The organism is Acidaminococcus sp. AM33-14BH, assembly GCF_003603525.1.
GTDB classification, from domain to species: Bacteria; Bacillota; Negativicutes; order Acidaminococcales; family Acidaminococcaceae; genus Acidaminococcus; species Acidaminococcus intestini.
On the sequence record NZ_QTNG01000014.1, the window covers coordinates 1 to 44,381 of the forward strand.

Annotated in this window: 44 protein-coding genes; 3 read left to right on the forward strand and 41 right to left on the reverse strand. The window is 50.3% G+C overall.

Annotated features, from left to right (window positions below; genetic code table 11):
- Positions 1-190: 190 nt before the first annotated feature.
- The 5 genes from rpsI to DW817_RS09445 form a co-directional block, all read right to left on the reverse strand.
- Positions 191-583, reverse strand: a complete 393-nt coding sequence (rpsI, locus tag DW817_RS09425; protein ID WP_009015557.1) for a 30S ribosomal protein S9 — start codon at positions 581-583, stop codon at positions 191-193.
- A 20-nt stretch (positions 584-603) separates the two neighbouring features.
- On the reverse strand, positions 604-1,041 hold the full coding sequence (rplM, locus tag DW817_RS09430) for a 50S ribosomal protein L13 (protein ID WP_009015558.1): 438 nt from the start codon (positions 1,039-1,041) through the stop codon (positions 604-606).
- A 133-nt stretch (positions 1,042-1,174) separates the two neighbouring features.
- A complete protein-coding gene (locus tag DW817_RS09435; protein ID WP_243634116.1) occupies positions 1,175-2,077 on the reverse strand; it encodes an ROK family protein in 903 nt (300 codons plus the stop codon).
- A gap of 8 nt (positions 2,078-2,085) precedes the next feature.
- Positions 2,086-3,552, reverse strand: coding sequence for a glutamate--tRNA ligase (gltX, locus tag DW817_RS09440; RefSeq protein ID WP_009015560.1), 1,467 nt, complete (start codon positions 3,550-3,552; stop codon positions 2,086-2,088).
- Positions 3,553-3,645: 93 nt separating this feature from the next.
- Positions 3,646-4,890 (reverse strand): DEAD/DEAH box helicase, encoded by a 1,245-nt coding sequence (locus tag DW817_RS09445; RefSeq protein ID WP_120112281.1) that lies wholly within the window; start codon positions 4,888-4,890, stop codon positions 3,646-3,648.
- A 210-nt stretch (positions 4,891-5,100) separates the two neighbouring features.
- Between DW817_RS09445 and DW817_RS09450 the strand changes: the two genes are divergently transcribed.
- Positions 5,101-6,678 (forward strand): subtype B tannase, encoded by a 1,578-nt coding sequence (locus DW817_RS09450; RefSeq protein WP_243634117.1) that lies wholly within the window; start codon positions 5,101-5,103, stop codon positions 6,676-6,678.
- A 268-nt stretch (positions 6,679-6,946) separates the two neighbouring features.
- Here DW817_RS09450 and DW817_RS09455 read toward each other — a convergent pair whose 3' ends face one another.
- The 27 genes from DW817_RS09455 to recG all read right to left on the reverse strand — a co-directional run bounded on the left by DW817_RS09455 (position 6,947) and on the right by recG (position 33,250).
- Positions 6,947-8,143 (reverse strand): pyridoxal phosphate-dependent aminotransferase, encoded by a 1,197-nt coding sequence (locus DW817_RS09455; protein ID WP_009015563.1) that lies wholly within the window; start codon positions 8,141-8,143, stop codon positions 6,947-6,949.
- A 12-nt stretch (positions 8,144-8,155) separates the two neighbouring features.
- Positions 8,156-9,814, reverse strand: coding sequence for a nucleoside kinase (locus DW817_RS09460; RefSeq protein WP_009015564.1), 1,659 nt, complete (start codon positions 9,812-9,814; stop codon positions 8,156-8,158).
- A 74-nt stretch (positions 9,815-9,888) separates the two neighbouring features.
- On the reverse strand, positions 9,889-11,139 hold the full coding sequence (locus DW817_RS09465; protein WP_021736899.1) for a pyridoxal phosphate-dependent aminotransferase: 1,251 nt from the start codon (positions 11,137-11,139) through the stop codon (positions 9,889-9,891).
- A gap of 148 nt (positions 11,140-11,287) precedes the next feature.
- Positions 11,288-11,476, reverse strand: a complete 189-nt coding sequence (locus DW817_RS10895; protein WP_243634118.1) for a hypothetical protein — start codon at positions 11,474-11,476, stop codon at positions 11,288-11,290.
- 349 nt (positions 11,477-11,825) lie between these two features.
- Positions 11,826-13,391 carry a hypothetical protein gene (locus DW817_RS09475; protein ID WP_021736892.1) on the reverse strand — a complete coding sequence of 522 codons (1,566 nt, stop codon included), beginning with the start codon at positions 13,389-13,391 and terminating at the stop codon, positions 11,826-11,828.
- A gap of 38 nt (positions 13,392-13,429) precedes the next feature.
- A complete protein-coding gene (locus DW817_RS09480) occupies positions 13,430-14,176 on the reverse strand; it encodes an A24 family peptidase (RefSeq protein ID WP_009015568.1) in 747 nt (248 codons plus the stop codon).
- Positions 14,177-14,188: 12 nt separating this feature from the next.
- Entirely contained in the window at positions 14,189-15,715 is a 1,527-nt protein-coding gene (locus DW817_RS09485; RefSeq protein WP_120112288.1) for a YifB family Mg chelatase-like AAA ATPase, read from the reverse strand.
- A 66-nt stretch (positions 15,716-15,781) separates the two neighbouring features.
- Positions 15,782-16,135, reverse strand: a complete 354-nt coding sequence (locus tag DW817_RS09490) for a YraN family protein (RefSeq protein WP_009015570.1) — start codon at positions 16,133-16,135, stop codon at positions 15,782-15,784.
- A gap of 4 nt (positions 16,136-16,139) precedes the next feature.
- Positions 16,140-16,952: a ribonuclease HII gene (locus tag DW817_RS09495; RefSeq protein ID WP_009015571.1), complete on the reverse strand. Its 813-nt coding sequence runs from the start codon at positions 16,950-16,952 to the stop codon at positions 16,140-16,142.
- A gap of 206 nt (positions 16,953-17,158) precedes the next feature.
- Positions 17,159-18,031 (reverse strand): ribosome biogenesis GTPase YlqF, encoded by an 873-nt coding sequence (ylqF, locus tag DW817_RS09500; protein ID WP_009016020.1) that lies wholly within the window; start codon positions 18,029-18,031, stop codon positions 17,159-17,161.
- A 12-nt stretch (positions 18,032-18,043) separates the two neighbouring features.
- Positions 18,044-18,583, reverse strand: coding sequence for a signal peptidase I (gene lepB, locus DW817_RS09505; RefSeq protein ID WP_009016019.1), 540 nt, complete (start codon positions 18,581-18,583; stop codon positions 18,044-18,046).
- 90 nt (positions 18,584-18,673) lie between these two features.
- Positions 18,674-19,015, reverse strand: a complete 342-nt coding sequence (rplS, locus tag DW817_RS09510; RefSeq protein ID WP_009016018.1) for a 50S ribosomal protein L19 — start codon at positions 19,013-19,015, stop codon at positions 18,674-18,676.
- 144 nt (positions 19,016-19,159) lie between these two features.
- On the reverse strand, positions 19,160-19,900 hold the full coding sequence (trmD, locus tag DW817_RS09515) for a tRNA (guanosine(37)-N1)-methyltransferase TrmD (RefSeq protein ID WP_014128132.1): 741 nt from the start codon (positions 19,898-19,900) through the stop codon (positions 19,160-19,162).
- A complete protein-coding gene (gene rimM, locus DW817_RS09520) occupies positions 19,900-20,394 on the reverse strand; it encodes a ribosome maturation factor RimM (protein ID WP_035196225.1) in 495 nt (164 codons plus the stop codon). Before rimM ends, trmD begins: the two co-directional genes overlap by 1 nt.
- Positions 20,395-20,399: 5 nt before the next feature.
- Positions 20,400-20,807 carry a YlqD family protein gene (locus tag DW817_RS09525; protein WP_009016015.1) on the reverse strand — a complete coding sequence of 136 codons (408 nt, stop codon included), beginning with the start codon at positions 20,805-20,807 and terminating at the stop codon, positions 20,400-20,402.
- A gap of 13 nt (positions 20,808-20,820) precedes the next feature.
- Positions 20,821-21,048 (reverse strand): KH domain-containing protein, encoded by a 228-nt coding sequence (locus DW817_RS09530; RefSeq protein ID WP_009016014.1) that lies wholly within the window; start codon positions 21,046-21,048, stop codon positions 20,821-20,823.
- An 11-nt stretch (positions 21,049-21,059) separates the two neighbouring features.
- Complete coding sequence (gene rpsP, locus DW817_RS09535; protein ID WP_016459745.1) at positions 21,060-21,332, reverse strand: 30S ribosomal protein S16; 273 nt, start codon at positions 21,330-21,332, stop codon at positions 21,060-21,062.
- A 28-nt stretch (positions 21,333-21,360) separates the two neighbouring features.
- Positions 21,361-22,707, reverse strand: a complete 1,347-nt coding sequence (ffh, locus tag DW817_RS09540) for a signal recognition particle protein (protein WP_014128129.1) — start codon at positions 22,705-22,707, stop codon at positions 21,361-21,363.
- A 109-nt stretch (positions 22,708-22,816) separates the two neighbouring features.
- Positions 22,817-23,182 (reverse strand): YlxM family DNA-binding protein, encoded by a 366-nt coding sequence (gene ylxM / locus DW817_RS09545; protein ID WP_009016011.1) that lies wholly within the window; start codon positions 23,180-23,182, stop codon positions 22,817-22,819.
- 62 nt (positions 23,183-23,244) lie between these two features.
- Positions 23,245-23,694 carry a hypothetical protein gene (locus DW817_RS09550; protein ID WP_021736917.1) on the reverse strand — a complete coding sequence of 150 codons (450 nt, stop codon included), beginning with the start codon at positions 23,692-23,694 and terminating at the stop codon, positions 23,245-23,247.
- 3 nt (positions 23,695-23,697) lie between these two features.
- Positions 23,698-24,345 carry a thiamine phosphate synthase gene (thiE, locus tag DW817_RS09555; protein WP_009016009.1) on the reverse strand — a complete coding sequence of 216 codons (648 nt, stop codon included), beginning with the start codon at positions 24,343-24,345 and terminating at the stop codon, positions 23,698-23,700.
- Complete coding sequence (gene thiM, locus DW817_RS09560) at positions 24,342-25,154, reverse strand: hydroxyethylthiazole kinase (RefSeq protein WP_120112292.1); 813 nt, start codon at positions 25,152-25,154, stop codon at positions 24,342-24,344. Before thiM ends, thiE begins: the two co-directional genes overlap by 4 nt.
- Entirely contained in the window at positions 25,151-25,957 is an 807-nt protein-coding gene (thiD, locus tag DW817_RS09565) for a bifunctional hydroxymethylpyrimidine kinase/phosphomethylpyrimidine kinase (protein WP_009016007.1), read from the reverse strand. Before thiD ends, thiM begins: the two co-directional genes overlap by 4 nt.
- A 76-nt stretch (positions 25,958-26,033) precedes the next feature.
- Positions 26,034-28,025, reverse strand: coding sequence for a transketolase (gene tkt, locus DW817_RS09570; protein ID WP_120112296.1), 1,992 nt, complete (start codon positions 28,023-28,025; stop codon positions 26,034-26,036).
- 129 nt (positions 28,026-28,154) lie between these two features.
- Positions 28,155-30,224 (reverse strand): elongation factor G, encoded by a 2,070-nt coding sequence (gene fusA / locus DW817_RS09575; protein WP_120112300.1) that lies wholly within the window; start codon positions 30,222-30,224, stop codon positions 28,155-28,157.
- A 208-nt stretch (positions 30,225-30,432) separates the two neighbouring features.
- A complete protein-coding gene (locus tag DW817_RS09580; RefSeq protein WP_009016004.1) occupies positions 30,433-31,137 on the reverse strand; it encodes a TVP38/TMEM64 family protein in 705 nt (234 codons plus the stop codon).
- 16 nt (positions 31,138-31,153) lie between these two features.
- Positions 31,154-33,250, reverse strand: a complete 2,097-nt coding sequence (recG, locus tag DW817_RS09585) for an ATP-dependent DNA helicase RecG (RefSeq protein WP_120112304.1) — start codon at positions 33,248-33,250, stop codon at positions 31,154-31,156.
- Positions 33,251-33,432: 182 nt separating this feature from the next.
- Between recG and rpmB the strand changes: the two genes are divergently transcribed.
- The gene (gene rpmB / locus DW817_RS09590) at positions 33,433-33,624 is read left to right on the forward strand and encodes a 50S ribosomal protein L28 (RefSeq protein ID WP_009016002.1); all 192 of its coding nucleotides are present in this window, start codon (positions 33,433-33,435) and stop codon (positions 33,622-33,624) included.
- A gap of 55 nt (positions 33,625-33,679) precedes the next feature.
- Here the strand turns inward: rpmB and DW817_RS09595 are convergent, their stop codons facing one another.
- The 9 genes from DW817_RS09595 to DW817_RS09635 all read right to left on the reverse strand — a co-directional run bounded on the left by DW817_RS09595 (position 33,680) and on the right by DW817_RS09635 (position 43,643).
- Positions 33,680-34,114, reverse strand: coding sequence for a zinc ribbon domain-containing protein (locus tag DW817_RS09595; protein ID WP_014128125.1), 435 nt, complete (start codon positions 34,112-34,114; stop codon positions 33,680-33,682).
- Between the two features lie 4 nt (positions 34,115-34,118).
- A complete protein-coding gene (locus DW817_RS09600) occupies positions 34,119-34,607 on the reverse strand; it encodes a PTS glucose transporter subunit IIA (RefSeq protein WP_014128124.1) in 489 nt (162 codons plus the stop codon).
- A gap of 107 nt (positions 34,608-34,714) precedes the next feature.
- Positions 34,715-36,793, reverse strand: coding sequence for a polyribonucleotide nucleotidyltransferase (locus tag DW817_RS09605; protein ID WP_120112307.1), 2,079 nt, complete (start codon positions 36,791-36,793; stop codon positions 34,715-34,717).
- A gap of 154 nt (positions 36,794-36,947) precedes the next feature.
- Positions 36,948-37,394, reverse strand: a complete 447-nt coding sequence (gene sufU / locus DW817_RS09610) for a Fe-S cluster assembly sulfur transfer protein SufU (RefSeq protein WP_026385670.1) — start codon at positions 37,392-37,394, stop codon at positions 36,948-36,950.
- Between the two features lie 21 nt (positions 37,395-37,415).
- Positions 37,416-38,636 (reverse strand): aminotransferase class V-fold PLP-dependent enzyme, encoded by a 1,221-nt coding sequence (locus DW817_RS09615; RefSeq protein ID WP_009015997.1) that lies wholly within the window; start codon positions 38,634-38,636, stop codon positions 37,416-37,418.
- On the reverse strand, positions 38,599-39,720 hold the full coding sequence (locus DW817_RS09620; RefSeq protein ID WP_120112311.1) for a SufD family Fe-S cluster assembly protein: 1,122 nt from the start codon (positions 39,718-39,720) through the stop codon (positions 38,599-38,601). The genes DW817_RS09615 and DW817_RS09620 overlap by 38 nt, the downstream gene beginning before the upstream one ends.
- A gap of 14 nt (positions 39,721-39,734) precedes the next feature.
- Positions 39,735-41,168, reverse strand: coding sequence for a Fe-S cluster assembly protein SufB (sufB, locus tag DW817_RS09625; protein WP_014128121.1), 1,434 nt, complete (start codon positions 41,166-41,168; stop codon positions 39,735-39,737).
- A 16-nt stretch (positions 41,169-41,184) separates the two neighbouring features.
- The gene (gene sufC / locus DW817_RS09630; protein WP_009015994.1) at positions 41,185-41,922 is read right to left on the reverse strand and encodes a Fe-S cluster assembly ATPase SufC; all 738 of its coding nucleotides are present in this window, start codon (positions 41,920-41,922) and stop codon (positions 41,185-41,187) included.
- A 317-nt stretch (positions 41,923-42,239) separates the two neighbouring features.
- Complete coding sequence (locus tag DW817_RS09635; RefSeq protein WP_016459749.1) at positions 42,240-43,643, reverse strand: GntP family permease; 1,404 nt, start codon at positions 43,641-43,643, stop codon at positions 42,240-42,242.
- 587 nt (positions 43,644-44,230) lie between these two features.
- Here DW817_RS09635 and DW817_RS10900 point away from each other — a divergent pair.
- Positions 44,231-44,381 (forward strand): transposase (locus DW817_RS10900; RefSeq protein ID WP_243634119.1); only part of this gene is annotated, 151 nt, incomplete at its 3' end.

Sequence of the window (44,381 nt, forward strand, 5' to 3'; positions counted from 1 at the left end):
AAATGGGGTGAGGAAAGAATATTTCCTCACCCCAACATTTATTATAGAACCGATTTAATTATTTGTACGCTATAGAAAATTGCGCAGCTAATTTTTGTTGGTTTTAAACAATTTTGCAATAAAAAAAGCGCATCCCATCTTGGGATGCGCTTTTTCTCTTGCATAAACTTGCAATGGTTTGTAAGGCTCTTTATCTCTTGGAGAACTGGGAAGCCTTACGAGCTTTCTTCAAGCCGTATTTACGACGTTCCTTCTCGCGCGGGTCACGGGTCAGGAGACCAGCTTTTTTCAGAAGGGGACGGTAATCTCCGTCAACTTTCAGAAGGGCACGGGCAATACCGTGACGGACAGCGCCAGCCTGGCCAGCGATACCGCCGCCGACGACGTTAGCCGTAACATCATATTTACCCAGGGTTTCAGTCGTTTCGAGCGGTTGACGAACAACCAGTTCGAGGGTCTTGAGGCTGAAATATTCACTCAATTCGCGGCCGTTGATTACGATCTTGCCTTCGCCCGGAACAAGGCGAACACGAGCGACAGAGCTCTTGCGGCTGCCAGTTGCATCATAAGTAACTTTTGCCATTGTCTAGTTCTCCTCTCCTCTTAGCGAATATCGATGGTCAGAACTTCAGGCTTTTGTGCAGCATGAGGATGTTCAGAACCAGCGTATACATGCAGTTTTTTAATGATTTGGCTGCCCAGACGATTGTGGGGAACCATTCCGCGAACGGCCAATTCAACCATTCTGACCGGATTCTTGGCAAGCATATCGCCTGCTTTAGTATATTTATCGCCGCCCAGATAACCGGAGTGACGGAAGTAAACTTTCTGGACCAGTTTCTTGCCCGTCAGACGGACCTTGTCAGCATTGATGATGATGACATGATCCCCCGTGTCCATATGGGGCGTGAAAGTTGGTTTATGTTTACCGCGGAGCACCTTTGCGACTTCGGCAGCAAGACGGCCGAGGGTCTTATCGGCAGCATCCACTACGTACCATTTGCGTTCAATGGTAGACGGGGTTGCCATATATGTTTTCATCCTGATTCCTCCTAAATAAAAACTCAATCAATTGTCGTATCCAGTGATGAGTCTTATCAATCGCATCGGGGCTAACGACACAATCTCAAAGTGATACCCTAATATTATAGTGACTATCCTTTAGAATGTCAAATCATTTTTTCCCTTCCTGGCGGCGCTGCTGGTAGAGATAGAGGGCGCCCAGCATGCCCGCGTCGTTTTGGAATTGGGCCAGGGAAAGGGTCGTATGAGGCGTTAAAATGGCCGGCATCTTGGCGTCAAAGGCCGCCTTGAGATAGGGCATGAGGAGCTTCCTTTGGGCCGAGATTCCGCCGCCAATAACGATACGGTCCGGATTTACGATCCACGCCAGGGACACGATGCCCACCATCCAGCGGTCCACCCATTCGCGCAGGAGATGTGTCTCCATCTCCTCCCCTTTTTCCACAAAGGCAAAAAATTCCTGCCCCGTAAGGGATCCGAGCGTAAGGCCCCGCTTTATCTCCGCCGCCGTGAGAAGAGCTGAAACGCTGGCCCAGTTCTCCCACGTCTCAGAAGACCCCAAATAGGCCTGCCCCACTTCACCAGCCGCGTAGGACGCGCCGCGGTAAAGCCTGCCTTCATGGACCAAAGCACCGCCAATCCCCGTTCCGAGAGTCATGCACAGCAGCATATGAGCTCCTTTGCCAGCGCCTTGCCAGTATTCAGCAAGGGCCGCGCAGTTGACGTCATTTTCACAAAGAGCAGGAAGGCCTGTTTCCTTTTCAAGGAAATCCACAAGGTTCATGCGGTGAAGGCCGGGAAAAAACTGGCTTGGAAGGAGCAGTTCTCCCGTATCGCCGTTTACAACGCCTGCAAGGGAAACGGCAATCCCAGTAATGGGGAATGCATTTCTGACGCGCCGCACAAGGGAAAGGAGATCTGCGAGGAAGGCGTCCACCCCTTTTTCCCGAATACGGGTAGGCAGGCTCCCCTTTTGGAGAAACCTGCCTGTTTCATCTGCAACCCCAAACTTAATGGCTGTACCGCCAATATCAATGGTAAGGATGGGTTCCACGGGTGCTCCTATTTATTTTCAATGAAGGCGATGGCCTTTTCCAAGCGTTCCAAGGTCTTTTCACGACCGAGAAGAACCATGACATCGAACATGCCCGGGCTGAAGGTGCGGCCCGTCAGGGCAAGACGCGTCGGATGAATGACCTTTCCAAAGGAAATACCCATTTCATCCGCAATTTCATGGTAGGCCTGTTCAGTCGTCGCAAGGTCAAAGACAGGAAGAGCGGCCAGCTTGTCGTGGCATTTCCTAAGAAGGGATGCGTTTCCCGGTTTGAAATGCTTTTCGACGCCCTTTTCTTCGTAGCCGTCGAGGTCCTTAAAGAAATACGTCGACGCATCGGCCACTTCGGCAAGGGTCTTGACACGGACGCGAACCACATCGACAAGGTGAGCAAAATAATCCTTATGGGCTGCAAGATAGGCATCATCGACAAGGCCCTTTTCCTTGAAGAAAGGAATGGCAGCTTCAACGATGCGGTCAAGAGGCAGGCTGGAAAGATACTGACCGTTCATCCAGGTCAGTTTCTTCACGTCATAGACAGCTGCTTTCTGGCTCATCTTGCTGAAGTCAAAGACCTTCACCGTATCTTCGAGAGAGAAGATTTCTTCGTCATTGCCAGGCGCCCAGCCCAAAAGGGTCAGATAGTTTATGATAGCTTCTGGAAGATAACCTTGGCTGCGGAATTCTTCAACGCTCGTTGCTCCGTGGCGTTTACTGAGTTTGCTCCGATCCGGTGCAAGGATCATGGGCATATGACCGAATTGAGGGGCTTCCCAGCCCAGTGCCTGATAGATAAAGAGCTGTTTCGGCGTGTTGGAGACATGTTCTTCGGCGCGCAGGACATGGGTCATGCCCATGAGATGATCATCAACGACAACGGCAAAGTTATAGGTTGGGATACCGCTGCTCTTCATGATGACAAAATCATCGTATTGGTTCACATCAAACTGGATATCGCCATGGATCATATCATGGAAGCCAATCGTTCCTTCGAGAGGCACCTTGATGCGGACCGAATAGGATTCGCCATTTTCGACACGCTTCTTGGCCTCTTCTGGCGGAATGTCGCGGCAGGTCCTAGCATAGTGGAAGGGCTGTTTCAAGGCACGCTGCTTTTCACGCTGCTCCGCTAAGTCTTCGGCCGAGCAGAAGCAGTAGTAGGCCTTTCCTTCATCAATAAGTTGCTGGCAATATTTGCGGTAGATATCAAACCGTTCGGACTGGAAGTACGGACCGACAGGGCCGCCCACCTCAGGGCCTTCATCCCAACTAAGCCCCAGCCACTTCAAGCTCGTAATGATCTGGGAGACGGAATCTTCCTTCAAGCGGTCCTGATCCGTATCTTCAATACGAAGGACCAGCTTGCCGCCTTGGCTTCTCGCAAAAAGCCAGTTGAAAAGGGCCGTTCTGGCACCGCCAATATGCAAATATCCCGTTGGACTCGGGGCAAATCGTACGCGAACTTCTTTATCCATGGAAGCACCTCTTATCTAAATCTGAAAACATATAATCTTCATTATAGCACGTTTCTCCCTCCATGCGGGGATTTTTTGACCGTGCATAAGCCGTCACTTCTTCTGTTTGCGCGAAGCTTCGGCGTATTTTGTTCCCCGTTTGTTGGACCCGACGGCACTCTTGCCGCGTTTAGGGAGCCGCTTTTTCTTGGGGCGCACGGGCTTTACGGTCCGCCGCACCTTTTCACCGGCAAGGTTCTGCCGCTCCAAGGTGATGCCGAGCTTATCTTCAAGATGGGTCAGCCAGCGAGTCTCATCAGCTGTATAAAAGGTGATGGCCTCCCCTTCGTTGCCAGCCCGTCCCGTTCTGCCAATGCGATGGACGTACCAATCAGGGTCATGGGGAATATCAAAGTTCACGACCTGGGTCACGCCTTCCACATCAAGACCGCGGGCGGCAATATCGCTTGCCACAAGGATCTGGGTCTTGGCCTTACGGAAGCGTTCCATAGCTTGGCGCCGTTTCTGCTGGGACATATCGCCGTGAAGGACATCGGCATTGAAGCCTTTGCCATAGAGCCAGTCGTAGACCTCGATAGCTCGTTCCTTGCTCTTGCAGAAAACGAGCATGAGGAAGGGATTGCAGCGATCAATGATGGTTTGGAGGGCTTCTTCCTTATGGTCCTCACTTACTTTGATGCAGACCTGGTGGATGGTCGATGCCGTCGCTTCCTTGGGATCGATGTCAATGAGGCGGGGATTCTTGGTGATCATCTTGCCAAGTTTCCGCACTTCTTCATCAAGGGTTGCCGAGCACATCATGGTCTGATGGGGCTGGGGCATAAGGGCCAGCAAGGTTTCAATATCCTCGCCAAAGCCTTGGCGCAGCATTTCGTCCACTTCGTCAAGGACAAGGTAAGTTATGCCGCCAAGGCTCGTGTTGCCCTTGCGCAAGTGGTCCAAGAGGCGACCTGGCGTCCCCACAAGGACGTTGGCCTTATTGCCCAGTTTCCGCCGTTCTTCGTCATAGTCCTTGCCGCCGCTCACGGCAAGGACGCGGACTGGCGTGCCGTCAGCAAGCTTCTTGATTTCACCTGCCGTCTGCTGGGCCAGCTCCCTTGTCGGGGAAAGAATGAGGGCCTGGACGAAGGTCTTTACTTCCGTAATTTTTGTAAAAAGAGGCACGACAAAGGAAAGGGTCTTCCCCACCCCCGTCTGGGCGCGGCAAATGACGTCCCGTCCCTGCAAAAGGGCGGGGATGGCGCGTTCCTGCACAGGCGTCGGAATATCCTTTCCAGTCTGATGGAGTCGTTCAACAAGAGAAGGCGCAATCGCAAATTGAGCAAAACTACTTGGCATGGGGGTCTCTCCCTTCCTATTCATCAAAATTTCATGTTCTTCATTATATACTAAAGACCAAGAGTCAGGCAACGGAGGGTCCCCTGCCATTCTTCTTTTTCATTGCAAAAGGACGCTGCTTCCGTCCTTTGACAACCCCTACATTCCCTTCTACAATAGGAACGGATAAAAAACTGCGCTTTAATCCATACGCAAAAAGGAGTGACCTTGATGATATCAAAAAAAGCCGTTCTCTTAGGAGGCTTGAGCCTTCTTATTGGGACTGCCAGCGTGGCTGCCGCAAAGGAAGCTATCTGTTCCGAACAAATAATGCCTACAGTCCTTACCGCGCAAAAGCGGCCTGACGCGAAAAATCAGCGCTATGATCTTACTTTTATCCCTAAACCAGACCGCAAGGAAACCCTCACGGTAAATGGCAAAGCCGTTCCATTCTATGCCTACGAAAACCGAGTCTATGTCAGCCATCCCAAGGCGGCTGAATCAGAGAGCCTGACCCTCTACATTCCTGCCGCCTATCTGGAAGGCGGCCGCATCAATGGCTACAGTGCAAAAACAGCCCCCATTTTCATGCCAAACGGGGTGGGCGGCTATATGCCTGGCAAAATCCAGGCTCCTAGTGAGACAAATCGCGAAGGAACCGGTCCAAACGCCGTCCTTTATGCCCTATCTCGCGGTTATGTAGTTGCAGCTCCCGCCATACGGGGCCGCACTACTACAAATAGTGAAAACACGTATGTAGGAAAGGCGCCGGCACTCATCGTGGACTACAAAGCCGCGGTCCGCTATTTGCGGCATAACAGGGACCGCCTGCCCGCGGGCGATACCCAGCGGATCATTGCAAATGGAACCAGTGCAGGGGGAGCGCTTTCTGCCCTATTGGGCGCGACGGGAAATAGCGATGCCTATGAGCCTTATCTCAAAGAAATTGGCGCAGCCAAGGAACGGGATGATATTTTTGCGGCGAGCGTCTATTGTCCCATAACGGATCTATCCCATGCCGACATGGCCTATGAGTGGATCTTCAGCGGCGTCAACACCTACTTTCAGCAGCAGGGGCCCACTCAGGCAGCACCCAGTGACCGTCCCCTTCATGCGCCGCAGGAAAGCCTGACCGAGCATTCCATGACAGAAACGGAACAAGCTATTTCCAAAGAACTGAAATCCGCCTATCCAGCCTATGTCAACGCGCTGGGACTTGAAACCAAGGACTATGGAAAGCTCTTGCTTGACGTCGAAGGAAACGGTTCTTTTAAAGACTATATCAAAGGTCTTTATATGGCGTCGGCCCAAAAGGCACTGGACCAAGGCGTCAACGTGTCAAAAACGGATTGGATTCAAGTAAGCGATGGAAAAGTCGTTGATATGGATCTATCCCTTTATGCCCTTCTTGCAACGAGACTTAAAGCAGCACCGGCCTTCGATAAACTGGATAGTTCCGCTCCCGAAAATGATGAATTTGGCACGTCGGACGGCACGCCGCGCCACTTCACCCGTTTTTCCATGGACCATCGCACGGACCTTCGCTCCATGGTACCAGATAAGGAAGCACGCCTGATCAACCCCGTTTCCTTCCTTCAGGAAAAGGAAGGAAACGCGGCACCGCACTGGCGGATCCGTCATGGCAGCCTCGATCGGGATACTGCTCTTGCCATTCCTGCTGAACTTGCCTTACTGCTTCAAAAACGCGGCAAGGACGTTAATTTTGAAGTAGCTTGGGGAAAAGGTCATGCAGGAGATTATGACCTGTCAGAACTGTTTGATTGGCTGGATAGAATCTGCCGCTCGTAATTTCACGTACCCCTTAGGAATGAAAACAGCCCTATATAAAAAACGGAAGAAAGTGGAGAAATCCCCTTTCTTCCGTATTTTTATGATCAAAAGTCTTGATTTTAAGGAAACGATCTCTTGCCATTAGCCTTTTTCCATATAGTACCGGCGGAAGCCATTGAAAAGGGTGGACGGAAAAGAATCATGCGTTCTTTCCCGCCACCTTATTACAACGGCCTTTTTAGGTTGTGTTCATAGCTCCCGCCATGCTGCGGCACGCAGATGCGCCTTACAGAGTCCGTCCTGGATACTGTTTCAAGCCTTCGGCAAGGATATGCATGGCTTTTTTGAGGTCTTCACAGTTGAGGACGTAAGCAATGCGGCATTCGTCGCGGCCCCGGTCCGGAGAAGATACATAGAAGCCATTTCCTGGCGTAATCATGACCGTTTCATTATCGATGGCAAAATCGGTGAGGAGCCATTGGGCAAACTTTTCGATGTTGTCAACAGGCAATTTGACCATGACATAAAAAGCCCCTTTCGGTTCGGACGAAATGACGCCAGGCATAGCAGAGAGGGCTTCCTTCAGGGTATCGCGGCGGCGCGTATATTCATTGCGCACCTCTTCCCAATAAGAAGCCGGTGTCGTATAAAGCCCCGTTGCCCCGGCCTGATCCAATTGGGAAACAGAAAGACGTGCCTGGCAGCATTTAAGGAGCTGGGCACTGAGTTCCTTGTTCTTGGTCATCACGCAGCCAATCCGGGCCCCACACGCACTGTAGCGTTTAGAAACAGAATCGATCATGATAAGGTGCTCTGCCAGTTCCGGCATGGTGCCAAAGCTCTTATATTCGCCATCATAGACAAATTCACGATAAACTTCATCGGCAATAAGGGCAAGGTCATGTTTGCGGACGATGCGGCTGATAAGAGCCATTTCCTGTTCCGTATAAATGACGCCCGTCGGGTTTCCTGGGTTTGAAATCAGAATGGCCCGCGTCCGGGAATTGATGTGCTTTTCGATCTCGGCTTCACTGGGCAGGTGGTACCCATCGTGTGCTGACGTGGGAACGCCGCTGATTTCAACATTATAAGCACCGACAAAGCTCTTATAGTTGGCATAAAAAGGTTCAAACATAAGGATGTTGTCGCCAGGATCGCAGGTCGTCATGACGGCAAAGGCAATGGCTTCGCTGCCGCCATTGGTTACATAGATGTCATCTAGATTGTAGTCCATCCCCCAGTCATGGTAATACTTCTGGATAGCCTTGATCAGGCCTTCCTGTCCCTGGGACTTACCATATTCAAGCACAGCCGGATGGAACTTTTTCACGGCGTCAAAGAAGCTGTCCGGCGTTGCAATATCAGGCTGACCAATATTCAAATGGTAGATCTTGCGTCCTGCCTTCTCTGCTGCATTGGCCATTGGTGCCAGCTTACGAATGGGGGAAGTGGGGATTTTTTTTGTGCGTTCAGAAATATACATGAGCCTTCTCCTTTACAATAAATCTCCAAATACAGAATGGCCGATGAACTCGCGAATGATGGAGTTGTTGGGAATGGGCTCATCATCAATCGGTTCAACGATACTCAGCATACTTTTCAGTTTGGATGCCACCGTGTACTCTGCTGTATCTGGCTGGATCCGTTCCAATAAGGGGTAAGCATACTTCTTGAAGACTGCCAGTTCGTAGATAAGGGTCGTATTAAAGAGGATGTCGGCTTCTTCACTGAAAGGAAAAATATATTTTTCCTCTCCGGCCCTCACCTTATGCCAATTTTGGATTGTTGTGATAGCATCGTGGGACCGGAAGAGTGAATCCCGCACCATCCGGCGCAAGAGACGCATATCCGTTGTGGGAATCCGGTTGTAGTCATCAAAGGAAAGGGGCGTCAGGGCACTGATGTAGATCTTCATCTTTTCCCGGCGCGGTACGGATGACGAGACCGCTTCGTTGAGACCATGGATTCCTTCTACAATAAGGACACCGTCATCTCCCAACTGTTCCTTTTGGTCCCGGTAGCTCCGGGTCCCCGTGTGAAAGCTGAAATGAGGAATGGTTACAGTTTTTCCTTGAAGAAGCTCGTGAAGCTGCTCGTTGAAAAGATCCGTATCAAGGGCACCCAAGGATTCAAAATCATAACTTCCATCAGGAAGACGCGGCGTATCCTTGCGTTCCTTGAAATAGTTATCCATGGAAATCGGGATGGGTCGCATGCCATTGACGCGCAGCTGAACGGCCAGACGCTGGGAAAAAGTTGTTTTTCCCGATGAGGATGGACCAGCAATGAGGACTAACCGAACCCCCCGCTCCTCACTGGCAATGGCATCTGCAATCTGGGCAATCTTTTTTTCATGCTGTGCTTCACAGGCCAGGATGATTTCCCGGCTGTTGCCCCGTTTGATGAACTGGTTCAGGGCAGCAACCGTCGGACAATGCAGACGCTGCCCCATCTTTTCAGAATCGGCATAGACCGCGGCCAATTTATCCCGGCGAGCAAATGGTTCAAGGCGGTCATAGTGTCCCCTTTTTCCATAACGCAGGAGGATTCCTGACCCCATTCGGATCAGTTCAAATTCCTTAAGATAGCCCAAATGAGGCAAAAGGGGGTTCACGAAATAGGCACTCACTCCGTCCAGTTCATAAACTGGAATCTCCACATCATCCGGCAAGGCAGACAGAAGCGGCGCCTGATCACAATAAAAACGAGGTTTTACATAGGACCAGGCTTCCTGCTTTTTCTTAAAGGAAAGCGTGATGGGGGTCTTTTCCTGGATCATAGCTTTCATCTCGGCAGCCACATCGGCCAAGTCGTAATCGCTGAGGACAATCTTATTCTTGATGTCGCAATAAAGTGCATTGCCAAACGTATTCTGCACTTCCAGCATAACCTGCGGACGAGCTCGGTTCATGGCAGCAATAAGGACAAACAAAAAAGTGCTGATGTACGTATTATAACTCTCCACACTGTTCATATCAAGGAAACAAATTCGATCCCCTTCCTGAGGAATCATTTGCAAGGGAACTTCCCGTCCATTCAGGACTCCCAAGGCAATAGGAGTATCATACGCTGCCTGATAGTCAGGAGCAATGTCCACTAATGGTGTACCTTCTTGATAATTTCTTTGTTTTCCATCGGGTCCAACGAGTTGCATCGAATCAGCTCCTTCTAAAGTTATCGCGTTAAGGAAAAAGGGGTGCTGCCTCACGCAACACCCCTTTGACGACCTTATTCACCAACGGCATCCATGGCTTTCTTGATTTTCTTGGCCATACCGTAGATTTTACTGAGCGGTGTACAGCAAAGTCCAACACGGACACCAGCTGCAAGCGGCACACAGAAGATATTGTCTTCATGGAGCTTATTGCAGACTGCCTCCGAATCCTTTGCCGGGATGGACAGGAAGAAGCCGGAAATATAAGGCATCATCTTGAGGCCGCATTCCTGGGCTTCCCTCGTGAAGACATCGCCCCGTTCCTGAATCATCTTATAGTAATGGTTCCGTTCTTTCTGGATATCATCCAGAAGCTTTTTGTCCTTGTAGATGGTGGCAAGCGTATCCATGGCACCGCGGTTGCAGTTGGACCAGGTGCTGCGGCTCGTAAACTTATTGACGTCCACGAATTCCTGGATCTGATCCTTGCTGGAAGAAACACCGATGAGGGCGCCGCTGCGCTGTCCATACATGGAAAAGCTCTTGGAAAGGCTGTAGCAGATCAAGACAAAAATATTTTCTGGCAAATGGCTGAGCTTCTTGAAGATCTTGCGGACCTCTTCCCTTTCACCGGCATAGTCAATATAGGCTACATCAAGGGCAAGGACAGCCTTTTTATTTGTTCCCTTGATGGAATCTTCCAACATGTGAAGCACATTTTCAACATCTTCCGGCGTCAGGCTGAATCCTGTCGGATTATGGGCCGGCGTGTTGATGATGACAAGGACACGGTCCTGTTTCTTGAGAAGCTCCTGTACTTTTTCCCGAAGTCCTTCCAAATTGAACCGGTGGTCTTCTGTCACCATGGGATAGGTGTCAAAATTGCGGTTCATATCGCGGCACATGGTCTTGTAAGGGCCCCAATACCAAGCGCTTGTAAGCACCGTATCACCAGGCATCGTGTAGTTCCAGATGCAGTGATGGACGGCACCGCTGCCGCCAGCGGTTGCAACTGCAGCCGTGTAGCAGCCATCCGGACGGGACTGGCCAAAACAGGCACCCTGGACAAGATCCAGGAATTCCGGGAGTCCTGTAATAGGTGCGTATCTAAACAGTTCCGCATCGGACAAACTATGATAGACTTTGGCAACCGTCGGCAGTACAACAAAATTGCCATCATTATCCAGCATCACGCCAATCGTGGAATTTGTGACCTTATCTGCGCCAATTTCCTTGATCCGATTCTGGGCCGCTTCGCTGGCACCAAAAATACGGTCCTTTGCTGATTTCCCTTGTGCATGCGGTGCTACACAGCTGATTGACATAGAATAAATCCTCCCCTCGATGTGGGCCTTTCCGTGCCCAATCCATCTTACATGGAACTCATTATATAACGAATATTTATAGGGCATAGCGCTCTATCGTTTATTATCTCATCATTTGGGATTTTGGTCAATCGTTAGGGAAATGATTCTATATCGTTACAATTTCCGTTGCAAAGTGAACAATTTTAGTTTGAAGTATCAACTTATTCCCTTTTTCGCTCCGTTTCAAGAGGGTTTCCTCCGCGTGCATGCCTTGTCCTTTTTGCTCAAAGAGTTCAAAAAAAACCAAGATTTCAAAATAGCTTCCTTCTAAAGAAAGCTCGACAGTCTGTGCCATGACGCCATTTTTTTCCTTTACAGGACCCGAACGAAGAAAAAGCAGGCGACAGCCGCTTGCCTCCCCCCATTGAGTCAGTGCCTGAAGGATTTGGGAAGTAGAACGCTCAGGAGGGACCTCTTTTTCCAAGGCCGCAAGCTGACCATAAAGACGATTTTCCCTTTCCGCGTCATAATGACGATAAAAAAACAAGACCTCCTGATTCTCTTTACGAAGCTGCTGCAGAAATCCATAACGGGGATAAAAGAATGCGCCCTCCACAAAAAGAAACATAAGAAAGGTCACGCAAAAAAGCAGGAAGGCTCCCATAAGACCTTTGGGAAGGCTTTGCTTCACAAAAAAGCAGGACTCAGTCCGTTCCATCATGGGTCCTTCCTTTCTCCAAATGGATCAAGACAGTAAAATCAAGGGCCTTACCTGTCTTATCCTGGCTATCTTTGCCTTCCATATCTCCCAGCGTCACTTTTTTGACCGCAGGCAAACGGGAAAGATCCTTCGTCCAAATAAACAGAGGCTGCCGCTTTCTTGTCTTTCCCCTGATTTCAAGGATGGCACCTTTGGATGAGCGGCGGTCCTCCACGCTTTCAAGAACACATTCACTGGGAAGGCTTGTGCCCAGTTCCGTCAAAAGAGTGTGCCAAGACAGCGTCCGTTTTTCCGCCTCTGAAAGAAGTTCTGTCAAAGTATGGATGCTTTGTTCCGTCCTCCGATGCTGAAAAAGCCGGTCTTTCCAAAGGGAAATCGCCCGCTTTTGCTCGAGAAGCTGCTTTTTTTCATGGACAAGGTAAAGATGAGACGAAAAAAGAAAAACGGCCAAAACGCAAGTCATAGCAGCAAGGGCCCTTGTCAAAGGCTCTATAAAACGACGAGGAAGCCACTTTTCCTTATCACGTCCGGCTTGCAGATCAAGATAATAAGGGGGACTTCCTTTCTGTGCGGCTCCTAGAAGGGGTAGGATCTTCTGTCGGTCAAGCTTCCAGTGCGCCTGTTCAAAACGCTCTGCAGCCATGCCAAAACCGGAGCTTGGGAAATTGTGTACGGCAAGGGACGTCACTTCAGCAAGGGTGGAAAGGAAGGCGTCCTCAGCTTCCTTTTCTCCCCATACGAAAAGATCCGTAAAGGAAAGCTCCATGGCTTCATCCAAATAAGAGGTGAGATGCTTGACTTGGGATTTCCAGCGCTGAGCCTCTTCTTCCGGGGAAAGGCCAGCAGCCTTTTCCTTTTCATAATAGGGTCCATAGACTTTGGCAGATGGCAAGGTGTCCCAGGTTTCACTCGCTATGGGGAGTCCTTTTTCATAGGCAGTCAAGGTTCCACCCGTCCCTTCTCGGGAAAGAACAAGGGCCGTCCCGCGTTCCGTCTCAGGAAGGAGCCGCCCCAGGGACAGTGCCATTGGTTCAATTTTTACCAAGCAGCAGGAAAGCATGTCTGCAAGACATTCAAAAAACTCCAGTTCCACAAGAGGCGCCGCGGCGATGAGGGCGGAAAGAGGCGATCCTTTTTTCCCCATGACTTCAAGGACTGGTCCGAAGGTTCCTTCTTCATACGGGACATACTGGAGAGCCTCCCATAATACGGCATCCTTCCACTCCTTTTCCGGCAGTTCCGGGAGTTCCAACTGAGAGAGGAACCCATCCCCATGGGAAAGGACAATAGCAAGGGCCTTCAAAGGAATGCCTTTGTGCTGACAGATTTCCCGAATAAGCGCCGCCATGGCACCCGGATCATCCCAGCGTTTCTTTCCAGATAATGGAGGGGGCAAAGCAGCCGCTGCATAACGCTGGATTTCATAGGTCCCGCTTCTTCCCTTTGCGAACGCCGCAAGACAAAGAGCTTCCTTTTGAAGGAAGAGAACCGTCATCTTTTGCGGATAGGGACGAAACAGATTAAGAAAGTAAAGCAAAATGGCATGCATGGGAACGTCTCCTTACAACAGGGCGTAGTGGAAAGGGATTAGAACAAAAAGAGCTGGAAATAAAGACGGGCCACATCAGGACGCACGAAAAGAAAAAAGGCAGCCGTGCACAAAAATGGGGCAAATGGCAGAGGATCTCGCCACTTACGGCGGCCCAAGGCCATCATCAGGGCGGAAAAAGCAATGCCTAAGAGAGAGGCAAGAAAAAGGGTCAGGAGACTGCGCTCCCCATCAAGAAAAAGGCCGAGGGAAAAAGCGAGGGTTACATCACCAAAACCCATGCGGCCGCGGGATAAGCCATAAATCATCCACAGCGGAAGTCCCAAAAACAAGCTGCCTCCCACCATACGAAAGAAGGATGCACCGAACAAAAGATGGAATAGAGCCCCGCCAATCAAAAAGAGGAGGGATGCATCATAGACAAATTTTTCCTTCCCATCCATGACCGAAATGAGAACAAGAAAAGAAAAGAGATAAAAAGTAAGAAAAAGCAAAGGAGATGGAGCAGTGCCCCTTCCAAGGAGGGCAAAAGAGCCCCCCATCCCGACTTCCCACCATAAGAGATCCTTTTTAAGCGGCGCTAGACAGTAGCGGCAGCGGCCGCCGAGGCGAAGATAGCTCCACAGCGGGATTAAATCAAAAAAGCCCAGCCGATGACCGCAGGCATCACAATGAGAAGCTGGAAAAAAGAGGCTTTCCCCACGCGGAAGCCGGTCCGCGCAAAGTGCGAGGAAGCTTCCCGTGCAAAGTCCTGCAAGAATATAAAAAAGGGTCAGAAGCATCATGCAATTCCTTCCTCAAGACTGAATGCTGGTCCGCAGCTGAATGGCTTCCCCCAAATGGGATTCATCTATTTTTTCGGCTTCATCCAAGTCAGCAATGGTTCGGGCGACCTTGATGATTCGGTCGTGGCTTCTTGCACTGAGCCCCAACGCCGTAAAATAGGATTCCAGCATCTTTTCAGCGCCCTCCGTAAGGGGACAAAAAGCCTTCACTTCCCTACGACCCATACTGGCATTGCAGAACTTATGGGTCCCTTGGAGCCGTTCCTGCTGCCGCGCCCGGGCGGCAACCACGCGCTTTCTGATAGCGGCTGAACTTTCCGTTGGGCGGGTCCCCTTCATTTCCTTGTACTGCAGACGGGGCACGTGGATCTGGATGTCAATGCGGTCCAAGAGAGGCCCGCTGATCTTTTTCTGGTAACGCTGGATATCCCCGGTCCGGCAAGTACACTGATGGATGCCGTCCTCTTCTCCCCAAAAGCCGCAGGGGCAGGGATTCTGGGCTGCTACCAAGATGAAATCAGCAGGGAAAGTCAGTGTTGCCTGAACGCGGCTGATGGTAACAATCCGGTCCTCCAGCGGCTGCCGGAGAACCTCCAGGGAACTGCGAGTAAATTCCGGCAGTTCATCAAGAAAGAGTACCCCATGATGACTTAAGGTCACTTCCCCCGGTTTGGGGATACTGCCGCCGCCTATAAGGGCACTGTTTGAAACCGTATGATGAGGACTGCGAAAGGGTCGTTCCATGACAATGCCATGGCGATGACTGAGGAGACCAGCAATACTATAGATTTTTGTAACCTCAAGGGCTTCTTCCTCAGTCATAGGCGGCAGAATGGTCGGAAGACGCCGTGCCAGCATAGTCTTACCTGCGCCAGGCGCGCCTACCATAAGGATATTATGTCCGCCGGCGGCTGCGATTTCGAGAGCCCTTTTGGCCACGACCTGTCCTTGGACATCGGAAAAATCGACAGTTGTCGGAATTTCCTCTTCAGAAAACCGCAGGCATTTTTTTAACGGCAAAAGTGCCGCTTCCCCTTTGAGATGACGGACAATCTCACTTAAATGATGGGCCGTAAAAACATTGATGCCATCTACGAGTTCCCCTTCCTCGGCATTGCCTGCGGGAATAAAGATGCTTCCCCGCCCTTCGTCCCGTGCTCGTAAAATCATGGGCAGAATACCGCTCACCGGCCGCAGGGACCCATCAAGGGCGAGTTCACCTACAAAGACAGGGGCATCATCCTTAGGCAGTTCCAATCTTGCCTGGGCAGCCAGGATACCTATGGCAATGGGCAGATCGAGACCGGATCCGTCTTTTTTTAGATCGGCAGGAGCAAGGTTGACCGTAATATGCTGATCGGGAAACTTGCAGCTTGAATTCTTGATGGCACTGCGGACACGCTCCCGGGATTCCTTGACAGCTGTATCAGCCAGTCCCACAATTTCAAAATTAAACTTTCCATTGGCCACATCAACCTCAACAACAATCATTTCGCCATTGATGCCGCAAGTCGTTTCTCCCCATGTCCGTGCGTACAATATCGTCACTCCTTCTTTGGGACAAGCTGCCTAAAAACAGTCAACAGGTCCCGCCTTTGTTCCCGGTTACAAATAGTTTTTTAAATGATTGAGCTGAAAATGGCCAAAGAGCATCATGATTTCAATGACGTCATAGCGGATCCGGTCGCCGGGGCGTTTATGGTCCTGCAGATACTCATAGGCGGTTTCCCTGATGCGAGCGGCTTTTTCCTCCGTAACGGCATCGCGGGGTCTGCCATAAAGGTCAGTTCGGCGGCTCTTGACTTCAACAAAGACAAGCAGATGCCCCTTACGGGCCACAAGATCAAGTTCCCCATGACTGGAACTGTAGTTTTGGGCCTCAATGATATACCCTTGATGCCGGAGATAGGCCGCGGCTGCCCGCTCCCCCCAGCGGCCGAAACGAGTCCGTTCGTGCATCGCGCTATTTGAGCTTCAGGAGCTTGTCTTCGCTGATGGCAGGCGGTAAGGCGAGCCGGCTGGCAAGTCCCTTGATGGGTTCATAGGTCCTACGGTGCCACGGCGTTACACCCAAGGCCGCAAGGGCATCCAAATGGGCCTTTGACCCATAGCCTTTATTCGAAGAAAAGCCATATCCCGGATAGGTCTGATCGAGTTCCACCATGATACGGTCACGGGTCACCTTCGCAATGATGGAAGCGGCCGCAATCGCCGCACTGCGGGCATCACCATGAACAAGATCCTTCACGGGAATACCGACCAGGGAAAGTGGCATAGCATCGGTCAGTGCTGCATCCGGGGCTGCTGAAAGATGAGTCAGACACATCTGCATGGATTGTTTTGCCGCCTGATAGATATTAAGCGTGTCAATTTCCTGCGGCCCTAGGATGCGAACCGTCACGGCAAGTGCCTGCTGCAAGATTTCGTCATAAAGTGCCTCTCGGCGTTTCGGAGGGACTTTCTTGGAATCATTGAGTCCCGGCAGGTCAATTTCATGGGGCAGGATAACGGCAGCTGTTACCAAGGGGCCTGCTAACGGCCCTCGACCCGCCTCATCGGTTCCAGCGACATGGACAAATCCTTGTTCCCAAAAGATCCGTTCCGGTTCCATAAGGGCAGCAAGGCGCTCCTTTTCCGCCGCCATGCGGGCACACCGTTTATCATAGGACGCAAGGAGGCGCTGGACCCCTTTCCGTTCATCCCTGCGCCAGACAGCAAGATCCTCCTTAGCAGGCATATGAGAAAGGGCGGCTTTTATTTCTGCAATGGAATGCATCTCATCATCTTCCTTTTCTTTCTGGTTGAGTGGTCCAAGGACCTTATGGGCGTCATTATATCATGAATCCAGGGCTATGTGGGGTGCTTTGGCTGAATGGGTCTCCAAGCGTGCTAAAAGTCCTTTTTCAAGGGATGAACGGCCCTAATGAATTGTTTTATCAAAAAGCAAAAAGACTGCTGCACAAAAAGTACAGCAGTCTGCGTTTAGGGTTCTTCCAGTGTCATGGGACCCAATTTCCCAAATTTAAAATCGCGGAGAAAAAGATCGACAACCTTGGAACGGTTTACTTCCCCACCGCTCTTTAAGGCACCCCGTGCCCGGCCGATTTTATCAAGGAGGGATTCGGCCGTATCCATCTCTTCCACGGCAATGCCATAAGAGGCACCCAGTTCCTGAGGATACCGCTTTTTAAGGCGCAAGAGCAGAATGGAGGCAGCCATTTCCCGATCAAAGACGTCTTCCTTGATGGCGCCTGTCACAGCAAGGTGAAAACCGGTTTCCACCTTTTCAAACTTTGGCCAAAGCACGCCAGGCGTATCAAGAAGTTCTAGATTCTTTCCAATTTCCACCCATTGTGTATTGCGGGTCACGCCGGGACGATTCTGGGCCGCCGCCTTGTTTTTTCCCAAGATGCGATTGATAAGTGTCGATTTTCCTACATTAGGGATCCCCACAATCATGATTCGGATGGGATGGTTCCGCACGCCTTTTTTCAGCCACTTATCAATTACCGGCTGTCCGGCTTCCCGCATTGCCGTCAGAAGGGCTTTGACCCCGCGTCCTTTTTGGCAGTCAACTTCCAAAGCCTTAAGGCCCGCTTCCTTGAAATAGGTAAGCCAGGCCTTGGTGGCAAGGGGGTCAGCCATATCCGTTTTGTTTAGGGCTACAATCTTTACCTTACTGCCAATGAGTCCTTTAAGGAGCGGGTTGGCACTTGCCCGAGGAATGCGAGCATCAAGGAGCTCAACGACGACATCAACCATCCTAAGCTCGCTTTCCATCTGCCGTTTGGCCTTTGTCATATGACCGGGGAACCACTGGATCGTAAAGGCATAGCCTTCCAAAAGTTCTGGCATGAATTCCCCTCCTTACGGCAGGGCCTTGAATTCCGAGAAAGGCCAAAAGACAACACTGGCCTTTCCTTTCACAAGGGACAGATCAACAAAACCCACATCAGCATAACGACTGTCTTCGGAATTGTTGCGGTTATCGCCCATAACAAAAATAAATCCCTTAGGGACCGTCACCTTTCCGTAATTGGTATGAAAGGGCTCCTTGATATAGCTTTCATCAATGGCTTCCCCATTGACGAAGGTCTTGCCATCTCGGATTTCAATGGTATCCCCGCCAACAGCAATGACACGCTTGATGAAATCACGCCGCGTATCACTGGGGTACTTGAAGACAATGATTTCCCCCCGCTGCGGCTCACGCAGGTAGTAAACCAGCTTATTGACAATCAGACGTTCTTCATTCTGCAGGGTAGGCCGCATGGACGGACCGGAAACCATATAGGGCTCGACCAGAAAAGTTCGGATTCCCAGAGCCAGGACCACAGCGATGATAATGGAAAACAGCCAGTCACTGGCAGTATCCTGCCAGGATTTCTTTTCTTTTTCTTCACTCATGGATTTCACCTGTTTCTAACATGATACAGCAACATGTCTCTCGTATACAAAAAAAGAGGACTGCAGGACAGCCCCCTTTTCGTTTTCCAATTAGCGGCGCTCCTTGATGCGGGCAGCTTTACCCGTAAGTTTGCGCAAGTAGTACAGTTTGGCTCTCCGAACAATACCACGATGGGAAACAGTAATCTTTTCCAGACGCGGAGAATGCACGGGGAACGTTCTTTCTACACCAACACCGGATGCGATACGGCGGACGGTGAACATTTCACGGACACCAGTACCGTTGCGGGAGATACAGACACCTTCAAATAACTGAACACGTTCACGGTTTCCTTCAACAACCTTGACGTATACTTTCAGGGTATCGCCGGGACGGAAGTCAGGAATGTCGGAACGCAGCTGTTCCTTTTCAATTGCTTCGATAACGTTCATTTACTAGTTCCTCCTCAGAATCCAAGACGTTCATGTCTAGCCACGTGCTAACAGCGGACCGCCCGTTAATGCATACGCTGTATTATACCATAAGGGAAAACCCCATGCAAGAAGTTTTCCTCCCTGGTAAGGGCTGCAGCTGCCCTATTTTTTGTGCCGTTCTCCAAGCATCTCAAGAAAGAGCCGGCCGTCTCCTTTTTGCCACGTCATTGTCGAAAAAAGATCCGGACGGTGCTGGAGCGTGGCTTCAAATTCTTTCTTACGGCGCCAGGCACCAATCTTTTCGTGATCTCCAGATAGGAGAATATCCGGCACTTTTTTCCCCTCATAAGAAATGGGCCGCGTGTACTGAGGATGCTCCAAAAGGGAACCGGAAAAAGAGTCCTCTTCGGCGCTCACCAGTTTTCCCAGAACGCCTGGCACGAAACGAGCGACCGCGTCCATAACGGAAAGCGCGGGTAATTCACCGCCTGTCATGACAAAATCCCCTACGGATAGGCGCAGATCAGCTTCCTCTAGGATCCGCTCATCGAACCCTTCATAATGGCCGCAAAGAAAAATAAGATCCCGGCCAGCTCGGGAAAGAGCGGTGACGCGTGCTTGGCAAAGAGTTTCACCTACAGGCGTCAGCGCAGCCACAAGTGCATCCGGGGCGAGGCACCTGGCTTTTTCAAGAGCCGCCAGATATGTGTCCACACGCAGGACCATGCCGGCACCGCCGCCGCAGGTTGTATCGTCAACGCTGCGGTGGCGGTCCGTCGCATAATCACGGGGATTGACGCAAAGAACCTCAATGAGGCCTTCTTTTTGGGCCCGTCCCAAGATACTCACGGAAGCGGCGCCTGCAATGAGTTCAGGGAACAAGGTAATAAAAACAAATTTCATCAAATCCACTCCGGCAGTTTAGCAACAACCTTATGCTCTGCCCAATCGATGGTAAGGATGTTCTCCTTGATGGCGGCAAGGAGAATCTCCTCGCCTGTCGGGGAAGCAATCACAAAAACATCGGTACTGCCCGGGGAAATGACATCCTTTACGGTGCCAAAGGCTTCCCCGTCAGGACTTTCGACAGCAAATCCCAAGATATCCCGCACATAGAACTGTCCTTTCGGCAAGGGAGGAAGTTCCTTGGGGGAAATGACAAGCTGACGGCCCCGCAGGGCTTCGGCTTCGTCCATATTGGTGATTTCCTTCACCATCATGAGATAGACATTTTTATGCTGCCGAACGGAAACAACCGTGAGATCCCGTCCATCATCAAGATGGACAATCTTCATCTTGGCATAGCGCTGCGGCTGGTCGGTCAGGGGCATGATACGAAATTCGCCCCGCACACCATGCGGGGCGACGATTTTGCCAATCACAATTTGCTGTTCCATGGTCATCACGCCCGAAATGCAATGACCTTGCCGTCTTCAACGACAATTTCAGCGCCCATGAGGGCTTCCAGATCGGACCCTATGGTAATTTCCACGGAACGCTCCAATGTGCCGTGACCGATTTCGCTACCGATTTCGAGGTTTTCTGCTCGTTCCAGTTTATCTTTAAGCTCCTGGAGAGCATGGCCACGTTGGTTCTTTTCGTATTCAATCTGGTCCCGCATGCTGGCAACCAGCTGGGGAGCGGCGCCGGCATTGTTATCCAAGGCCTTTTTGGCACTGAATTGGAACCGTTCAAAATCAAGTTCAGCAGCCTGGACCTGGCGTTTCATATCGGCAATCAGTTGTGCCTTCAGATCTTCCGTCACCTTCGCCTTAATGGTTACAGGGACTTTTACGATCATTTTATCCATGGTTTGCCCACCTTTAATCAATATCGACGATCACTTTGACATTTTCACGGGTGGCCGCGGCCTTCATGACCATACGGATGGCTTTTGCAATCCGGCCTTGCTTGCCGATGACCTTACCCATATCATCGGGTGCCACGTGGAGTTTAAGAACGACAGTGGAACCACGCCTTTCTTCCTCCACCTGCACCTCGGAGGGATGATTGACGATAGCCTTAGCAATGACTTCAACTATCTCTTTCATAGGTCTCCTCCTTATTTCGCAGCCTTCTTGTCAGCCAGTTTGGTCATGAGGCCTTCCTTGCTGAACATGGAGCGAACCGTATCCGTCGGCTGTGCGCCTTTCATCATCCAGCTCAGAGCCTTTTCCTCATCAATCTTTACAACAGCAGGATCGACGTTGGAATCGTAGGTCCCAACCGTTTCAATGATGCGGCCATCACGCGGAGCGCGTTCATCGGCAACAACGATACGATAGAAGGGTCTTTTCTTAGCACCCATACGTTTCAGACGAATTTTTACTGCCACAATTTTCACCTCCTTAAAGGAATTTGATTTATTGCATGAAAGGCAGTTTGAATCTGCCTTTCCGTGCATACTTGTTCATCCCCTGCATGGTCTTCATGAGCTTCTTGCTCTCTTCAAACTGCTTGAGCAAGCGATTGACATCCTGGACACGCTGGCCACAGCCCGCGGCAATGCGCTTACGACGGGACCCGTTGATAATGCGGGGATTCTGCCGCTCCTTCGGAGTCATGGACGTGATGATGGCCTCCAACCTGCGGACTTCCTTGCCATCAAGATCCACGCCTTCAAACTGCTTGCTGAATTTTCCCATGCCGGGAATCATGCTCAGGATGGATTCCAAGGAACCCAGCCTCTTGACCTGTTTCATTTGGTCAAGGAACATATCGAGGGTGAACTCGTTATGTTTCATTGACTCAGCCAGTCTCTTGGCCGAATCAACATCAATGGCCTCTTGGGCCTTTTCTATGAGGGATAGGACATCCCCCATTCCAAGGATGCGGGAAGCCATGCGGTCCGGATAAAATGGCTGGAGTGCATCCAGCTTTTCACCCATACCTACAAACTTCACCGGGCAATCGGCTACGGATTTGACGCTGAGAACAGCACCACCGCGAGCGTCGCCATCAAGTTTCGTCACAATAAGGCCCGTAATCCCAAGGGCTTTATTGAAGGCCTCTGCAACCGTCACGGCATCCTGTCCCGTCATTGCGTCGACGACAAGAAGGATTTCATCTGGATGAACCGCGGTTTTGATGTTTTTCAGCTCATCCATGAGCTTTTCATCAATATGCAATCGCCCGGCTGTATCGATGAGGACCGTATCGCACAAAAGGGCATTGGCCCTTTTGATGGCCTCTTGGGCAATCGTCACAGGGGAGACCTCACTGCCCATGGAAAAGACTGGCATGTCCAGTTCCTTTCCAATGACTTCGAGCTGGGTAATGGCAGCGGGACGATAAACGTCACCAGCAACCATGAGCGGCTTCTTTCCATTTTTGCGGAGGTAATTGGCCAGCTTTCCGATGGAAGTAGTCTTACCTGCACCCTGAAGCCCGGCAAGCATGATCACCGTAGGTGGATTCGAGGAAAATTGGAGCTTGCTCTGTTCCCCGCCTAAAAGGGCTATCAGTTCCTCGTGGACGACTTTGACGATATATTGACCAGCGGTCAGGTTAGGATCAATTTTTTGACCTTGCACCCGTTCCTTGATCTTTGTGGTAAATTCCTTGACAACCTTGAAATTGACATCTGCTTCCAAAAGGGCCAACCGCACGTCCCTCAAGGTTTCCTTAAGGTCCTGCTCCGTAACGGTCTTTTGGCCGCGAATCTTTTGGATGGCTGCCGTCAATTTATCGGTCAGCATTTCAAAAGCCATGGTGTACCTGCTTTCTGTCTGGCCGTGGGACCTCTAGGTCCTTTACCGACTTATGTAGTATAGCGGATAAACAGCAAGGTGTCAAGTATTTTCCCTTGACACCTGATTTTCATGCATCACCCATGACCTTATGGATGATGTCTTCAATTTTTTGAAGCCGTTCATCCCCTAGTCCTTCTTCCTTGAGCGCACCCAGGAGATGGAGGGCCCCCCGCAGTTCAAACTGCATGGATTCTTCCTTTTGGAGGACGCGGAGCTTCTTTTCATACTTTTCAAGGGACTCCTCTACTCGCTTTAAGAGATCATAGACAGCCTGCCGGCTTGTTCCGCCGGCATCAGCAATCTCGCCAAGGGACAGGTCATCATAAAAATACTGTTCCATGATTTTTTGCTGCCGCACCGTAAGAAGACTCCCATATACATCATAAAGTCTGCCAATGCGGATCCTTTTGGCAAACAGCGTCTCATCCTGCATGAAGCTTTTTCCCTCCTAGGAAAAAGGAATGTGGGAGGAGAACTTCCTCCACGGATCCTTTATCATGATACTGATGGGTCATGTCCTGACCCATCGAAGAGATTCTTTTCAAGGGACGGAGCAGACGCCACACGAGGCTTTTTGACAGCCTTTGTCCTACGTTTTCTCCTGCTTCTGCCAAAAAGCCCCAAGGCCTGTTCCCGTTCCTTTTCCCGCCGTTTCTTTTCTTCCTTGTTGCGATCCCAATAGACATAATGACAGGTATAACGCTTTAAGAGCGCACTGTCCGGATTGCTTTCCTTTTGGAGATTGCCTAGGCCATAAGCTTCGGCAATCATCTTGCCCAAGGTTGCATTGACGCTGTGGGCCGAATAGGTTTTCACCGCTTCCTTGTATTCCTTCAAAAGGGCCGGGTCGCGCTCGATGAACAGGAAGATTTCATCAGTCAGGCGTTTTGTAAAAGCGGTAATGGCCTTCCGCCCCAAACGTTCAATCTTTCTTTTTTCCCGCATAGGCTACTCCCCTTTGCGCAGAGCCTCATAGGCCATCTTCATGGCCTTTACCGTTGCTGTGATGTCTTCGGCGCCGAGAATAGAACTGATCATGGCGCAGCCTGCGGCCCCGCACTTCATGACTTCCGGGAATTCCTTTTTACCGATACCGCCGATTCCAACAATGGGAAGGGAAATGGCCGCAATGATTTCCCGGAAGGGACCGAGGCCTAGACAGGACGCATCCTTTTTAGTCTCTGTTGGGTAAAGGGCGCCCACGCCGAGGTAATCGGCGCCGCCACGAAGGGCCGCCTGCGCCTCTTCAAGGTTATGGGCAGAAATACCGATGATGGCATCATTTCCTAATTCCTGCCGTCCCCGGGCAAGGGATTCATCGCTTTGTCCCAAATGGACCCCATCAGCGCCGATGGCCTTGGCGCAGGCAATATCGTCATCGACAAGAAGCGGTACGTCGTAGTGGTCGCACAGGATCTTGACCTTGCGGCCAATGGCAATACGTTCTTCCGTCGTCACGTCCTTTTCCCTCAGCTGGACCAAAGTAATGCCCGCTTGGAGGGCTTCTTCGACAGCTTCATAAAAATCGCGGCCCTTTTTGTCCGTCACCTTTCGGTCCGTGACCAAATAGAGGCTGTAATCAATGGTTCGTTTCATTTTGCTGGCCCTCCTTTAAAAAGGTTATAAAGCCTATGCCCCTCGTGTTGGCTGATGGCATCCATCAAATGGGCCCGGAAGGTCCCAGGGCCGGGAACGTCCTTTTCCGCAAGTTCAGCTCCCGTATTCATGACCGTAAGGCCCCATAGGGCAGCATAAAGGGGGGATTCAGGATAGACTCCCAGGGCTGCCGCCATAAGCGTTCCCGTCATGCAGCCAGCCCCCGTAATCCGGCCCAGATAAGCCGTTCCATTATGAGCCAGATAAGTTACGGTTCCGTCGCTTACAGCATCAGTGGCACCCGTTACAGCAGCCGTGCAGTGAAACTTGCAGGCCAAAGCTTTGGCAATCCGTTCCGGATGGTCATCAGAAAGGGAATCCACGCCCTTTCCCCCTTCGCCCTGCCAAGAAAGGAGGGCCTTTCCTTCGGCACTGTTGCCCTTGATGACCGTGATGGCCCCAGTCTGAAGCAGGGTACGGGCCGCATCAAAGCGGAAGGACGACGACATGACCCCAACAGGGTCAAGCAGGATAGGCCGTCCACAGGCAGCGGTTCCGGCAAGGGCTTTTTTCATGGCGCCATAGGTTCGTTCATTCATAGTTCCCAAATTGAGGACCAAAGCGTCAGAAAGCTGTGAGATGGCGGGCATTTCCCCTTCCTCGTCAGCCATCATGGGAGATGCCCCAATGGCAAGGGCCGCATCCGCACAGAATCCGGCCGTCACATAATTTGTTATGTGATGAACCAACGGATGATGGGACCGCATGGCCTCACTGATGGAGCAAAAGGCCTTTTCAAGGGGCATCATTTCCCAATCCCTGCCTTTTCATAAAGAGAGACAAAGTGATGGATAGGGCCGTGCCCATGACCGACAGGAAGGCCATGCTCAATGCCGAGTGCCACATAGTCCTTGGCAAGTTGAGCCGCTTCTGGAAGGGTGTGGCCCAAAGCCAATTCTGAAGCAAGGGCGGACGATAAACTGCAGCCCGTTCCATGCGTATTGGAGTTATCGATATGACGGCCCAAAAGCCAAGTCCCGCGCCCATCTTTTTCCAAAAGATAGTCATCAGCAGTCTGGGCAAGATGACCGCCCTTAAGGAGCACAGCCGCACCGCAGGCATCTAGGATTGCATGGGCTGCCTTTTCCATATCGTCTTTTGAGCGGATTGTCATGCCTGATAGGACTTCTCCTTCCATCATATTCGGCGTGATGACTGAAGCAAGGGGCAGGAGCTTTTCCAAGAGGGTCCGCCGGGCCGTCTCCTCAAGAAGATAGGCTCCGCTTGTCGCCACCATGACCGGATCGACAACAAGATAGGAAGGTACATAGGCTTTCATCTTTTTCGCAATGGTCTCGATGATGGGCGTAATGGAAACCATGCCCACCTTGACGGCATCGACATGAATATCGGAAAAAACTGCATCAATCTGGGCGGCGACAACTTCAGCGTCAATATTTTGGATTCTCGTAACGCCGGTCGTATTTTGGGCGGTTACTGCAGTAATAACACTCATTCCAAAGGTGCCATGGGCAGCAAACGTCTTTAGATCAGCCTGGATTCCCGCGCCGCCGGAGGAATCAGAACCTGCAATGGTGAGCAGATGTTTCATGATGGATCTTCCTTTCCTGTACAAAGAGCGTCCTGCCAATTTGACAGGACGCCAAGAACCGTAGGAGCCGGGCTCCCTACTTTACTTTGCGGACCATATCAACGATATGATCAACGGTGAATCCATATTCTTTATAGACCGTCTTACCCGGACCAGAAGCGCCAAATGTATCGATACCGATGACGTGGTCCTCGCTGCCCGTATAGCGGGCCCAGCCCGTACGGACACCTGCTTCGACGGCAATCGCCGGTACATCCTTGGGAAGGACGCGGCGTCTGTAGGCTGCACTCTGGCTGTCAAAAAGATCCCAGCTGGGCATGGAAACAACTTGAACGCCGATATGACGTTTCGTCAATTTTTTCTGGGCTTCAAGGGCTAAATGAACTTCACTGCCTGTAGCAATGATAACGGCCTTGAGGTCTTCTTCTTTCGGGCAAGGGCTCAGGATGTAAGCGCCTTTGGGTGCACCCTTAGCAATCACTTTGGCATAATCATGAAGAACGGGCATACCCTGACGGGTAAGAAGCAGACAGGTCGGACGGTCTTTTGTTTCACAGGCCGTCTTCCAAGCAGCCGCTGTTTCAAGGGCATCAGCAGGCCGAATGACGGAAACGTTAGGAATCAGCCGCAGGCTCATGGCCTGTTCAACAGGCTGATGGGTCGGACCATCTTCACCGACAAAGATGCTGTCGTGGGTAAAGACAAAATGGCTGCCAATGCCCATCAGTGCGGCCATACGGATAGCAGGACGCATGAAATCAGCAAAGACAAGGAAGGTCGCGCCAAAAGGCAGGAGCCCGCCGTGGAGGCTCAGCCCATTGACGATACAGCCCATGGCATGTTCGCGGATTCCAAAGTGGATATTGCGGCCTTCCGGTGTTCTCGCGGAGAAGAACCCCTTGCCCTTCATTTCAGTCTTGTTGGATGGCCCAAGGTCAGCACTGCCGCCGACAAGGCTTGGCAGTGCATCGGCAAGGCTTTGCAGGACTGTACCGGAAGCAGCACGTGTAGCCGCGCTTTCCGTACCATCAAAGATAGCCATGAGTTTCTTGAGATCAAGATCGACCTTCCCATTCATGCGGTCCACCAGTTCTGCTGCAAGATCAGGATATTTTTTGACGTATTCATCAAGAAGGGCTTCCCATTCAGCCTCTTTTCGTTCTGCCGCGGGAATCTTTTCTTCGAAATGAGCCCGCACTTCATCAGGCACATAGAAGGACTTTTCCGGATCCCAACCGGCGGCTTTTTTAGTGGCAGCCACATTCTCAGCGCCCAGCGGTTCGCCGTGCGCACTGGCCATATCCTGGCGCGGACTGCCAAAACCAATATGGGTGGGAACAATAATGAGGGAAGGACGGTTCTTTTCTCTTTTGGCTTCCTTGATGGCTTTGGCCAGTTCTTCCACATCCTCAGAGGTAGAAACACGCAATACCTGCCATCCATAGGCAACAAAACGAGCCCCCACGTCTTCCTTGAAGGCAATGTCCGTATGGCCTTCGATAGTGATCTTGTTATCGTCATAAAGGAAAATTAATTTGCCTAGTCCCAGCGTCCCTGCAAGGGAAGCGGCTTCAGAAGCAACACCCTCCATCTGGTCGCCGTCGCTTGTGATGCCATAGGTATAATGGTCTACCACGGGGAACCCCTTTTTGTTGTAGCGGGCAGCAAGCATCTTTTCTGCCATGGCAAGACCTACGGCCATGGCAAATCCATGACCTAAAGGACCAGTTGAAACATCAACACCGGGCGTGACCCCATATTCCGGATGGCCCGGGGTCAGGGACCCCCACTGACGGAATTGTTTCAAATCATCAAGGGAGACCTTGTATCCAGCCAAATGAAGCATGGCATATTGCAGGGCAGAACCATGGCCTGGCGAAAGAACAAAACGATCGCGGTCGAACCAAGACGGATCCTTGGGGTTCACCTTCATGAAACGATCCCAGATCGTATACATAAGCGGAGCCGTTCCAAGGGGAAGGCCGGGATGGCCGGAATTGGCAGCCTGGACTTCATCAATGGACAAGAAACGTAAGGTATTGATGCTTTCTTGATCAATTTTTTTCATGAAAACAATATTCCTCCTACCATAACTCGGATATTGGGTCTTTCCTTACGATTATAGGATATTTGGCTTGGTTTCGCAACAAAGCTTCCAAAAAAGGGGCCGCTGCCTGCGGCAGCGGCCATGACGTGCTTATTTTCCTTCTTTTTCCTTGGCCTCCTCAATGATCTTTTCAGCCATTTTTGGCGGAACGTCCTCATAATGATCGAACTTCATCTCAAAGGTTCCGGTTCCTTGGGTCAAGGCACGGAGGTCAACTGCATAATCAAGGATCTCCGCATATGGCACTTGGGCCTTGATACAGCTTCTTCCATCTTCAGCGGTCTGCATACCCATGATGCGGCCCCGCTTGCTGTTAAGGTCGGAAATAACGTCGCCAGTAACCCGTTCATCACAGTAAACATCAAGGTTATAATACGGTTCCATAAGAACGGGTTTTGCTTCCGCGCAGCCTTTCTGGAAGGCTTGGTTAGCCGCCACCTTAAAAGCCATTTCCGAAGAGTCGACCGTATGATAGGAGCCATCAAGAAGGGTGATCCTGATATCAACTACAGGATAGCCCGCAAGGACTCCATGTTCAACGGCTTCGCGCATACCCTTTTCTACGGCTGGGATATACTGGCGAGGAACGGCACCGCCGAAGATTTTATCGACGAATTCAAAGCCTCCAACAGGCGGCAGCGGTTCAAGCCGAACCACAACATGACCATACTGACCATGACCGCCCGTTTGTTTCTTGTATTTGCCCTCAACCTCTGCCGTGCCGCGGATGGTTTCCTTATATTCCACAATCGGTGCACGAAGTTCTGCTTCCACACCAAACTTGCGTGTCATCCGCTCCATGATGATTTCAAGATGCTGATCCCCCATGCCACTGATCAGCGTTTCCTTTGTTACGTTATTGCGAGTTACAATGAAGGTCGGATCCTCATCCATGAGTTTTGTGAGAGCGCCGGCAATCTTTTCTTCATCACCCTTCTTCTTCGGATAAATGGCCCGGCTGTACATAGGCAGCGGGAATTCAATGGGCTTAAAGAGGACGGGGTTGTTCTTGTCACTTAAGGTATCGCCCGTTGCCGTGAACTGGAGACGGGAAATGACCCCAATATCACCGGCTACAATCTGTTTCATAGGAATCTGCGTCTTCCCGCGCAAGGTAAAGACAGGCCCGACTTTTTCCATTTCCTCACGGCTGGCATTATAGACCGCACTATCCGCCGAAATGGCACCGGAAAAGACCCTGACAAAACTCAGACGGCCCACAAAGGGATCTGCCGTTGTCTTAAAGACGAGAGCAGCCATAGGTGCGTTCGAGTCGCGGACTTCCGTTTTGCCGGTGGTCGGATTTTCCACTTCAAAATCATTGAGAACGGAGGGGAAAGTATAGTTTACGATGGCATTCAGGCAGCGGCCAAGGCCAATGTTCTTATACGCACTGCCGCAGAGCACAGGGAAGATGATGCCTTGCCGGATACCTTTAACAAGGCAGTTCATGATGACATTGTCTGGAATTTCCTCACCTTCAAGGTATTTTTCCATAACCTCATCATCGGCTTCGACAGCCGCTTCCACCATCTTGCTGTGAGCATCGGCGACCCAGTCCTTCAGTTCATCCGGGACTTCGATTTCATCGGCTCCATTGCCGTTGCCGCGGTAGGCCTTCTGATTGAAGACGTCGATGACACCACAGAAATTCTCTTCCTTGCCCAAAGGCAGATGGAGCGGCAGAACCCGTTTACCAATCTTGGTCCGGAGGTTATCCATGATTTGATCAAAGTCAGCATTTTCACGGTCCATCTTATTAACGAAAATCAATCGAGGCAATCCGGCTTCTTCTGCGAGATTCCAGCATTGTTCCGTTCCAATCTGGACCCCGCTCGTTGCACTGACCACTATGAGCACACTGTCAACGGCGCGGAAAGCGCCCTTTACTTCAGCTACGAAATCAGCAAATCCCGGGGTATCAAGGAAGTTGATCTTGACATCGTTCCATTCAACAGGCGCAAGGGTCGCACTGACAGAAACACCGCGCTTGATTTCCTCTGGCTCAAAGTCCGTTGTTGTCTGTCCATCCTCCACTTTGCACATCCGGCTGATGGCGCCGCTGCGATAAAGCAGGGCTTCCGTAAGGGAAGTCGTCCCTGCACCGCCGTGCCCTACAATAGCAACGTTCCTGATTTTATCACCTGTGTACTCTTTCACGTTATTGCCCCCTTTATATCGAATCTATTCGTAACAATCTCATGGTATCCTTTTTCGCTGATTTCTTGGAATTTTCCTTCTTTTCTTGCACGACTTTCCTTAACGGTAAAAAACGCCTCTTAATCTGTATAGTAAGTTACAGATCAAGAGACGTTTCACTGCCGTGAATATTAGGTTTAGAAAGGATCTGAAACGAAGCGATAACATCCTAGGACGATTTCTTCTCCTTCCGTTTCCGGTGGTACAGAAGTCCCCCATAGACGATGATAACAAGGGTAGTCAAGACGGCAAGGCGGTCCATATGGGCCCGGAAATTGACAACATCATGCCCTACGACGACTTCAAGTGCGGTTGAAGGGAATTTGCCAATCAGATTGGCAATAATATAATCCCGTGCGCTCATCCGGCTTACGGCGCCCAACGCGGTCAGGATTCCTGACGGAAAATAAGGCAGCGTCCGGGCAAGGGCCATAGCTGTAAGCCCGCCCTTGCTGCTCATTTCATCAAGGCGCTTCAGGTTATTGCTCTTTGTAATGAGCTTTTCCGCTTCATCACGCAAAAAATAGCGAAGCACAAAAAAATTAAGCACCACACCGACGGTTTCGGCCAGCCAGGATACAGTAATCCCAAGAGGCAAACCAAAGATAACACCATTTGCCGTTGATAAAAAAATGGAGGGCAAAAATCCGAGGGCATTGATGAGGACATCGAGAAAAAAGCTGACCACGATGGCCCAAGGGCCAAAGCTCCTCAGATAATCCGTTGTCTCCTTAAGATTGCCGCCGCGGGCCAAATGACACAGATTTTCCGTAACGCCTGGCGCAAAAACATGGATAGCCAACAGGCATCCTATAAGAAGCAGAAAAGTAATACATTTAAAGCTTCCGCTTTTCCAATTAATTTTTTTATTCATTTCATCCATCCTTCAGTCAGGAATTAAAAATCTGTTCAAACCGTCCATCAAACTGGGTGGTAGCGACGCCTTCCTCAATGAAACGGGCCCCTTGGGGATCGGCCATAATCCGTTTGGCATATTCCCGTGCTTCTACAAGGGTATCCGTATCACGAAGGATATCCGCAATATAGAGGTCGGGCAGCCCATGCTGCCGAACGCCAAAAAGCTGGCCGGCGCCTCGAAGTTCCATATCTTTCTCGGCAAGCAGGAAGCCATCACTGCAGCTGCGCATGATCTGGAGCCGTTCCAATGTCTGGGGCTGATTCGAACCGGTAAGCAGCACACAATACGATTGACTCGATCCACGACCGACACGGCCTCGGAGCTGGTGCATCTGGGCCAGTCCAAAACGATCCGCCCCTTCAATGATCATCAGCGTCGCATTGGGTACATTGACGCCAACTTCAATCACCGTTGTAGCAATGAGGACCTTGGTCTTTCCACTCACAAAATCAGCCATGACCGCATCCTTTTCCTCTGCTTTGAGGCGTCCGTGAAGGAGGCCGCAGGGAATACCCTTCAAAAAAGTCTGGGTCAGTTCCTCATATAGGTCTGTCGCGGATTTTGCATCGACCGTGTCCGAACCCTCAATCAGAGGGGCCACAATGTAAGCCTGATGCCCTTCTTTCACTTGATGGATAAGGCCAGCATAGACATCGGCCCGTTTTTCATCGGTGTAGCACAAGGTCTTGATTGGTTTGCGTCCTGGTGGGAGCCCCTTCATAAGAGACACATCAAGATCCCCATAAACGGTTAAGGCAAGGGTTCGCGGAATGGGCGTCGCTGTCATGACAAGGACATGGGGTGTATAGCTTGATTTTCCCGACAAGCGGGATCGCTGCTCCACGCCAAAGCGATGCTGTTCATCCGTTATGGCAAGTGCCAAGGAGTGAAAAGTAACGGCATCTTGGATCAGAGCGTAGGTCCCAACGACGGCCTTGATGGTGCCGTCAGCAAGTCCCTCCAAGACCTCCCGCCGAGCCGCTTGCCCCAGGCTCCCCGTAAGCAGGGCTGTATGGATGCCCAAAGGTTCCAAGACCTTCTGCATTTCTTTGTAATGCTGCTCTGCAAGGATTTCCGTTGGTGCCATCAGACAGCCTTGATAGCCATTTTCAGCAGCTTTAGCAAGCGCCAGCATAGCGACAGCCGTCTTTCCTGAACCAACATCACCTTGGAGGAGACGATTCATGGGTTCAGGACTTTCCATATCATCATTGATTTCCTGCCAAGCTTTTTTTTGGCTTTCCGTCAAGGTAAAGCCTAAATGGTCCAAAACAGACTGCCATAAGGGCCCGCAATGACCCATCTTGATACCTAGGCTCCTTTTCTTGATGTTGGCTCGATGGTGCAGAAGCCCACACTGGATAAAGAAGAGTTCCTCAAAAATGAAGCGTCTTCTTGCTTCTTCCATTTTTTCCAAGGACGGCGGGAAGTGAATGGCTTCCAAGGCCTCATAGCGGGAAAGGAAGCCTTTTTTTCTCATGATCCAATCAGGCAGGCATTCAGGGAGATGGTGCTTTGCAAGAAGCAGGGCTTGGCGCACAGCAGAACGCACATTTTTTTGGGTAAGACTGCCGCTTAAGGCATAGGTCGGCAGGATACCCGGAGCTTCCGGATGCTCATCTTTGACCTTGGAAATGACAGCCTGAGTGACAGCCTTGGCGGTTCGTCCCGGACCGACTTTCCCAATGACAAGGACATCATCCCCATTTTCCAGATACCGTACGGCATAGACTTGGGCCCCAAAAAGAAAGATTTCGGCAAAAGCCGTCCCATCGCTGACCACGACTGACGCATAGCGCATATTCCGAGCACTGCGCCGTTTTATGATGCGGGCAATCTGTCCGCGAAAAAGCTGCATGGAACCATCAAGGGTCAGTTCCCGGATTGTCTTTACATGAGAATAATCAAGATAACATCCTTGACGGGGAAAATGATTCAAGAGGTCTCCAATCGTCACAATTCCTAGTCCTTCGAACTCAATCGCCTTTTTAGGACCAACCCCTTTCAAGGAGGAAACGGGCTTTTTCCACCATGGCAGTGACTGGGTTTTGGCATCTATTTTTTTCATTGATGGATCCCTCCTCTATGATTTCTTTTAATCATACCAAATTTTCTGTCCTAATGGGGGCATTTCCTATGGTCTTCAGGATTTCACCAAAATTTACTTGCAAGAAACTCTTTGTTTGTGTTAAAATACTTGCATTGAGTTAAAAATTAGCATTGCCTTATTAGCTAGAAGGAGGTGGGACCATGGCATGCATCTGTGATATCTGCAAGAAAGGTGAGCTGAGCGGCAACAATGTCAGCCATTCCAATAGACATGTGAAACGTTCTTGGAAGCCTAACATTCAAAAGGTCAAAGCAGTTGTAGACGGCGAAGTCAAGAGCGTTAATGTTTGCACTCGCTGCTTACGTTCCGGCAAGGTGACCCGCGCCATCTAAGCTAGAGGAAACGGTAGGAACCAGTTACTTCGGTAACTGGTTCTTTTTTATTTCTTTACGCCAAAAGATTGCCGCAGTAGGGGCAGAATCTGGCATCATGAGGAACCTGACGGCCACAGTGAGGACAAGGACTGTCCTGCGTATACGCCTCTATTTTAGCTTCAAGCCGTTTCATGAAGGCTTCTGTTTCCTTATTTTGTGGCCGGAAGCTATAGACCTCAATCCGTTCCTTATGAATATCAAGGATGACCTGACAGCCTTCTTCTACGGGCGTCACAACGAGGGAAACCTCTTTTTTCTTTGGCTCGCCAAAAAGAAAGGTTTTTTCTCCCGTGAGGAGACTTCCCTGAAAAAGATGCTCCTTTTCATCCACTTCCTTTAGGCTGATTTCCATCTCCCGGGCTGTATCAAGGGCAAGCTGCCAAATGACAGTGACAGGAAGACGATATTTCCGTTCGATAAGGCTGCCGCCGCTGCCGTTGATTTCCATGGCTTCACTCCTCCTCTTCCTTGACAGAAACAATGGCGTCTTTTCCGCTTTCAACACGGGTTCCTTCTTTTTGCAGCAGCGTAATGGATGCCGCGCCACCCGTCACAACAAGGGGAGTCACAGGATTCATTTTCTTGCTGGCAAGAAGGGAAAGATCAACCTGAAGAAGCCCCTGTCCCCTTGAGACGGAATCACCTTCCTTTACAAGGGCATCAAAGCCCTCCCCCTGTAAGGAAACGGTGTCGATTCCCACATGGATCAAGACTTCCACTCCCTTGGTACTCGTCAGGGCAATCGCATGTTTCGTATCCGGGACATAGGCAATCGTACCGTCACAAGGTGCGGTTACAAGACCGTCTTCAGGCATGATGGCCGCTCCCTCCCCTAGGGTCTTTTGGGAAAAGACGGCATCAGGCACCTTTTCAAGAGGAATCACACGTCCCGTCATAGGGGCCAATAATTCTGTTTTTTTATGGAAATTAAAAAATCCCATTGATGATCTCTCCTTACAAGTTGAAACCCATTCTACCATCTGGATATAGCAAGAAAGGGGCATGTTCGTGACTTTTTTCAGAACATGCCCCTTTTTAGGGTCAAGAATCAGTGGCTTTGCAGCGCCGCTTTGCGGGACAGGTTCATGCGTCCCTTAGCGTCGATTTCAACGAGCTTAACAACAATTTCATCACCCACGTTTACCACGTCTTCCACTTTTTCCACCCGTTCCTTGGCGAGTTGCGAAATGTGGACCAAGCCTTCCCGGCCAGGCATGAATTCAACAAAGGCGCCGAAATTCATCAGGCGTGTGACTTTACCTGTATAAATCTTTCCAATTTCCGGTTCAGCCGTAATGGCATTGATGGCTTCAATAGCTTTGTTGGCAGAGGCCTGATCAGCAGCAGCTACGTAAACCGTTCCATCTTCCTCGATATCAATCTTGGCACCGGATTCCTCGGTGATTTTCTTGATGACCTTACCGCCCGGTCCAATCACATCCTTGATCTTGTCCGGATTGATCTTGAGGGTCGTAATTTTTGGTGCATGTTCCTTGAGGGAAGGCCGCGGTGCCGGGATACATTCAAGCATCTTGCCGAGGATACAGGCACGGCCCTTGCGAGCCTGTTCAAGTGCCTGTTCAAAGATCTGACGGTTGATGCCGTCAATCTTGATATCCATTTGGATGGCCGTAATGCCTTTTTCCGTACCGGCAACCTTGAAGTCCATATCACCATTGGCGTCTTCAAGGCCCTGAATATCCGTCAGGATGGTAATATCATCCCCTTCCTTGACAAGGCCCATGGCCACACCGGAAACAGGAGCCTTGATTGGCACGCCGGCATCCATCAGGCTGAGGGTGCTGGCGCAGGTACTGGCCATGGAGGAAGAACCGTTCGATTCCAGGACTTCTGAAACCAGTCGGATCGTGTATGGAAATTCCTCTTCCGAAGGAATAACCGGAAGCAAGGCCCGTTCTGCCAGGGCACCATGGCCGATTTCGCGGCGGCCCGGACTGCGCAGGGGTTTTGTTTCACCGACGCTGTAGGGCGGGAAATTGTAGTGGTGGATGTAACGTTTTGTCAGCTCCGTCCCAAGGCCATCAAGGGTCTGGGCTTCGCGGAGCGGCGCCAAAGCAAGGCAGTTGAGAACCTGGGTTTGACCGCGTGTAAAGAGGCTGCAGCCATGAGGCCGGGCCAAAAGACCAACTTCGCAGCTGATAGGACGTACCTCATCAAGGGCACGGCCGTCCGGACGGATCTTATCATGGGTAATGATGTGACGAAAGACCTTCTTGACAAGCTTCTGCACAATATGGGCAATATCGATTTCACTTTCAGGATAAAGCTCCACAAAATGTTCCAGGATCGCTTCCTTGGTTTCGGAAACCATCTTGTCGCGATGAAGCTTATCGGGATCCATGAGGGCATCGTGGATCTTCGGTTCACCGTATTCCATGATTTCCTTGGAAAGGGCTTCAGGCGGCACATAAGGGGTAAATTCCATCTTGGGTTTGCCTACTTCAGCCTGAATCTGTTCCTGAAAAGCAACCAGTTTCTTGATTTCTTCGTGTCCAAACAAGATGGCATCAAGCATGACCTGTTCGGAAACTTCCTTGGCCCCAGCTTCAACCATGAGAATGGCCTCTTTGGTTCCGGCAACAGCAACGTTCATTTCGCTGACCGCAGCCTGCTCAAGGGTCGGGTTGATGATGAATTTTCCATCCACGCGGCCAACACGGACACCGGCAATCGGACCTTCAAAAGGAATATCAGAAATGGAAAGAGCGCAGGAAGCACCGATCATAGCAGGAATATCAGGTGCATTATCGGGATCGACGGACACAGCCGTTGCAACAATCTGCACGTCATTATGATAGCCATCAGGAAACATGGGACGGATTGGTCGGTCAATGAGACGGCTCGTCAGGATAGCCGTTTCAGGCGGACGGCCCTCTCTTCTCAGGAAGCCGCCAGGAATCTTCCCGACAGCGTACATCTTCTCTTCAAAATCAACCGTCAGGGGAAAGAAATCAACCCCTTCCCGCGGTGTATCCGTACCGGTGACAGCAACCACAACGGCTGTTTCCCCATAGCGGATGAGAACAGACCCATTGGCCTGCTTGGCAATCTTGCCTGTTTCGATGGTAAGGGGTCTGCCCCCCAGCTCCGTGCTAAATGTATGCATCCTCTGCATCCTCCTTATTGACTCGTTAAGCATTACCCATAGATTATACTACAAACTCAAAAAACTTTGTATAGAACTTTACGGATTTTCCGTTCGTTGCAGACATAAAAAAGCTGCCATACCCGTTTGGGTACAGCAGCCAATAGCCCATATATTATTGTTCGGAGGCTTCCTTATCGTCGGAAAGGGCTTCTTTCAAAGTATGCCAAGCAAGAACCGCACATTTGACGCGAGCCGGCATATTGGAGATATTCTTCAAGCTGATGGCATCTTCCAATTCTTCCAGTTCATCGTCATCGGTCACTTCCCTTTTGATCATATCGAGGAAAAGATTGACCAGACGGAGTGCTTCCTTGACGGATTTGCCCTTGATGAGGTCAATCATCATGTCTGCCGAAGCCTGGCTGATGGCACAGCCATGGCCCGTATAGGCCGCATCCTTGACGATGCCGCCTTCGATATCGGCCTGGAGGGTAATGTCATCACCACAGCTCGGATTATGTCCATGCTCCTGGAGCGTGAACTTATCCAAGGCACGTTTGTTCATCTGGTTCTGGTTATGTTCCAGAATGATGTCCGAATAAAGTTGATTCATATCCACGCTGCTCATTGTATCACCCTTTTAATCCTTGAATCCCATCTGTTTCCGAACAAGAGGAAGCTTGTCCAGGAAGTAGTCCACTTCTTCGATGGTGTTATAGATATAGAAACTGGCACGATTCGATGCTTCGACATGGAGGTGATGACCCAAAGGCTGGGCGCAATGATGGCCGCTGCGAATAGCAATGCCATAGCTGTCAAGGATCGTCGCCACATCGTGAGGATGCACACCGTCAATGGTAAAGGCAATGACACCAACCTTTTCTTCCGGATCTTTGCTGCCCAAGATATGGACATAAGGAAGCTTCATTAGGCCTTCAAGGCAGTGCTTGGTCAATTCATATTCATGGCGCTCGATTTCATCAAAACCAAGGTCTTCAAGATAATCGATGGCTGCATGAAGAGCAACCGCTCCTTCCACATTTTCCGTCCCTGCCTCAAATTTAAACGGGACCTGTTCAAAGGTCGTACTCTGTTCCTGCACATATTCAATCATGTCTCCGCCAGAGAGGAAAGGTTCCATGGCATTAAGGAGTTTCTTCTTGCCATAAAGGACACCCGTGCCAGCAGAGCCCATCATCTTATGACCGCTGAAAGCATAGAAATCACAATCCCACTTCTGGACATCACTCTTCATGTGAGGTGCGGATTGGGCTCCATCAAGGACGGCAATGGCACCAACTGCATGCGCTTTTTCAATGATCTTTTCAATGGGGCGCTTCATACCAAGGACATTGCTGACCGCAGCAAAAGCCACGATTTTTGTCTTTTCGTCGATCTTTGCCAGGTCTTCATCCGTAAAATGGCCTTCTTCATCAAGGTACATATAAACAAGCTGGGCCCCTGTACGGCTTGCCACACGTTGCCAAGGCACAATATCGGAATGGTGCTCAGAAATGGGGATGACGATTTTGTCCCCTGTATGGAGATTCGCTTCCCCATAGCTTCTGGCCACTAGGTTCAGAGCTTCCGTCGTATTGCGGACGAAAATGACCTCATCGGCACTCTTGGCATTGATGAAGCGGGCAACAGCTTCACGGGCGCTGTCATACAATTCCGTGGCTTCAATGCTGAGGGTATGGGCCCCACGATGGGGGTTGCCATTATAGTGTTCCAATAGGTCCACCATGGCATGGATGACCTGATAGGGCTTTTGGGTCGTTGCCGCATTGTCGAAATAGACAAGGGGATGACCATTGACCTTTTTAGTTAAGATTGGGAAGTCTTTCCGTACATTTTTCATCGCAAATTCCTTTCTGGGTACAAAACTCCATTTTCTCCCGTACTGCCCGGAGAGCCTTGTTCGCCAGGGTTTCATCGCCTAACTGGTCAATGACCGGACGGATATTGGATTCAACAATGACAAGACGAGCGCCGTTTTCGCTGAGGCCGCGGCTCATCAGATAAAAAAGCATATCGGGGTCTACCTGGCCGGAACTTGCGGCGTGGTTGCCAACGACATCATCTTCCTTGCAAAGAAGCAAAGGAACGGAAATGGAATGGACGCCCTTATTAAGGAGCAGACATGTATCTTCTTCGTTGCCCACAGCTTTCTTGCCGCCTCGCAGAAAATCGATCGTGCCGCGGAAATATTTGCGGCTGGTTCCCATGAGAGCTCCCGTCGTGAGAATGTCCGTATTGGTCTTGATTCCTTGGGTCGGAACCCAATAGGAAAAATCAAAGAGCTGGTTTTCACTGCCAAGATACATGGTCTGACTCTTGAAGTCCGACTCGTCGTGATCAAGATCCGTGCGGACATAGACCAAGGTTTCCTTGCCGCCCACTTCAGCAGAGACAAACTTCACCTTGCTGCCCTTGCCATCATGGGTATAGCGCTGATCAATGTGACGGACATGGCTGCCATGGATCTGGACCTTGCTGACGTTCACATTTGCGTTCTCGCCAGCCTCTACATAAAAGAGGACATTAACGAGTCCGTCCGGGGCATCTCCTTCGAAAGTCGTAAAGACCTCGACATCGCTATTTTTGCCCGCCTTGATATAAAGCTGTCCCACAAGGGCAGAAACCGTCTCTGAGAGGCTGTAGTCAAGCCACACCTTGGCTTTTTCCCCATCCTTGACGCTGATTTCACAATTTACATTGCCCTTTTCCAAAGCATCCTTCATGGATTCCTGGCTTGCACCGGCAAAATCCTCCAAATTCGGAACGCGCCGGCCCGTAAAGAAAGTGACTTCAGCAGAGCCTTCATGCCGTTCTTCTACAGCAGCCTCAGGGACAAGCTTTACTTCCGGAGTTTCCAGTTCCTGATGGTTTACTCTCATCCAACGGAAAGTAGGACGAGGCAGTTCATTGAAAATCTGTTTCATGCTCTCCTACCTCCTTACATGGAACCTTTGAGTTCCAGATTGATCAAATTGTTCATTTCGACAGCATACTCAAGCGGCAGTGCCTTCGAAACCGGTTCAACAAACCCACGGACCAGCATGGCCCGTGCTTCATCTTCACTCAGGCCGCGGCTCATAAGATAGAAGATGGCTTCATCAGAAATGCGGCCGATCTTCGCTTCATGCCCAAGGTCCACATTGTCATTCTTGATGACAATGGCAGGGATCGTATCGGACTGGGACTGTTCATCCAGCATAAGGGATTCGCAGCTCACGTTCGATTTGGCCCCTTCTGCCTTTTCCCCAATGACCACGCTGCCTCGATAGATGCAGACGCCGCCATCTTTGGAAATGGATTTGGAATTGATGTTGCTCGTCGTGTTCGGAGCATTGTGAATTACCTTGGAACCCGTATCAAGATACTGTCCCTTACCGGCAAAGGTAACTCCTGTAAATTCGCAGTGGGCGCCTTCCCCATTGAGGATGCTCATAGGATACAGACAGGATGTATGGGAGCCGAAGGACCCAGTAACCCAATTGATGGTTCCGTTCTTACCAACGACGCAGCGCTTCGTGTTCATGTTGTACATATTCTTCGACCAGTTTTCAATCGTCGAATAAGTCAGAGTGGCTTCATCGCCAACAAAAAGTTCAACACAGCCGGCGTGTAGATTAGCCACGTTGTATTTTGGGGCACTGCAGCCTTCGATGAAATGAACCTTGGCCCCTTTACCGACAATGATCAGGGTATGTTCAAACTGTCCAGCTCCTGGCGCATTGAGACGGAAATAACTCTGCAGCGGAATTTCAACATCAATTCCGTCAGGAACATAGACAAAGGAGCCGCCGGACCAAACAGCGCCATGCAGAGCGGCAAACTTGTGATCTGTAGGCGGAACAAGCTTCATGAAGTGACTCTTGACGATATCTTCATATTCCTTAAGTGCCGTATCAAAATCTGTATAGACAACGCCCTGCTTGACAAGGTCTTCTTGGATGCTGTGATAAACGACTTCCGAATCATACTGGGCACCTACACCCGCAAGGGAAGTCTTTTCCGCTTCCGGAATGCCCAAACGGTCAAAGGTATCCTTGATATCATCAGGAACGTCGTTCCAGTCCGCCTTCATCTGCGTATCAGGACGGACATAGGTGACGATATTGGCCATATCAAGACCGCTGATATCAGGGCCCCACACCGGGTACGGCATTTGATTGTAGATATCAAGAGATTTCAGGCGGAAGTCGCGCATCCATTTCGGCTCATCCTTCTTTTCGGAAATCTCCTGGACGATGTCCGGTGTCAGGCCAGCATCGGTCTTATAGGAATACTTGAAGTCATTCCTGAAGTTATACATGTTTCCGAGATTGTCGACGGAATCGAAAATCTTCTTTTCCTCGTCCAATCCGGTTCTCTTTTCTTCCGACATAATGCTCACCTACCTATCAGTTCTTATAGGCGTCGTAGCCGTTTTCCTCGATCTCACGGATGAGGGAAGCATCACCGCTCTTGACAATCTTACCAGCAATGAGGACGTGCACCACATCGGGATGCAGTTTTTGCAGGATCTCACTGTGGTGCGTAATGATCAGGAGAGAGTTGTCCTCATTGTGATATTCGTTGACGGCCTCTGATACGATGCGGACAGCGTCAACATCAAGACCGGAGTCAATTTCATCGAGCATAGTCAGTTTCGGCTCGAGCATGGTCATCTGGAGAATCTCATTTTTCTTGCGTTCACCGCCGGAAAACCCATCGTTGACATAACGGTCCGCATAGGAGCGATCCATCTTAAGGGCATCCATCTGTTTATGCAGCTTCTTGCGAAAGGGCATGATTCGCTGGGTCTCACCGCTAACCGTGCTCTTGGCATTGCGAATGAAGTTTTCAACTGAAATGCCCTGGACGGAGATAGGATTCTGGAAGGCCATGAAGATCCCTGCCTTAGCCCGTTCGTTGACTGGTTCGTGAGTAATCTCCTTTCCTTCCAGATAGATATGCCCTGCTGTGACCACATATTTCGGATTTCCCATGACTGCGTTGAAAAGGGTTGATTTGCCAGCCCCATTGGACCCCATGATGACATGGGTCTCGCCCTTATTGATGACAAGATCAAGTCCCTTGAGGATTTCCTTTCCTTCGACAGCCACATGCAGCCCTTCGACTCGTAATAGTTCACTCATGTCTCTAACCTCTCTTACTTGTATGATCCTACGATAGAATTTAAATCATATTCCTTTACAGTGAATTCTACCTTATTCCGGTGCGTTCTGTCAACTTAAATGTTACAGTTAGCACAATGGCCTATAAACGCATGAATCCACGGCGCAAGCGGAGCAATTCCCCCGTTTTTTCCATGATATCCTATCAAGATACCGGAATTCATTATAGGACATTTTTTCAAAATGTACAAGATATCATAGTGCAAATAGGGGGAATTCCTATCACAAAGAAAAGACTGTACGGAAAAGAGATCCCGTACAGTCTTGTGAGCTGCTTTTCAGCGAACAAAAAGATAGATGATATAGACATTAAGCATGGCAGCCAGACCTGTCACAAAGGTTCCGAACGTCTGTGCCCGGTACCCATCTTGGACTTCCATATCACCAAAATTTGTAACAACCCAGAAATAGGAGTCGTTGGCATGGGAGACGGTCATGGCTCCAGCTCCGATGGCAATGACCGTTACCGCTGCAAGGATAGGAGTGCCAAGGCCCAAGGTCGTCATAAGAGGCGCCATGATGCCGGCTGTCGTTGTAATGGCCACGGTAGAAGACCCCTGTGCCGTCTTGAGGATAGCTGAGAGAATGAAAGGAAAGAAAATACCAAGACCAGCAAGCGTCGTCGAATTGGCCTTGATGAAGGCAACCATGTTGGTCGAAGCGATAACCTTGCCCAGAACGCCGCCAGCTGCCGTAATAAAGAGGATGGGGCCGCAGACTTTCAGGGTTTCATTCGTCAGTTCATAAAAAGCCTTGGCCTTGTCTTCCATGGGGCGGGACGCAAAGAGCAGAATGCCAAGAAGGACGCCGACACTGATGGCAATGATCGGGGTCCCGAGGAAGGTTACAATAGGGATCTTATTCCCCGCCATATTCATAGCGCTTGAAAGGGCCATCAGGAGAATCGGGACAATGATAGGTGCAAAGCTCATAAAAGCACTGGGAAGTTCACCATAGCTTTTCATCAGTTCTTCATAGGTTTCCGTCATTTCCCCGGCTTCACCGGCTTCCATAGTCTTTTCTTCCTTTGTTTTGATTTTACCGCCAATGTAGTTAGCATAGAAGTAGGCCGCAATCATCGGAAGAATGGAAGCACAAGCCCCCATAGCAATGACAAGGATCAGGTTCGTATCCATCTGCATGCCTTCGTAAATAGTGTTTGCCGCGGCAATCGGGCCGGGTGTAGGCGGGATGAAGCAATGGGTAATATAAAGCCCCATGCTCATGGCTACAGCAGTAGCAACACCAGAAGCATGCGTACGGCGCACTAAAGCCTTCCGGATCGGGTTCAGAATAACAAAACCACTGTCACAGAAGACAGGGATGGATACGATCCAACCCATAATGAGGACGGCAAGAGACGTATTGTTTTTCCCAACAAGCCGAACGACGCAGTCTGCCATCTTGAGTGCAGCCCCGGTCTTTTCCAAAAGGGCACCGACGAGTGCCCCCATAATGATGACAATGCCGATGCTATTGAAAGTACCAGCAAAACCAGCACTGACAACATCGGCAATCCCGAGGACTTTGCCCGTCTTAACCAAAGGAATGCCGCCAATAATGCCAAAGATAACGGAAACAGTCAAAATGGACAGGAAGGGATGAATGTTGTACTTAGAGATTGCAAGAATCATAATGATGATGGCAAGAATAAATGCAATCATAAGAGGTATACCTGTCAAAATAATCAACTCCTTTCAAATAATGGACGACCTTCCAGTCCCTTCTGGAAGGGAAAAAAGAGGGAAAAAGAAACCCCTCTCATTTCTTATACACAAGTATACACCGAATTTGCTCGATTGAATACAAAAAATTAAGAAAAATGTTCCACCTTGATATGAACTTTGATACATAACGAAGCGTCAAAAAGGAAGTCTGCCTATGATTTTGGAATTAACGTAAACGGAAATGAGCTGCGCCCAGTAAAAAAGGGGAATCATACGAGTCGCCAAAAAATACGAAGACGCCTCGCCCTCAGGAAATACGTTACCAAAAAGGGACGAATAAATAAGTCTTTAGCTTGAACACTCCTTATGAAAAACATGATTAATGAAGGAAGCATTTCACTTTCACTTGGCTTATTGTAAGAATAGCTTCAAGGCGCTTCAATATGTACTGCATAAACACAGAGAAGACTATATGCGAAGTCTTCAAGATCAGATCCAAGGAATTCGCAGAGCAGGGTAAAAAATGGCTGACCGCAAGAAACAGATAGGCTGACTGCAGAGTCATATTTCCCTCTCCTAAGAAGAAAGAGATGGACATATCCATGCAGTTTCGTTCTGTCATAAAAACAATCTTCCCTAAGGCGTGCATCGTGGCAGATCGTTTTCACATGATCCGCTTAGTCCAAGCTCTTAAGATCAAACATAAGAAAAACACCCCACTGCCTAAAGCAAGTGAGGTGTCAATCCAACCGG

What these genes read in the sequence shown, in the direction of transcription:
- DW817_RS09580 (WP_009016004.1), bottom strand. Translation starts at nt 31,137, where the DNA reads ATGAATAAAAAAATTAATTGGAAAAGCGGAAGCTTTAAATGTATTACT.
- DW817_RS09550 (WP_021736917.1), bottom strand. Translation starts at nt 23,694, where the DNA reads ATGCGGGAAAAAAGAAAGATTGAACGTTTGGGGCGGAAGGCCATTACC.
- rimM (WP_035196225.1), bottom strand. Translation starts at nt 20,394, where the DNA reads ATGGAACAGCAAATTGTGATTGGCAAAATCGTCGCCCCGCATGGTGTG.
- sufB (WP_014128121.1), bottom strand. Translation starts at nt 41,168, where the DNA reads ATGTCGGAAGAAAAGAGAACCGGATTGGACGAGGAAAAGAAGATTTTC.
- lepB (WP_009016019.1), bottom strand. Translation starts at nt 18,583, where the DNA reads ATGAGTGAAGAAAAAGAAAAGAAATCCTGGCAGGATACTGCCAGTGAC.
- DW817_RS09615 (WP_009015997.1), bottom strand. Translation starts at nt 38,636, where the DNA reads ATGAAAAATGTACGGAAAGACTTCCCAATCTTAACTAAAAAGGTCAAT.
- DW817_RS09480 (WP_009015568.1), bottom strand. Translation starts at nt 14,176, where the DNA reads ATGATGCTTCTGACCCTTTTTTATATTCTTGCAGGACTTTGCACGGGA.
- DW817_RS09475 (WP_021736892.1), bottom strand. Translation starts at nt 13,391, where the DNA reads ATGCATGCCATTTTGCTTTACTTTCTTAATCTGTTTCGTCCCTATCCG.
- rplS (WP_009016018.1), bottom strand. Translation starts at nt 19,015, where the DNA reads ATGAACGTTATCGAAGCAATTGAAAAGGAACAGCTGCGTTCCGACATT.
- DW817_RS09460 (WP_009015564.1), bottom strand. Translation starts at nt 9,814, where the DNA reads ATGCAACTCGTTGGACCCGATGGAAAACAAAGAAATTATCAAGAAGGT.
- ylxM (WP_009016011.1), bottom strand. Translation starts at nt 23,182, where the DNA reads ATGCAGGATGAGACGCTGTTTGCCAAAAGGATCCGCATTGGCAGACTT.
- DW817_RS09495 (WP_009015571.1), bottom strand. Translation starts at nt 16,952, where the DNA reads ATGCATTCCATTGCAGAAATAAAAGCCGCCCTTTCTCATATGCCTGCT.
- DW817_RS09450 (WP_243634117.1), top strand. Translation starts at nt 5,101, where the DNA reads ATGATATCAAAAAAAGCCGTTCTCTTAGGAGGCTTGAGCCTTCTTATT.
- recG (WP_120112304.1), bottom strand. Translation starts at nt 33,250, where the DNA reads ATGAAAAAAATAGATGCCAAAACCCAGTCACTGCCATGGTGGAAAAAG.
- DW817_RS09600 (WP_014128124.1), bottom strand. Translation starts at nt 34,607, where the DNA reads ATGGGATTTTTTAATTTCCATAAAAAAACAGAATTATTGGCCCCTATG.
- sufC (WP_009015994.1), bottom strand. Translation starts at nt 41,922, where the DNA reads ATGAGTGAACTATTACGAGTCGAAGGGCTGCATGTGGCTGTCGAAGGA.
- DW817_RS10895 (WP_243634118.1), bottom strand. Translation starts at nt 11,476, where the DNA reads ATGGCACAGACTGTCGAGCTTTCTTTAGAAGGAAGCTATTTTGAAATC.
- rpsI (WP_009015557.1), bottom strand. Translation starts at nt 583, where the DNA reads ATGGCAAAAGTTACTTATGATGCAACTGGCAGCCGCAAGAGCTCTGTC.
- rpmB (WP_009016002.1), top strand. Translation starts at nt 33,433, where the DNA reads ATGGCATGCATCTGTGATATCTGCAAGAAAGGTGAGCTGAGCGGCAAC.
- thiM (WP_120112292.1), bottom strand. Translation starts at nt 25,154, where the DNA reads ATGATGCCCCTTGAAAAGGCCTTTTGCTCCATCAGTGAGGCCATGCGG.
- DW817_RS09605 (WP_120112307.1), bottom strand. Translation starts at nt 36,793, where the DNA reads ATGCATACATTTAGCACGGAGCTGGGGGGCAGACCCCTTACCATCGAA.
- trmD (WP_014128132.1), bottom strand. Translation starts at nt 19,900, where the DNA reads ATGAAATTTGTTTTTATTACCTTGTTCCCTGAACTCATTGCAGGCGCC.
- DW817_RS09465 (WP_021736899.1), bottom strand. Translation starts at nt 11,139, where the DNA reads ATGTCAATCAGCTGTGTAGCACCGCATGCACAAGGGAAATCAGCAAAG.
- gltX (WP_009015560.1), bottom strand. Translation starts at nt 3,552, where the DNA reads ATGGATAAAGAAGTTCGCGTACGATTTGCCCCGAGTCCAACGGGATAT.
- ylqF (WP_009016020.1), bottom strand. Translation starts at nt 18,031, where the DNA reads ATGCCAGAACTTTTGGAAGGCTATGCCTTTACGATCCAGTGGTTCCCC.
- ffh (WP_014128129.1), bottom strand. Translation starts at nt 22,707, where the DNA reads ATGGCTTTTGAAATGCTGACCGATAAATTGACGGCAGCCATCCAAAAG.
- DW817_RS09595 (WP_014128125.1), bottom strand. Translation starts at nt 34,114, where the DNA reads ATGGAAATCAACGGCAGCGGCGGCAGCCTTATCGAACGGAAATATCGT.
- DW817_RS09620 (WP_120112311.1), bottom strand. Translation starts at nt 39,720, where the DNA reads ATGAAACAGATTTTCAATGAACTGCCTCGTCCTACTTTCCGTTGGATG.
- DW817_RS09525 (WP_009016015.1), bottom strand. Translation starts at nt 20,807, where the DNA reads ATGGATAAAATGATCGTAAAAGTCCCTGTAACCATTAAGGCGAAGGTG.
- rplM (WP_009015558.1), bottom strand. Translation starts at nt 1,041, where the DNA reads ATGAAAACATATATGGCAACCCCGTCTACCATTGAACGCAAATGGTAC.
- DW817_RS09530 (WP_009016014.1), bottom strand. Translation starts at nt 21,048, where the DNA reads ATGAAAGAGATAGTTGAAGTCATTGCTAAGGCTATCGTCAATCATCCC.
- thiE (WP_009016009.1), bottom strand. Translation starts at nt 24,345, where the DNA reads ATGAAACGAACCATTGATTACAGCCTCTATTTGGTCACGGACCGAAAG.
- DW817_RS09455 (WP_009015563.1), bottom strand. Translation starts at nt 8,143, where the DNA reads ATGTATATTTCTGAACGCACAAAAAAAATCCCCACTTCCCCCATTCGT.
- DW817_RS09490 (WP_009015570.1), bottom strand. Translation starts at nt 16,135, where the DNA reads ATGCACGAACGGACTCGTTTCGGCCGCTGGGGGGAGCGGGCAGCCGCG.
- tkt (WP_120112296.1), bottom strand. Translation starts at nt 28,025, where the DNA reads ATGAAAAAAATTGATCAAGAAAGCATCAATACCTTACGTTTCTTGTCC.
- thiD (WP_009016007.1), bottom strand. Translation starts at nt 25,957, where the DNA reads ATGAAACATCTGCTCACCATTGCAGGTTCTGATTCCTCCGGCGGCGCG.
- DW817_RS09445 (WP_120112281.1), bottom strand. Translation starts at nt 4,890, where the DNA reads ATGCCAAGTAGTTTTGCTCAATTTGCGATTGCGCCTTCTCTTGTTGAA.